The sequence below is a fragment of the Streptococcus rupicaprae genome, from assembly GCF_040545225.1.
In the GTDB taxonomy this organism is placed as follows: Bacteria; Bacillota; Bacilli; order Lactobacillales; family Streptococcaceae; genus Streptococcus; species Streptococcus rupicaprae.
On record NZ_JBEPLO010000011.1, the window covers coordinates 1 to 56,502 of the forward strand.

At 43.5% G+C, this 56,502-nt stretch carries 57 protein-coding genes, 4 tRNA genes, 1 other RNA gene and 2 pseudogenes; 40 read left to right on the forward strand and 24 right to left on the reverse strand.

Features of this window, described 5'->3' with window-relative positions; translation table 11 throughout:
• Positions 1-94: 94 nt before the first annotated feature.
• The 7 genes and pseudogenes from ABID29_RS05760 to rlmH all read right to left on the reverse strand — a co-directional run.
• Positions 95-163, reverse strand: a pseudogene (locus ABID29_RS05760) (IS200/IS605 family transposase); the annotation flags it as partial.
• A gap of 232 nt (positions 164-395) precedes the next feature.
• On the reverse strand, positions 396-593 hold the full coding sequence (locus tag ABID29_RS05765) for a DUF951 domain-containing protein (protein WP_354365049.1): 198 nt from the start codon (positions 591-593) through the stop codon (positions 396-398).
• Positions 594-617: 24 nt separating this feature from the next.
• Positions 618-1,754 (reverse strand): DNA polymerase III subunit beta, encoded by a 1,137-nt coding sequence (gene dnaN, locus ABID29_RS05770; RefSeq protein ID WP_354365050.1) that lies wholly within the window; start codon positions 1,752-1,754, stop codon positions 618-620.
• A 146-nt stretch (positions 1,755-1,900) separates the two neighbouring features.
• Complete coding sequence (gene dnaA, locus ABID29_RS05775) at positions 1,901-3,280, reverse strand: chromosomal replication initiator protein DnaA (protein ID WP_354365051.1); 1,380 nt, start codon at positions 3,278-3,280, stop codon at positions 1,901-1,903.
• Between the two features lie 189 nt (positions 3,281-3,469).
• Positions 3,470-4,249, reverse strand: coding sequence for a ParB/RepB/Spo0J family partition protein (locus ABID29_RS05780; protein WP_354365053.1), 780 nt, complete (start codon positions 4,247-4,249; stop codon positions 3,470-3,472).
• A gap of 88 nt (positions 4,250-4,337) precedes the next feature.
• A complete protein-coding gene (locus tag ABID29_RS05785; RefSeq protein ID WP_354365054.1) occupies positions 4,338-5,525 on the reverse strand; it encodes a S1C family serine protease in 1,188 nt (395 codons plus the stop codon).
• 87 nt (positions 5,526-5,612) lie between these two features.
• Positions 5,613-6,092, reverse strand: a complete 480-nt coding sequence (rlmH, locus tag ABID29_RS05790) for a 23S rRNA (pseudouridine(1915)-N(3))-methyltransferase RlmH (RefSeq protein WP_354365055.1) — start codon at positions 6,090-6,092, stop codon at positions 5,613-5,615.
• Between the two features lie 93 nt (positions 6,093-6,185).
• Between rlmH and ABID29_RS05795 the strand changes: the two genes are divergently transcribed.
• A complete protein-coding gene (locus ABID29_RS05795; RefSeq protein WP_354365056.1) occupies positions 6,186-6,860 on the forward strand; it encodes a YoaK family protein in 675 nt (224 codons plus the stop codon).
• A 43-nt stretch (positions 6,861-6,903) separates the two neighbouring features.
• On the opposite strand, the gene ABID29_RS05800 is transcribed toward ABID29_RS05795, so the two are convergent.
• Positions 6,904-6,977, reverse strand: a tRNA-Arg gene (locus ABID29_RS05800).
• Positions 6,978-7,115: 138 nt separating this feature from the next.
• On the opposite strand from ABID29_RS05800, the gene ABID29_RS05805 reads away from it, so the two are divergent.
• Positions 7,116-7,187: transfer RNA gene (locus ABID29_RS05805), tRNA-Glu, on the forward strand.
• 8 nt (positions 7,188-7,195) lie between these two features.
• Positions 7,196-7,269 (forward strand) — tRNA-Asn (locus tag ABID29_RS05810).
• A 91-nt stretch (positions 7,270-7,360) separates the two neighbouring features.
• Here the strand turns inward: ABID29_RS05810 and ABID29_RS05815 are convergent.
• Positions 7,361-7,546 carry a tyrosine-type recombinase/integrase gene (locus ABID29_RS05815; RefSeq protein ID WP_354365057.1) on the reverse strand — a complete coding sequence of 62 codons (186 nt, stop codon included), beginning with the start codon at positions 7,544-7,546 and terminating at the stop codon, positions 7,361-7,363.
• 255 nt (positions 7,547-7,801) lie between these two features.
• On the opposite strand from ABID29_RS05815, the gene relB reads away from it, so the two are divergent.
• Together relB and ABID29_RS05825 are read left to right on the forward strand one after the other, a co-directional pair.
• A complete protein-coding gene (relB, locus tag ABID29_RS05820; protein WP_354365058.1) occupies positions 7,802-8,089 on the forward strand; it encodes a type II toxin-antitoxin system RelB/ParD family antitoxin in 288 nt (95 codons plus the stop codon).
• Positions 8,079-8,435 carry a type II toxin-antitoxin system RelE/ParE family toxin gene (locus tag ABID29_RS05825; protein ID WP_354365060.1) on the forward strand — a complete coding sequence of 119 codons (357 nt, stop codon included), beginning with the start codon at positions 8,079-8,081 and terminating at the stop codon, positions 8,433-8,435. The genes relB and ABID29_RS05825 overlap by 11 nt, the downstream gene beginning before the upstream one ends.
• 325 nt (positions 8,436-8,760) lie before the next feature.
• On the opposite strand, the gene ABID29_RS05830 is transcribed toward ABID29_RS05825, so the two are convergent.
• Positions 8,761-11,343 (reverse strand): YfhO family protein, encoded by a 2,583-nt coding sequence (locus ABID29_RS05830; RefSeq protein WP_354365061.1) that lies wholly within the window; start codon positions 11,341-11,343, stop codon positions 8,761-8,763.
• Between the two features lie 83 nt (positions 11,344-11,426).
• Positions 11,427-13,049: an ABC-F family ATP-binding cassette domain-containing protein gene (locus ABID29_RS05835; protein ID WP_354365062.1), complete on the reverse strand. Its 1,623-nt coding sequence runs from the start codon at positions 13,047-13,049 to the stop codon at positions 11,427-11,429.
• Positions 13,050-13,396: 347 nt separating this feature from the next.
• Between ABID29_RS05835 and ABID29_RS05840 the strand changes: the two genes are divergently transcribed.
• Positions 13,397-13,771 (forward strand): hypothetical protein, encoded by a 375-nt coding sequence (locus tag ABID29_RS05840; protein ID WP_354365064.1) that lies wholly within the window; start codon positions 13,397-13,399, stop codon positions 13,769-13,771.
• A gap of 11 nt (positions 13,772-13,782) precedes the next feature.
• A complete protein-coding gene (gene trpS / locus ABID29_RS05845; protein WP_354365066.1) occupies positions 13,783-14,805 on the forward strand; it encodes a tryptophan--tRNA ligase in 1,023 nt (340 codons plus the stop codon).
• Positions 14,806-14,864: 59 nt separating this feature from the next.
• Here the strand turns inward: trpS and ABID29_RS05850 are convergent, their stop codons facing one another.
• Complete coding sequence (locus ABID29_RS05850) at positions 14,865-15,053, reverse strand: hypothetical protein (protein ID WP_354365067.1); 189 nt, start codon at positions 15,051-15,053, stop codon at positions 14,865-14,867.
• 130 nt (positions 15,054-15,183) lie between these two features.
• On the opposite strand from ABID29_RS05850, the gene guaB reads away from it, so the two are divergent.
• Complete coding sequence (gene guaB / locus ABID29_RS05855) at positions 15,184-16,665, forward strand: IMP dehydrogenase (RefSeq protein ID WP_354365068.1); 1,482 nt, start codon at positions 15,184-15,186, stop codon at positions 16,663-16,665.
• 135 nt (positions 16,666-16,800) lie between these two features.
• Here the strand turns inward: guaB and recF are convergent, their stop codons facing one another.
• Both recF and ABID29_RS05865 read right to left on the reverse strand, forming a co-directional pair.
• Positions 16,801-17,898: a DNA replication/repair protein RecF gene (recF, locus tag ABID29_RS05860; protein WP_354365070.1), complete on the reverse strand. Its 1,098-nt coding sequence runs from the start codon at positions 17,896-17,898 to the stop codon at positions 16,801-16,803.
• A gap of 2 nt (positions 17,899-17,900) precedes the next feature.
• Positions 17,901-18,260: an RNA-binding S4 domain-containing protein gene (locus ABID29_RS05865; protein WP_354365072.1), complete on the reverse strand. Its 360-nt coding sequence runs from the start codon at positions 18,258-18,260 to the stop codon at positions 17,901-17,903.
• 122 nt (positions 18,261-18,382) lie between these two features.
• Between ABID29_RS05865 and yfmF the strand changes: the two genes are divergently transcribed.
• From yfmF to ABID29_RS05905, 8 genes are all read left to right on the forward strand, one after another.
• A complete protein-coding gene (gene yfmF, locus ABID29_RS05870; protein WP_354365074.1) occupies positions 18,383-19,630 on the forward strand; it encodes an EF-P 5-aminopentanol modification-associated protein YfmF in 1,248 nt (415 codons plus the stop codon).
• The gene (yfmH, locus tag ABID29_RS05875) at positions 19,627-20,913 is read left to right on the forward strand and encodes an EF-P 5-aminopentanol modification-associated protein YfmH (protein WP_354365075.1); all 1,287 of its coding nucleotides are present in this window, start codon (positions 19,627-19,629) and stop codon (positions 20,911-20,913) included. Before yfmF ends, yfmH begins: the two co-directional genes overlap by 4 nt.
• 67 nt (positions 20,914-20,980) lie before the next feature.
• Complete coding sequence (locus ABID29_RS05880) at positions 20,981-21,820, forward strand: helix-turn-helix domain-containing protein (protein ID WP_354365076.1); 840 nt, start codon at positions 20,981-20,983, stop codon at positions 21,818-21,820.
• An 11-nt stretch (positions 21,821-21,831) separates the two neighbouring features.
• Positions 21,832-22,386, forward strand: a complete 555-nt coding sequence (gene pgsA / locus ABID29_RS05885) for a CDP-diacylglycerol--glycerol-3-phosphate 3-phosphatidyltransferase (protein WP_354365077.1) — start codon at positions 21,832-21,834, stop codon at positions 22,384-22,386.
• A complete protein-coding gene (locus ABID29_RS05890) occupies positions 22,387-23,220 on the forward strand; it encodes an energy-coupling factor ABC transporter ATP-binding protein (RefSeq protein ID WP_354365078.1) in 834 nt (277 codons plus the stop codon). It abuts the gene before it with no gap.
• Positions 23,196-24,038 carry an energy-coupling factor transporter ATPase gene (locus ABID29_RS05895; protein ID WP_354365079.1) on the forward strand — a complete coding sequence of 281 codons (843 nt, stop codon included), beginning with the start codon at positions 23,196-23,198 and terminating at the stop codon, positions 24,036-24,038. Before ABID29_RS05890 ends, ABID29_RS05895 begins: the two co-directional genes overlap by 25 nt.
• Positions 24,031-24,825 carry an energy-coupling factor transporter transmembrane component T family protein gene (locus ABID29_RS05900; protein ID WP_354365081.1) on the forward strand — a complete coding sequence of 265 codons (795 nt, stop codon included), beginning with the start codon at positions 24,031-24,033 and terminating at the stop codon, positions 24,823-24,825. Before ABID29_RS05895 ends, ABID29_RS05900 begins: the two co-directional genes overlap by 8 nt.
• A gap of 152 nt (positions 24,826-24,977) precedes the next feature.
• The gene (locus ABID29_RS05905; RefSeq protein WP_354365082.1) at positions 24,978-25,700 is read left to right on the forward strand and encodes a LysM peptidoglycan-binding domain-containing protein; all 723 of its coding nucleotides are present in this window, start codon (positions 24,978-24,980) and stop codon (positions 25,698-25,700) included.
• A gap of 56 nt (positions 25,701-25,756) precedes the next feature.
• Here the strand turns inward: ABID29_RS05905 and ABID29_RS05910 are convergent, their stop codons facing one another.
• From ABID29_RS05910 to sdaAB, 4 genes are read right to left on the reverse strand one after another with little or no spacing between them, the layout of a single operon-like run.
• The gene (locus ABID29_RS05910) at positions 25,757-26,386 is read right to left on the reverse strand and encodes an HAD hydrolase-like protein (RefSeq protein WP_354365083.1); all 630 of its coding nucleotides are present in this window, start codon (positions 26,384-26,386) and stop codon (positions 25,757-25,759) included.
• Entirely contained in the window at positions 26,367-26,972 is a 606-nt protein-coding gene (locus ABID29_RS05915) for a histidine phosphatase family protein (RefSeq protein ID WP_354365085.1), read from the reverse strand. The genes ABID29_RS05910 and ABID29_RS05915 overlap by 20 nt, the downstream gene beginning before the upstream one ends.
• A gap of 1 nt (position 26,973) precedes the next feature.
• The gene (sdaAA, locus tag ABID29_RS05920) at positions 26,974-27,846 is read right to left on the reverse strand and encodes an L-serine ammonia-lyase, iron-sulfur-dependent, subunit alpha (RefSeq protein WP_354365087.1); all 873 of its coding nucleotides are present in this window, start codon (positions 27,844-27,846) and stop codon (positions 26,974-26,976) included.
• A gap of 8 nt (positions 27,847-27,854) precedes the next feature.
• Entirely contained in the window at positions 27,855-28,526 is a 672-nt protein-coding gene (sdaAB, locus tag ABID29_RS05925; RefSeq protein ID WP_354365089.1) for an L-serine ammonia-lyase, iron-sulfur-dependent subunit beta, read from the reverse strand.
• A 151-nt stretch (positions 28,527-28,677) separates the two neighbouring features.
• Between sdaAB and ABID29_RS05930 the strand changes: the two genes are divergently transcribed.
• The 24 genes and pseudogenes from ABID29_RS05930 (at position 28,678) to ABID29_RS06045 (ending at position 51,044) form a co-directional block, all read left to right on the forward strand.
• Positions 28,678-29,370: a response regulator transcription factor gene (locus ABID29_RS05930; protein WP_354365091.1), complete on the forward strand. Its 693-nt coding sequence runs from the start codon at positions 28,678-28,680 to the stop codon at positions 29,368-29,370.
• Between the two features lies 1 nt (position 29,371).
• On the forward strand, positions 29,372-30,757 hold the full coding sequence (pnpS, locus tag ABID29_RS05935) for a two-component system histidine kinase PnpS (RefSeq protein ID WP_354365093.1): 1,386 nt from the start codon (positions 29,372-29,374) through the stop codon (positions 30,755-30,757).
• A 262-nt stretch (positions 30,758-31,019) separates the two neighbouring features.
• A complete protein-coding gene (locus tag ABID29_RS05940) occupies positions 31,020-31,889 on the forward strand; it encodes a substrate-binding domain-containing protein (RefSeq protein ID WP_354365095.1) in 870 nt (289 codons plus the stop codon).
• 256 nt (positions 31,890-32,145) lie between these two features.
• Positions 32,146-33,015, forward strand: coding sequence for a phosphate ABC transporter permease subunit PstC (gene pstC, locus ABID29_RS05945; RefSeq protein ID WP_354365097.1), 870 nt, complete (start codon positions 32,146-32,148; stop codon positions 33,013-33,015).
• Positions 33,015-33,830 (forward strand): phosphate ABC transporter permease PstA, encoded by an 816-nt coding sequence (gene pstA, locus ABID29_RS05950; protein WP_354365098.1) that lies wholly within the window; start codon positions 33,015-33,017, stop codon positions 33,828-33,830. Before pstC ends, pstA begins: the two co-directional genes overlap by 1 nt.
• A 4-nt stretch (positions 33,831-33,834) precedes the next feature.
• The gene (gene pstB, locus ABID29_RS05955) at positions 33,835-34,587 is read left to right on the forward strand and encodes a phosphate ABC transporter ATP-binding protein PstB (RefSeq protein ID WP_354365100.1); all 753 of its coding nucleotides are present in this window, start codon (positions 33,835-33,837) and stop codon (positions 34,585-34,587) included.
• Between the two features lie 12 nt (positions 34,588-34,599).
• Positions 34,600-35,253, forward strand: coding sequence for a phosphate signaling complex protein PhoU (phoU, locus tag ABID29_RS05960; protein WP_354365102.1), 654 nt, complete (start codon positions 34,600-34,602; stop codon positions 35,251-35,253).
• A 237-nt stretch (positions 35,254-35,490) separates the two neighbouring features.
• A complete protein-coding gene (gene mnmA / locus ABID29_RS05965) occupies positions 35,491-36,612 on the forward strand; it encodes a tRNA 2-thiouridine(34) synthase MnmA (RefSeq protein ID WP_354365103.1) in 1,122 nt (373 codons plus the stop codon).
• A gap of 31 nt (positions 36,613-36,643) precedes the next feature.
• Positions 36,644-36,784, forward strand: a complete 141-nt coding sequence (locus ABID29_RS05970; RefSeq protein ID WP_354365105.1) for a hypothetical protein — start codon at positions 36,644-36,646, stop codon at positions 36,782-36,784.
• A 15-nt stretch (positions 36,785-36,799) separates the two neighbouring features.
• Positions 36,800-37,274 (forward strand): annotated as a pseudogene (locus ABID29_RS05975) (RpiB/LacA/LacB family sugar-phosphate isomerase).
• A gap of 791 nt (positions 37,275-38,065) precedes the next feature.
• Complete coding sequence (locus ABID29_RS05980; RefSeq protein WP_354365106.1) at positions 38,066-39,310, forward strand: carbohydrate-binding domain-containing protein; 1,245 nt, start codon at positions 38,066-38,068, stop codon at positions 39,308-39,310.
• Between the two features lie 51 nt (positions 39,311-39,361).
• The gene (locus ABID29_RS05985; RefSeq protein WP_354365108.1) at positions 39,362-40,081 is read left to right on the forward strand and encodes a polyphosphate polymerase domain-containing protein; all 720 of its coding nucleotides are present in this window, start codon (positions 39,362-39,364) and stop codon (positions 40,079-40,081) included.
• On the forward strand, positions 40,074-40,748 hold the full coding sequence (locus tag ABID29_RS05990) for a DUF4956 domain-containing protein (RefSeq protein WP_354365110.1): 675 nt from the start codon (positions 40,074-40,076) through the stop codon (positions 40,746-40,748). Before ABID29_RS05985 ends, ABID29_RS05990 begins: the two co-directional genes overlap by 8 nt.
• Before the next feature lie 21 nt (positions 40,749-40,769).
• Positions 40,770-41,720, forward strand: coding sequence for a phosphodiester glycosidase family protein (locus ABID29_RS05995; protein WP_354365112.1), 951 nt, complete (start codon positions 40,770-40,772; stop codon positions 41,718-41,720).
• Positions 41,721-41,736: 16 nt separating this feature from the next.
• Positions 41,737-42,096: a hypothetical protein gene (locus ABID29_RS06000; RefSeq protein WP_354365113.1), complete on the forward strand. Its 360-nt coding sequence runs from the start codon at positions 41,737-41,739 to the stop codon at positions 42,094-42,096.
• A complete protein-coding gene (locus ABID29_RS06005; RefSeq protein ID WP_354365115.1) occupies positions 42,093-43,100 on the forward strand; it encodes a GtrA family protein in 1,008 nt (335 codons plus the stop codon). The genes ABID29_RS06000 and ABID29_RS06005 overlap by 4 nt, the downstream gene beginning before the upstream one ends.
• A 170-nt stretch (positions 43,101-43,270) precedes the next feature.
• On the forward strand, positions 43,271-43,723 hold the full coding sequence (locus ABID29_RS06010) for an NUDIX hydrolase (protein WP_354365117.1): 453 nt from the start codon (positions 43,271-43,273) through the stop codon (positions 43,721-43,723).
• Positions 43,724-43,728: 5 nt separating this feature from the next.
• Positions 43,729-44,154 carry an NUDIX hydrolase gene (locus ABID29_RS06015; RefSeq protein ID WP_354365118.1) on the forward strand — a complete coding sequence of 142 codons (426 nt, stop codon included), beginning with the start codon at positions 43,729-43,731 and terminating at the stop codon, positions 44,152-44,154.
• An 86-nt stretch (positions 44,155-44,240) separates the two neighbouring features.
• Positions 44,241-44,642, forward strand: coding sequence for a hypothetical protein (locus ABID29_RS06020; RefSeq protein ID WP_354365119.1), 402 nt, complete (start codon positions 44,241-44,243; stop codon positions 44,640-44,642).
• Between the two features lie 127 nt (positions 44,643-44,769).
• Complete coding sequence (gene mnmG, locus ABID29_RS06025) at positions 44,770-46,677, forward strand: tRNA uridine-5-carboxymethylaminomethyl(34) synthesis enzyme MnmG (protein WP_354365121.1); 1,908 nt, start codon at positions 44,770-44,772, stop codon at positions 46,675-46,677.
• A 279-nt stretch (positions 46,678-46,956) separates the two neighbouring features.
• Positions 46,957-48,927, forward strand: a complete 1,971-nt coding sequence (locus ABID29_RS06030; protein WP_354365122.1) for a GGDEF domain-containing protein — start codon at positions 46,957-46,959, stop codon at positions 48,925-48,927.
• 9 nt (positions 48,928-48,936) lie between these two features.
• Positions 48,937-49,389 (forward strand): 50S ribosomal protein L9, encoded by a 453-nt coding sequence (rplI, locus tag ABID29_RS06035; RefSeq protein WP_354365123.1) that lies wholly within the window; start codon positions 48,937-48,939, stop codon positions 49,387-49,389.
• A gap of 20 nt (positions 49,390-49,409) precedes the next feature.
• Positions 49,410-50,765 (forward strand): replicative DNA helicase, encoded by a 1,356-nt coding sequence (gene dnaB / locus ABID29_RS06040; protein ID WP_354365125.1) that lies wholly within the window; start codon positions 49,410-49,412, stop codon positions 50,763-50,765.
• Complete coding sequence (locus tag ABID29_RS06045; protein ID WP_354365127.1) at positions 50,766-51,044, forward strand: Veg family protein; 279 nt, start codon at positions 50,766-50,768, stop codon at positions 51,042-51,044.
• Between the two features lie 255 nt (positions 51,045-51,299).
• Here the strand turns inward: ABID29_RS06045 and ABID29_RS06050 are convergent.
• From ABID29_RS06050 to ABID29_RS06075, 6 genes are all read right to left on the reverse strand, one after another.
• Positions 51,300-51,372 (reverse strand) — tRNA-Lys (locus ABID29_RS06050).
• Positions 51,372-51,567: non-coding RNA, 6S RNA (ssrS, locus tag ABID29_RS06055), on the reverse strand. Before ssrS ends, ABID29_RS06050 begins: the two co-directional genes overlap by 1 nt.
• Before the next feature lie 55 nt (positions 51,568-51,622).
• Positions 51,623-52,897, reverse strand: coding sequence for a replication-associated recombination protein A (locus ABID29_RS06060; protein WP_354365129.1), 1,275 nt, complete (start codon positions 52,895-52,897; stop codon positions 51,623-51,625).
• A 140-nt stretch (positions 52,898-53,037) separates the two neighbouring features.
• Positions 53,038-54,225, reverse strand: a complete 1,188-nt coding sequence (locus tag ABID29_RS06065; RefSeq protein WP_354365130.1) for a cation:proton antiporter — start codon at positions 54,223-54,225, stop codon at positions 53,038-53,040.
• Between the two features lie 135 nt (positions 54,226-54,360).
• A complete protein-coding gene (gene rnjA, locus ABID29_RS06070) occupies positions 54,361-56,043 on the reverse strand; it encodes a ribonuclease J1 (protein ID WP_354365131.1) in 1,683 nt (560 codons plus the stop codon).
• A 1-nt stretch (position 56,044) separates the two neighbouring features.
• Positions 56,045-56,275, reverse strand: a complete 231-nt coding sequence (locus ABID29_RS06075) for a DNA-dependent RNA polymerase subunit epsilon (RefSeq protein ID WP_354365133.1) — start codon at positions 56,273-56,275, stop codon at positions 56,045-56,047.
• Between the last annotated feature and the right edge of the window lie 227 nt (positions 56,276-56,502).

Genomic DNA, 56,502 nt, shown 5'->3' on the forward strand with positions numbered 1-56,502 from the left:
CAAGAAGTCATTCAGGGCTTGCATTGGTCGGTATTGAAGTCAATTGTTAATAGGCGATGGACCGCCAATATCTATTTTTGATTTTGAATCAGTATTACTTGCCATTATCCCTAGAGGGATCTTCGTATTCTTTCACACTCAGTTTATCAAGTGCGATATCATGTTAATTCGCCTTCTTATTTTTAAGCTCATGAAGAAATCATCCACTGGATAATTTTTCTCCTCCTTTCGCTTTATTTTAGGCTTGAACACCTTTATTGTATCGCGTTTGGAGTTTTTTTGGTATAACCTGCGATGCGCACTCGCATAGCGGGTGGTTTATTTGTTTCGCACCTGTGGAGCGAAACGGACTAAAGTCACATAAATTTAAAAGGATTGGGAGTTTCCCAATCCTTTTACTCTTGAATAATTTTATTTAATTTTCGTTCAAATTCATATCTAGCCATCATGACCAAATGATCACAATTGGTACAACGTATCTTGATATCTGCACCCAGCCGTTTCACCTCCCAACAATTGGCTTTCTTGCCAGTAGACTTGATGGTGCAGGCGTGGGGCTTTTTCATTTCAACTAAGGATCCTAATTGATACATAAGAACTCCTTTAGACATTCATTTTTAATTGGTCCGAACCGGTGTGATTAATTGGATAAAGCTCCCTTGATCATCAGCAGGAATCAGGGTAAATGGTCGTACAGCAGAGATAAAAGAAACAGTCACATTTTCAGTATCCATAGCCTTTAGAGCATCAATAAGATAGGTTGGGTTAAAGCTGATGGTTAAATCTTGTCCAGAAACCGCCACAGTGTCCAATTCCTCATGAACTTGCCCCACTTCTGGGGAGTTAACATGTGCTGAGACAATATTATTTTCGACTTCTAATTTAACTGTTCCGTTAGTTGTTGCATTAGATAAGATACGCGCCCGTTCCATTGCCTGACGGAGTTGGTCCCGATTGAAGGTCATTTCTGTTGTAAATGCTGTTGGAATCAAACGGTCCGTATCAGGATAAACACCTTCTAAGAGACGGGTGTAAAAACTGATCTGCTCGCTTCTAAAGAGGATTTGATTGGTTGAGAAAAAGACTTCGACAGTTTCAATATCATCTGCAAAGACTGCTGAAAATTCTCTTAAGGAACGACTGGGAACAACGACATCAAAGTTATCTGAAGGTTTTTCAAGGGAAATCTGGCGTTGGCTAAGACGATGAGAATCTGTTGCAACTGTCTTGAGGGTATGATTATCTGAAAGAACCAAGTGAACTCCTGTCAAGATAGGACGACTTTCTTGCAAGCTAGCTGCAAAAGCTGTTTCATTGATTACATTCTTCAATGTTTTGGTTTCAATTAGAAGAGGATTTTCAGCCTGCATGTCCTGCAAGCGTGGGTATTGCTCAGCATCTTTTCCTTTCAGGGTAATTTCAGACTTCCCACTGGTTAAAACGATTTGATTCTTTTCAATTTCCTTAAAATCTAGGCTCACATCTGGTAGACTTGAGACAACATTGATAAAGAAGCTGGCTTCCAGTAAAATGCTTCCTGGTGAAGTAATTAAGAGACCAGCATTCTCTTCTTTAACAGGAATAAAATATTCAATAGAAATTTGCCCATTAGATCCTGTTAAAGTGATGCCTTCGGAATTCACATCAATTTTAACGGTAGAAAGAATCGGAATAGCGTTTTTATGGCTAATTGCACGTTTCGTTGTGTTTAGAGCTTGTAAAAAATAAGATTTGTTAATGGAAAACTGAATCATGGAAAACTCCTTTATCTGTTTATAATTATAAGGTTAGTAGTAGTAGTAGGTCTTGTGGACATTGTGGAAAAGTTAGCCTATCCTTGTCAGATCAGTCTAGAGATTTTGCAGATAAGTTGTGGAAAACTTTTTGAACTGTCCCCAAATTATTTGATACGTTGGCGAATGGTCCGAATTTCGAGACCTAAGTTTTCATCTGTCTCTAACGCTTCTCTGATTTTATGGTAAGCATGGAGAACAGTTGAGTGATCCCTATTCCCAAACTCCTTTCCAATCTTTGGCAGAGAATTGTCAGTTAGTTCACGGGCGAGGTACATGGCCACTTGTCGAGCGAGGGCGATGTGTTGAACCCGCTTAGGACCTGTGATCTCTTTGATGCTAATGCCATAGAACTTGCTGACTTCTGTCTGGATTCGCTCAATTGGGATGACGGTGATAGCAGAAGGTGTCTGTAGACGAGATCTCAGAGCCTCAACAACAGTATCAACAGTAATGGTTTGTAAATGATTGCCAGTAGCAACTAGGTTGACATTTTTTAGGGCACCTTCTAGCTCTCGAACATTGGAATCAAAATGGTTTGCCAGGTATTCAATCGCTTCCTGTTTGAAGGTGAGGTGGCTATACTCTTGTAGTTTTTGGTTCAAGATAGCAACTCTGGTCTCATAGTCGGGAGGGGTGATATCGACAGGGAGTCCCCAGGCAAAACGTGATACCAATCGCTCTGGTAAATCATCCAGTTGTTCTGGTGTCCGGTCGCTGGTCAAGACAATTTGTTTTTGGTTTTCAAAAAGCGAATTAAAGGTATTAAAGAATTCTTCTTGGGTGGCTACAAGATTTTTTCGAGCCAGGGATTGAATATCATCAATGAGTAAGACATCTAGATTACGGAACTTCTGTTTGAGTTCATCCATGGTATTGAGACGGATGTGGGACACAAACTCACTAATAAAGTTATCCGTTGTAATGTATTCAATTCTGGCGCGTGGATTGACCGAAAGAATATGGTTTCCGATAGCATTGAGAAGGTGTGTTTTACCAAGACCCGATCCTCCCCAGATAAAGAGAGGGTTATAGGCTGTTCCTGGAGCTTCTGCGACTGCTAGGGCAGCAGAAAGTGCCCATTTATTGCCCTCACCCTGAACAAAATTTGAAAAGGTGTATTTGGGGTTGACACTTGGTTTTACCAGAGTTTCAAAAACTTCGGTTTGATAAGATGGAACACTCCTTGTCAGTTCTGTTTCCGTTTTGGTTTCCTTTTCTCTAGGACTAGCGACTTGATTCGAAAATTGGTAGGCTAATTTCATTTCGCGGTCATACACTTCAAAACCAGCGGTCAAAATAACTGCCTGTAAGTTGGTATCCCAAAAGAGTTGCTGGGCGGAGTTATCCAGCTGGATGGTGGCTATGTCCCCCTCGACTGAGATGAGCTTGGCTTGAGAGACAAAAAAATCATAAGAGGATTGCCTCAGCTGTGAATGGGCTAAAATTTGGACACGTTGCCAAAATAAGGACTCTTTATCAGCCATCTTTTCCTCCTTGTATTTCTAATCACTCTATTCTATCATAAAGAAGTCATTTTTTCCACAACTTGTTGATAAGTTTCCACAAGTTAAAAAGAGTTTTCCACAACTTGTTGATAAAATAGGTAGAAAGAGGATAATAAAAGCCCTTTTTAGGACTTTTTAGCTGTTTATAAGCTTGTTTAGGAATTTTTTCTATCCACTTCTATCAGATAAAATGTGGATAAGTCGTTCGAGTTCTTCCAAAGAGGAAAAGGGGATAGAGAGGTGGCCAGACCCTTTTTGTGTTTCAGAAATAGAGACTTTGGTTCCTAAGTCTTGGCTTAGTTTTTTTTCAGCTTCTTTGATAAAGACAGTCTTGCCAGTATTTTTTGCGATTTTTTTCTTTGGACTCGTCAAGGTTTCAAGCTGGCGCACACTGAGTTTTTGCTGGATAATTCTGGTCAGCCATTCTTCCTGGAGTTTTTCATCTTCAAATATTAGAAGTGTTCTGGCATGAGCTTGGGAAATTTTTTCTGCTTCCAAAGCTTCCAAAACTTTATCAGATAGCTGGAGGAGTCGGATAGTATTGCTAATATATGGCCTAGACTTTCCCATTGTTTGTGCAATCATTTCATGGGTGTTACCTCGTTCAATCAGTCGCTTATAAGCACGCGCCTCTTCGATTGGACTGAGGTCTTTGCGTTGCAAATTTTCAATAATAGCCTGATTCATCATGTCATCATCTGAGAGCTCTTTGATAATAACGGGAACATTGTCTAGACCAGCTAGTTGGCTGGCACGAAGTCGCCTCTCGCCAGCCATTAATTCGTAGCCAAGAATAGGGGATTTTCGTACGATTAATGGTTGAATAATCCCATTTTCTTTGATCGATTGAGCTAATTCTTGGAGATCTTCTTGATGGAAGTACTGGCGTGGCTGGTAAGGATTGGTTTGAATGTCTTGGATAGGCACATAATAGAGTTTTTCAGTCATAGCTCTATCATACTAAATTTCGAGGGTAAAGTAAATCTTCCCCCGATATGATTCAGAGGAAGAATGTTGGTAGGCTTAAGGAATTTTTTTATAAATCTTCTGTAGAACTAGTTAGGTGAACCTGCTCTGTTTGCTCCTTGCCATCACGGTAAAAGGTAACTTTTATGGTATCTCCAATATTTTTTGAATAAAGGGCGCTTTGTAAATCACTACTTGTTGTAATTTTTTTGTCGTCGATTTTAGTGATGATATCGTATTTTTCTAGGATTCCATCTGCTGAGAGACCTGATTCGACATTTGCAATAACGATACCTGCTGTCAATTCAGAAGGAACTTTTAGTTTTTCCAATTCAAAGGTTGACAGGTCTGTCAAGTTAACCATTCGAATTCCTAGAGATGGGCGACTTACCTTACCAGATGCTTCTAATTGTTCGATAATAGCAACTGCATCGTTTGAAGGAATGGCGAATCCAATACCTTCAATAGCAACACTGGAGACAGCGGAGACAGGACGAGAAGAAATTTTACTAGATGTAATGCCAATCACTTGTCCTTCAATGTTGATCAGAGGACCTCCAGAATTACCAGGGTTGATGGCTGCGTCTGTTTGGATGGCATTGGTAGAAATAGTTTGACCGTCTTCTGACTGAGAAGTAACTGTCCGACTCAGACTGGAGATGATCCCTTGAGTGACAGAGTTAGCGTATTCTGTTCCCAAGGGACTACCGATAGCGATGGCTGTTTCCCCTACATTTAGGATGCTGGAATCCCCAAATTCTGCGATGGCAGAAACTTTCTCAGCATTAATTTTGACAACAGCAACGTCAGAATAGGTATCTGAGCCGACCAAGGTTCCCTCTACAATAGTACCGTTGGCCAACTGAATATCAATTCTTTCAGCACCTGCTACAACATGCGTATTGGTTACTAGATAGGCAGAATCACCATCTTTCTTATAAATAATTCCTGATCCTTTACCGACAACAGTCAATTCAGCGGAATCCTTATTTTCAAAAATACTGTAAGGGTTATTTCCACTACTACTAGATTGATAATTTAAGACGGAGACTACCGCATCTTGAACTTTTTTGACGGCTTCAGTGGTTGAATTAGTGTTATTAGTTGAGATGATGGGAACTGTTGTTGACGGTTTATTGGAGTTTTCCACAGAAGTCCCTTGAGTTTTAGAAGTCAGTTGGTTTCCTAACACACCACCTATAAAGCCGACTGTTAGGACTGCAAATAAGTGTAAAATTGTTTTGATCAATTTTGACATAATATATTTCTCCTTTGCTATATTCTGAGAATTACTATATAAGCTTAGGCTTAAGCAAATCTTAAAGATTTCTCAGTTTTATCTATCTTATTTGTGGTAAGGGCTTCCTTGTTGAATCATAAAGGCCCTGTAGATTTGTTCAACCAAAACGAGTTTCATCAACTGGTGAGGAAGGGTTAATTTTCCAAAACTGAGCAGGAAATTGGCGCGTGTTTTAATATCAGGAGCCAGTCCCAAACTGCCACCGATGATAAAAGTTAGGGTTGAAAATCCTTGACTAGTCTTGTCAGCAATCAACTGACTAAAATCTTCTGACGGAAGTTGCTTGCCTTCAATAGCCAGAGCAATGATAAAATCCCTCTCTCCAATTTTAGAGAAAATCCGTTCAGCTTCTTTGGCCATAATCTGCTGCTTTTCCAGCTCACTAGCCCTATCAGGCGTCTTTTCATCAGTTAATTCAATAAGCTCGACTTTAGCAAAGCGTCCCAGCCGTTTGGTATATTCTGCGACACCATCTTTAAGGTATTTTTCTTTGAGTTTTCCAACGGTAATCAATTTTATCTTCATGCTTTCATTGTAACACAAGTTTTTTTATAAGGCATCAATTGGCTAAAAATATGTTAGAATAGAGACACTATAATGTTTCACGGGAAACTTTTTATGACTAAGACAAATTATCGTATTTTTGAGCGGTTGCGAGTAGCCGTACTCCTAACCTTTATCAGTGGCTATATAGACGCCTACACTTACCATACACAAGGAGGGCGATTTGCAGCCGCTCAGACAGGAAATGTGATTTTTCTAGGCATTTCCTTGGCAGAAAAAAATATGGAGAGAGCTCTAGCTTATCTTATTCCCATCTTCATGTTTAGTTTTGGCCAGTGGTTTAATTACCTTGTTAGAGGTTATCTCAGCCGTCATAGCATCAGATGGCATGCTTTTAGCAGTATGATGATGTTGAGTTTACTGGTATTTATCATTCTTCTAACCCCTCTTTTACCGCCTATCTTTACTATTTCCAGTTTAAGCTTTTTTGCTTCCATGCAGGTAAATACCTTCAAACGCTTGCGTGGTATGCCTTATGCAAATGTGATGATGACAGGCAATGTTAAAAACGCGGCCTATTTACTAGTGAAAGGCTTGGTTGAAAAAAATAAGGTTTATCAAAAAGAAGCTGTTTTAACCTATAGTGTCATCATTTCTTTTATTATAGGGATTGTTTTGTCAAGTTTAGTAACGGTTTACTTAGAGGAATATAGCCTTATTTTTCTACTGTTTCCAGTAGGTCTTGTGAGTTACTGGCTCTATAGCGAAAAATTGGGTGATGAGTCTTAAAAAGAAAAACACATCACCTGATTAAGGCGATATGTTTTTTCTTTGATCCCAGCAGGATTCGAACCTGCGACCGTTCGCTTAGAAGGCGAATGCTCTATCCAGCTGAGCTATGAGACCTACTAACTATATCAGTTTAACAAAAAAGAGGCACCGCTGTCAAGATAAGAGAGAAAATAAATAAAAAATAATCAAAAAGTGTTGACAAGGGATATACTTTAGGATATAATAAATCTTGTCTTCTTAAGAGACATGTATGGTCCGTTGGTCAAGGGGTTAAGACACCGCCCTTTCACGGCGGTAACACGGGTTCGAATCCCGTACGGACTATATTTTCTTCCGCCATAGCTCAGTTGGTAGTAGCGCATGACTGTTAATCATGATGTCGTAGGTTCGAGTCCTACTGGCGGAGTTTTGGAAGTATATCGGTACGTTGAGAAATCAACGTTTTTTTTTTGATTTTTTTGCGATTTGGTCAACTTTTGGTCAACTAATTTTTTAACTTATTTTAATTCTGACAGAAAGTCTCTGATTTTGTTGGACTCCGAATCGGCCTTTTCTTTCATGAGATGTCCATAGGTCTCTGTGATTTGAGTAATATTCTTGTGACCCATGATTTTTGAAAGGGCCCAAATATCAATCCCTTGCGCAAGCATCACACTGGCAAAAGTATGACGATTACAGTACAAGTCATATTTTTAGGCTCTATGTCTAATTTTTCTAATAATTCTTGTAAGCATTTGTTAGCGCCAGTATTAGTTGGGATACCATAGTGTTGGTTAATGAATAGCATGTTGTCAGGATTATCTAGATTCAACTTCTTTTGCTCTTTGCGCAATTCTTTTAGTACGTCTAAAGTTCTAGCATCAACAGGGATATCTGACTATATATGACTATACAAGTATAGTTTAAAGTGATATAATGTCATTAAGGAGGTGCTACGTATGAATATTTTAGAAAAAAATACGCAGGTCAATTTTAAAACAAATAGCGATTTACTAGAGAAAGCTAAAGCCATCATCACAGCCCAAAACCTTGATATGACAGCTAGCTTTAATTTATTTTTAGAAAACATTGTACAAAATAAAGCCCTACCTTTTGAGACTGACAAAGATAAAGAGCGGGCTGAACTACTTGCAAACTTACGGTCTGAAATTGCCAAAAGTTTTGAAGATTTAGAGCATGGCCGGGTATATAACGTTAGTGAAGTGAGGGATAACCTTGGTATCTGAAAATAAAACATATAGTCTTATTATCCCCGAAACTGTACAGGAACAACTACGGGCGATAAAAAGTTATATTGAAACTACTTACTTTTCAGAGCAGGCAGGGGCTAACACCATTAATAATATTCTTTATGGTTTAGAGCGCCTTGAGCTTTTCCCTGAAGCAGGGTTTAATGCAGACGAAAGGGTAGGTGAAACCATTTACCCGCCACATAATACCCGTTGCATTGTTTTAGGGGATTACCTGGCCTTTTATCACATTTTAGAAGACAGAAAAGCCGTTTTTATATCTGATATTATCCATAGCAAACAAGACTATATCAGACTATTTAAGAAAAATAGGCGCCTTTAAAAAGGGCGTTTTTCTTGTATACGGTAGAATGCAGTAGCGTATAACACCATAGAAAGCCCGTACAGGGGTTTTAAGGACATAGGCATATGAACAACTATTTTCCGTCTTGATTAGAAACTATAATTGGTCAACATTTGGTCAACTTTCTAAAATTAACAGCTATATAGCGAATGATAAATTCTTGATTTTACGCCATTTGTGTTTTCTATTTTAACTTAATTTAACGCTATATTATCTGTTGGCGGAGTTTCGGAAGTATATCAGTACGTTGAGGAATCAACGTTTTTTTATTTTATGTTAGCTATCATAAAAGGTCCCTTATCTTTTAGTGGATAAAGGACTTTTTATATTTTTTAATGTGGTTAATCTGATAGATAAGGAACAATAAGAGGCCAGATAAAGAGCATAGGACTCCTATAAAGAAACCTTGAGGAATAAAAGTGAGAAGAACTTCTCCTTTTCCTTCAGGGATTTTTACACGAATCAGACCATTTTGAAAGGGCTCAATAGGGACTTTTTTTCCATTGACAGTTGCAGACCAGCCCTTATCATAGGGGAGTGTGTAAAGCAGTGTTTGTTCAGATTTAGACTCATAGTTGGTTCTTACCTGATTTCCCTTAACAGTTGTCTGAGGCATTGTTTCAGCTAATTTTTGGAAGGCTGTTTCATAAGCTTCTATAGATAAAGCGTAAACCTTAGGATTGTCAAAGGAAACAGTAGATTGGTTAGGAAAATGGAAGGTGATTTCAATTGTCTGATCAGCTGTAAAGTAACCCAAGTCAAATAGTGTAAAGCTATTGTCAATGGTATAATGGTAGCGATGATCATTAACAGAAATCTCAATATCTTGAATATTTTGATTGGAGAGGGTTAAATTTGGTAAAGAGAGGTAAATTTGACTGTCAATTGTCGTTGTCAGAGTAAAAGATTTATTAGGATCAGTTTTTGTAAGAGTATGATGACTATTTTCTAAAACATTTCCATCTTTATCAACGATTGACAGCTGGTCAAAGTAATCTATATTTAGGCCTGTTATAGCATTGACTAGATTAGTCTGATTATCAAGACTCAGATGAGTCAGATTAATATCTTGATAGGATTTTGGAACCAGTATACCAAGTTGACTAGCATTGACATTCCTGTAAAGTTCTAGTTTATTGGAACTATTCTGCTTTTCAAACCCATATTTTGGAGGCATTTCTTTACTGATTTTATACTTTACAGCAAATAGGGAATCCATCAGGAGGGTGTTATTCTGATAACGGAGATTGAGATTCGTTCCAGATGATTTAAATCCTAATTTATCAAGCAGTTGATTGGAAGCCCTATTTCGGATTGACGAAAATTGAGAAATCCCATTATAGTTATATTTCATACTATCGTTACCAGTTTGAGGCGTTTGTCTTTCCATTCGGAAAAAATGGTAGTTATCATTCCGAGTGCTGTCAACTAAATTGACAATATCAGCCATATCTTGTTGATAATTTTTTAGAGCTGGAAAATGCCATTCGTTGTCCACACCCGCTATTTGATAGTAAGAATTTAAGGATGCTTCAAAGACTGTAAAGAAGAGTAAACCTAGTGTAAAAGATTTTTTAGAGATAATTTTCCTAGAAAAACCAGTAAAAATAATCAAGTAAACGATTAGGAATTCTGCTGTTAGGAGATAGTGAATGGTTTCTAGAAATGGATAATGATTTCTGAAGTAGAAAGTTAGGCCAAAACCGACTCCTAGCAGAAGAGTGGCTGTCAGAAAAGAGCCTAGTCTTAGTTCTTCAATCTGAGAAAAAACTTCTGCTGCAGTGAAAATAATTAAGAGAGAAAAGAGCCAGGCATAACGGTGGAGAAACATATTTGGGGCATGCATTCCCTGCCAAAGTAGGTCTAGCGGTTCAATATAGAAGCTAGCAATCAGTAGGGAAAAGAGAACAAGATAGGTTAGCTTGACTTGCCATTTTATTGCTTTGATGAAGAAAAAGCTAAGTGCTATTATGAGAGGAACAAGGCCAACATAAATCATTGGGATAGCTCCAAATTTAGTTGTGTCGTAGCTACCAACCATACTTTTAGCAAAGATATCGAGCCACCAAGAATTTTCAGTTTGTAGCTGATTGATTACCGTGAAATTTTCACCATGGGTCTTCAGGTCTAAAACAGCTGGTAAAATCATTATCAAACTAGTCAGGCCTGATAAGGTTGACACGACTGTAAAGGACCAGAAGGTTTTGATTCGTTTCTTAAACTCCCAGCTGACCTGAAGAAAGTACCAAAAAACAAGGAATAAGGCTGTCATATAGCCAAAATAGTAATTTTGAATAAAGAGAAGGGTCAGAGAAATATAGTAAAGGGTTATACCTTGATTTAAAATAAGCTTATGGAGTCCTAGTAAAACAAGTGGAACCCATATAAAGACATCCAACCACATATTGATTTCGAGTTGACTAACTGCAAAGCTCATCAAGGAAAAATGGGAAGAGAGAACAAGTGTCAAGTAACTGTCCATTTTTGTGTAAATATGGTGTAAACTATAGTAAGAGGACAGTCCGATTAGTCCAAATTTGAGGATGGTAAAGAGATAGATAGCGTCAGGCATGGTTTGTAAACTAAAAAAGTAGACAAAGAGAGAAAAGAGACTTCCCAGATAATAGCTTGACAGGGCATAAAAATTAAGTCCTAGACCGCTTGTAAAGGTGTAGAACAGGTGACCATCCCCATGTAAGGTATTTCTCAAAGTGGTGTTGAAGATAGCATATTGATGAAAGCCATCGCTAGCAAGAATAGTCCGCTCACTCCCCCAATAAATTCCTTTAATAGCAAGGATGGTTGCTATGATAAGCATGGGAATGAGGAAAGATAGGAGATAGTTGGTTTTAGGATGTTGCCTAGTTTGTCTTCTTGATTGGGTCATAGTTTTATTGTAACAAAAAAATTAAAAATACAAAAAAGCAAAGCTGCTATACCTTGCTTTTTAAATGAGTTAATTTGATAAGGTTAAGACTTCCAAAGTTCTTGAACTTTGGCTTGGACTTCTTTATTTTCAAGAAATTCATCATAGGTTTCATCAATACGGTCAATGACACCGTTCTTAGAAATAACGATGATATGGTTGGCCAAGGTTTGGATGAATTCATGGTCATGACTGGCAAAGATGATGGATTCTTTGAAGGCTTTGAGGCCGTCGTTGAGGGCAGAGATGGATTCAAGATCCAAGTGATTAGTCGGATCATCTAGGATTAGGACATTGGATTTCAACAACATCAGTTTTGAAAGCATGACACGGACCTTTTCTCCCCCTGACAAGACGTTGACAGACTTGTTAACTTCATCCCCAGAAAAGAGCATCCGACCCAAGAATCCACGGAGGAAGGTATTGTCATCTTCTCCCTTGCTGGCAAATTGACGGAGCCAGTCAAGGATGGATTGATTACCAGCAAAATCCTTGCTGTTGTCTTTTGGCAGGTAAGATTGAGAAGTGGTGACTCCCCATTTGACAGTTCCTTCGTAGTCAATATCACCGACCAAGGCTCTAATTAGAGCTGTTGTTTGAATATCATTCTGTCCGATAAGGGCAGTTTTATCGCCTGGACGGAGGATGAAACTGATATTATTAATGACGGTCTCGCCATCAATCTTGACAGAAAGGTTTTCAACCGTCAAGAGGTCATTTCCGATTTCACGCTCAGCCTTAAAACTGATGAATGGGTACTTGCGGCTAGAAGGCACAATCTCTTCCAGTTCAATCTTGTCCAACATTTTTTTACGCGAAGTGGCCTGTTTTGATTTGGAAGCATTAGCTGAGAAGCGGGCAACGAATTCTTGGAGCTGTTTGATTTTTTCTTCAGCCTTGGCATTGCGGTCAGCTTGTAAGCGGGCGGCTAGTTCAGAAGATTGTTTCCAGAAATCATAGTTACCAACATAGAGCTTGATTTTTCCAAAGTCCAAATCGGCCATATGGGTACAGACTTTATTGAGGAAGTGGCGGTCGTGAGATACGACGATAACGGTATTTTCAAAATCAATTAAGAAGTCTTCCAACCAATTGATGGACTGAATGTCGAGACCGTTGGTAGGCTCGTCTAGCAAGAGGACATCAGGCTTGCCAAAAAGTGCCTTGGCAAGCAGGACCTTAACCTTTTCCCCGTTAGACAATTCACTCATATTTTGGTAGTGTAATTCTTCTGGAATATAGAGGTTTTGGAGCAATTGAGAGGCTTCGCTCTCTGCTTCCCAACCACCAAGTTCAGCAAATTCGCCTTCTAATTCGGCGGCACGGACGCCATCCTCGTCAGAAAAATCTTCCTTCATGTAAATGGCATCTTTTTCTTTCATGATGCTGTAGAGCTTTTCATTCCCCATGATAACGACATCGATAACCCGCTCGTCTTCGTAATCGAAGTGGTTCTGACGTAGGACTGAGAGCCGTTCGTCTGGACCGAGTGCAATGTGGCCTGTGGTCGGTTCAATATCGCCTGCTAGAATTTTAAGAAATGTAGATTTACCAGCACCATTGGCACCGATTAAACCATAGGTATTGCCGGGTGTAAAGCTAATGTTAACTTCATCAAAAAGTTTACGATCGCTAAAACGCAGTGAAACATCTGAAACTGTAAGCAAAGTGATTCTCCTAATTATTGTATTCTCCTCATTTTACAGGATTTTGTTTTTTTTTTCAAATATTCCTATCACATCTATTCTCAGCTTTAGAAAAACTTGACAAATCCTGTAAATTTCACTAGAATAGAACCATCAGAAAGAGTAAGGACATAACATCTTTAGAGAGTTGGCGGTTGCTGCAAGCCAATGGTGGTGGTTACTGAAATGGGTCTGATTCAACCAGTTTTGATAAGCATTGAGATGAGAAACCTAGGTTTCTTAAATTGAGGTGGTACCGTGTCAATCAGACGCCCTCACGCCAAGTTTTTGGCGTGGGGATTTTTTGTGGAAAGGATAGAGGAGAAATAATGGACATTGTTCAAGAATACAGTGACTTAAAAGAGCATCTTAATAATCATCCAAAGCAACTAGAAAATGCTAGAAATTGGCTATTTATTTTAGCCAACACTGCAAGAGCAATGATAGAAAACAGAGATAAGACACAGCTTGGAGAGTTGGAAATAATGTTTAATAAGGCAACCAGTCAAGAGTTAAAACTTGCTTTTGATTTTTGCCAAGGTCGGTTTGGTCAAGAGGGATTTTCTTACCGCCGACATCCGAATTATTTTTATCTGTCTAGTTTGGTAGCAACTTTTCCAGAATTTGTCTTATCTGAACAAGACCAAGCATATCTTAAAGAAGTTTTGATTTATAATAAATACTTTTTGTACGACATACATTAGAGGAGAATCCCATGACAAAACCAATCATCCTGACGGGCGACCGTCCGACTGGTAAATTGCACATCGGCCACTATGTTGGCTCGCTGAAAAACCGTGTTCTCTTGCAAAACGAGGGCAAGCATGACATGTTTGTCTTTCTGGCTGACCAGCAGGCGCTGACTGACCATGCCAAGGACCCGCAGACCATCATCGACTCTATTGGCAATGTGGCTTTGGACTACCTGGCTGCTGGCCTTGACCCAGAGCTGGTGACCATCTTTATCCAGAGCCAGATTCCTGAGTTGGCCGAGCTGACCATGTACTATATGAACCTGGTGTCGCTAGGACGCTTGGAGCGTAACCCGACCGTGAAAACTGAGATTGCTCAAAAAGGTTTTGGAGAGTCCATTCCGACGGGTTTCTTGGTTTACCCTATTGCCCAGGCGGCTGACATCACGGCTTTTAAGGCCAATCTTGTTCCTGTCGGTACTGATCAGAAACCCATGATTGAGCAGACCCGCGAGATTGTCCGCAGCTTTAACCACACCTACAACTGCGAGGTCTTGGTCGAGCCTGAAGGGCTTTATCCAGAAAATGAGGCCGCAGGTCGCCTGCCAGGTCTGGATGGTAACGCTAAGATGTCCAAATCCCTCAATAATGGTATCTATTTGGCAGACGATGCCGATACGGTCAAGAAAAAGGTCATGTCCATGTATACCGACCCTAACCATATCCGTGTTGAAGACCCAGGTAAAATCGAGGGTAATATGGTCTTTCACTACCTTGACGTTTTTGGTCGTGAAGAAGACAAGGCAGAAATTGCAGCCATGAAAGAGCATTACCAGCGTGGCGGACTTGGGGATGTTAAGACCAAACGCTACCTCCTTGATATCATGGAGCGTGAGCTGGCGCCCATTCGCGAACGTCGCTTGGAGTTTGCCAAGGATATGGGCGAGGTTTACCGCATGCTGGAAGTGGGCAGTGAAAAAGCCCGTCAAGCAGCGGCTCAAACCCTAGCTGAAGTCAAAGCAGCCATGGGGATTCAGTATTTTTAAAAACAATATAAAAAAGTAGGAAACAATCAGCCTTCCTACTTTTTTATTGTCTTTGAAAATCATTTTCTTACCTTAAACCAAAGGTAAATGTGTAGCCCAATGTAGTAGAGAATATAGCCGATAATTAGGGCAATGGCTAAAAACTCAAGAAAACCATAGAGAGGACCTAAAACAGGTAGCTTTAGCAGGTAAGGCCTTAGAATGGCTAATATGAGGATAACTACTAAAGAAAGAAACTGTTTTTTCATAGGAAAAACCTCCTTTTCATCTATTATGATAGCATATTCCGAAACATTTGTCAAAAGTATGCCTTAGCGGTTGACAAAATAGGCAGGCGTGATATGATAGTAACCATAAAAAAGAAAAGAGGTTAGATAGATGTCACATTGGGAGACCAAGTTTTTGAAAAAAGGCTTTACATTTGATGATGTGCTACTAATTCCAGCAGAGAGCCACGTTTTGCCACATGAGATTGAGCTGAAGACTCAGCTGGCTCCCAATTTGACGCTTAATATCCCCATTATTTCAGCGGCGATGGATACGGTCACAGAGAGTGCGATGGCGATTGCGATGGCTCGTGCAGGTGGTATGGGGATTATCCATAAAAATATGTCTATCGAAGCTCAAGCAGAAGAAGTCCGTAAAGTAAAACGGTCTGAAAATGGCGTTATCATTGATCCATTTTTCCTAACGCCAGACCGAACCATTGCAGAGGCAAATGAGCTCATGGGTCGCTACCGTATCAGTGGTGTACCAGTTGTGGAAACCATGGAAAACCGTAAATTGGTCGGTATTTTGACCAATCGAGATCTACGTTTCGTTGCAGACTTTAACCAGCCAATCTCAGCTCACATGACCAAGGACGATCTGGTGACTGCTCCTGTGGGGACAGACTTGAAAACTGCGGAAAAGATTCTGCAAGAACACCGTATTGAAAAACTTCCTCTGGTCGATGAAACAGGTCGTCTGTCAGGTCTCATCACGATCAAGGATATTGAAAAGGTAATTGAATTTCCAAATGCTGCCAAGGATCAATATGGTCGTCTTCTTGTAGCAGGGGCGGTTGGTGTGACGTCTGATACCTTTGAGCGAGCGACAGCCCTGTTTGAGGCAGGTGCGGACGCTATCGTTATTGATACGGCTCATGGTCACTCGGCAGGTGTTTTGCGCAAAATCGCTGAAATTCGTGCGACCTTCCCAGACAAGACCTTGATTGCTGGTAACGTAGCCACAGCAGAAGGAGCTCGGGCCCTTTACGACGCTGGTGTCGATGTGGTGAAAGTTGGTATTGGTCCAGGATCAATCTGTACGACTCGCGTGGTAGCAGGGGTCGGCGTCCCTCAGATCACTGCTATTTACGATGCCGCTGCAGTAGCGCGTGAATACGGTAAGACGATTATTGCAGACGGTGGGATTAAGTACTCAGGCGATATTGCCAAGGCTTTAGCTGCGGGTGGACATGCTGTCATGCTGGGGTCGATGTTAGCAGGAACGGATGAAGCTCCTGGTGAAACAGAGATTTTCCAAGGGCGTAAGTTTAAGACTTATCGCGGTATGGGATCAATTGCGGCTATGAAGAAAGGCTCAAGCGACCGTTATTTCCAAGGCTCTGTTAACGAAGCTAATAAGTTAGTGCCAGAAGGGATTGAAGGGCGCGTGGCTTATAAAGGTGCTGTGGCGGATATTGTCTTCCAGATGGTTGGAGGTATTCGTTCTGGGATGGGTTATGTCGGTGCTGCAACCATTCAAGACTTGCATGAAAAGGCACAGTTTGTCGAAATGACAGGCGCCGGTTTGAAAGAAAGTCACCCACACGATGTTCAAATCACCAATGAGGCTCCTAACTACTCTGTCCAATAAATAGAGTGACAAAACGTGACAATGCTGTCAATTTTTTGTCAAGTATAAAAAGCAAACGGTTCAACTCTCAGCTCCTTAGGAGAAGTGAGATGCCGTTTGCTTTTATTTTTTTAAAAAAGTTGACAAGATCGTCAATCAAGATGTTTTCTCGCGAATACTTCCCTTCTCCACTTCAAAAATTTTCAAATCATCAGGCAGGTGCTTGAGATGGTCTAAACTGGTTGTGGTGATGAAGGTTTGGACGTCTTTAGAGATTGTTTCTAACAGTTTTAGTTGACGGTTATTGTCAAGCTCACTCATGACATCGTCAAGCAAGAGGACGGGACTTTCCCTTGTGACGCTTTTCATGAGTTCGATTTCTGCTAATTTGAGGGATAAGACAAGGCTACGTTGTTGCCCTTGACTGCCGAAATTAGCATTGACACCATTGATAAAGAAGTTGACGTCGTCGCGATGAGGACCGATACCAGTATTCTTTTTAAAGAGATCCCGCTGACGAGATTTGCCAAGTGCCTGACTGAAGGCGTGGTAAATTGTCTCTTCGTCAGAAAAGGGAAAGGAGGACTGGTAAGAGATAGAAAGTTCCTCTTTGCCTTCAGAAATATCCAAATGTTTGGTTCTACTGAAACCCTCAAGTTTTTGAATAAAATCAAGCCGATGCTTAATGATACTGGCTCCAAATGTTAGGAGTTGCTCGTCTAAGACAGCCAGAAAATCAAAATCGACAGTTTCAGCCTGTTTGAGGTAGGTGTTGCGTTGCTTAAGCACATGGTGATAGCTGGCTAACTCCGAGAGGTAAAGGGGTTTGATCTGACCTAACTCCATGTCAAGGAATTTTCGTCTCAGGGCCGGCGCTCCTTTTATCAGCTGTAAATCTTCGGGCGCAAAGAGGACAACATTGAGGTGACCAATGTAATTGGAGAGCTTGGTTTGCTTGAGGTGATTAACCTTGGTTACCCGTCCCTTGCTATTTAATTGAACTTCTAGGGGAAGATGGCCGGTTTGCTTCTCGACCAGACCGTTGACCCTCAACTCTGTTCCTGAAAAATGAATCAAGTTCTTGTCAGAATGGGTTCGATGACTCCGCGTTAGGGAGAGGAAGTAGATCGCTTCTAAGATATTAGTCTTGCCTTGGGCGTTTTGGCCGAGAAAAACATTGAGTCCCTTATGGAATTCAAGTTCCTGTTCTAAATAATTCCTGAATTGTTTGAGGGAGATGGCTTTTAACCACATGACTAGGTACCAGGAAAACGGACCGCTGGCCTTGGTGAATTTTGAGGTTTGTTCCCCTTTTTTAGGTCCTTGTTCATTGATTTTACCAGTTTTGCCACGCGTTCTTTTTCAGCCTTTTCTTCTTGGTGGTTGGAAAGTTCGTCGGCACTCGGTGCGATGATTTGAATGGTAATAGCTTGGTTCGGTAGGGTGATGGTGTCCCCGACACGGATTTTTTTGCCCCTGCGCGTCTCCTGCTCCCCGTTAAATAAAACCAATTCTTGGCTAAGAAACCCCTTAATGGCACCACCACTTGGAATAATTCCTAGGTCTTTTAGGAGAGCTTGTAGGGTGATAAATTCTTCAAATAAAATATAGTTCATGTCTTCTGCTCCTTCGTTTTCATTATAGCATACTTTTTGAGAATCTCCGCTCCAAAATTCAGCAAAAATCAGCTAGAAAAGGTATAATAGATGTTTAGAAAGACTTGGAGAATGTTAGAACAATGAAATTGGCAGAAGGTGTGTATCTTCATTTTAAGAAAAGCAATAAGTTTAAAACCCAGCGAATCAAGATTCGTTTTTCAGCCCCTTTGGATCAAAAGACGATAGGGAGTCGTGCTTTAATCGCTTATTTTTTAGAATCAGCTAATAAGCAGTATCCAACGCCTCAACTGTTCAGAAGGCAATTGGCGAGTCTTTATGGAGCGACCTTGGAAACCAGTCTTGCTAAAAAGGGAGCTGTCCATATGATTGACTTAGACCTATCTTTTTTGTCCCCGTCCTACACGATGGGCAAAGACCTAACGGCAGAAGCTATAGCATTTCTAAAAACGTGTTTGCTTGAGCCCTTGACCCATGCGGATAGTTTTGATCCTCAATTTTTCAAGATAGAGCAGGACAATCTTTTAACCAGCTTGGAGAGTGAGCAGGAGGATAATTTTTACCAGGCACATTTGGCGATCAATCGTCTGTTTTACAAGTCTGATGAGTTGAGTTTGCCAAAGCATGGGACCATAGATTTGGTGAAGGCAGAGACGCCACAATCCGTTTTTCGTGGTTTTCAAAGGATGCTGAGCCAGGACCGTGTGGATATTTTTTGTTTAGGCGATTTTCAGACGGATCAGGTTGAAAGTATTTTGAAGTCATTTTCCTTTGCAGATCGTTGGCCTGACTTAGAGTTTCAGATTGATCAAGGATTATCTAAAATTACTTCTAAGGTCATTGAAAAAAAGGAAGCCAACCAGTCCATTTTAGAGTTGGCTTATCATGTGTCAGCTCCTTTTGGAAGTAAAGCTTTCTTCAGTTTACTTGTTTTAAATGGTCTTTTAGGTGGATTTTCGCATTCTAGATTATTTACCTTTATTCGTGAAAAAGAAGGGCTTGCTTATACCATCGGTAGTCAGGTTGACAGTTTGACGTCCTACCTTAACATTTATGCAGGAATTGACAAATTGGAAAGGCACAGGGCTATGACCTTGATTCATCAGCAATTGTTGGCTTTAAAACAGGGAAACTTTAGTTCTGCAGAGTTAAGCCAGACAAAGTTAGCTCTTAAAAATGCCCTAAAGATGGCTGAAGACCGGCAAGTTCATTTGATAGAGCAAGTTTACAACCAGGCTGTATTTGGCGATTGTATGATGAATATTGACAGCTGGTTGACAGAAGTTGACAAGGTCAGTAAAGAAGACATCCGTCATCTGGCAAAGGAGATTAAATTACAGGCCGTTTATTTCTTGGAGGGGAATCTATGACTTTAACAAAACAGTATTACCCTGATTTAAAGGAAACTGTCTACCGAAAAATTTTGGATAATGAACTAGAAGTTGTTTTTATTCATAAGCCGGATTATCAGGAAACTCTAGGAATCATGGCTGTTCGTTTTGGTGCTCTAGATACTATTTTTAGACCTAAATATCGCAAACTATATCGTCAATTTCCAGCAGGAATTGCTCATTTTTTAGAGCATAAGCTTTTTGAAATGTCAGATGGAAGTGATGCGGTAGCCTTGTTTTCGAGTTTAGGTGCGGAAGTTAACGCCTTTACCAGTTATCAGCAGACGGTTTACTATTTTTCGACCACAGACAGGGTAAAGGAAAATTTACAGGTTCTACAGAACTTTACAGGTACGTTTCATATCAGTCAGGAGTCGCTGGAACGTGAGCAGTCTATTATCAGTCAAGAAATCAATATGTATCAGGATGATCCAGACTACCAGCTTTATATGGGATTGTTGGGACAGTTATATCCAGAATCTGCACTTTCTGATGATATTGCTGGAAGTTTACAATCCATTAACGCGATTAATATAAAAGATCTTAAGCTGAATTTTGATCTCTTTTACCAGCCATCAAATAGATTGTTGCTAGTTGTGGGACCAGAAGAGCCAGAGAGTCTTCTTGCTGATATTGAAATTTATCAGGCCAAGAGTCGTAAACGGAAAATTTACGAAATCAAGAAGCAAGGCCTTGATTTATTACCAGTAAAGCCATCCTCTCAGGTAGAACTTCCTGTTGTAGGACCTAAGTTAGCCTTAGGGTTTAGAGGGCAAGTTGACTTTACAGAACTGTCAACGTCTTCCTATCGAGTAGCTTTAAAGCTCTTCTTTGCCATGCTCTTAGGATGGACCTCGTCAACCTATCAAGACTGGTATGAAAAAGGGCGTCTGGATGATTCCTTCCAAATGGAAATTGAGATTCATGAGGCCTTTCAATTGGTAACCATGACCTTGGATACTCATGAGCCTATGGCCATGTCCAAGCGGCTTCGCCAGTTGCTCAAAACCTTTAAAACCTTACCAGACTTTCATCAGGACCATCTGGACTTGGTTAAGCAAGAAATGTATGGTGACTTTTTGAAATCTCTTAACAGCCTTGAACAGTTGGCTATGCACTATGTCGATGGTTGGATTGGTGGGGAAGATGGTCTTGATCTGGTTGAAATTTTAGATGAGCTTAGCTTGGAAGATATCCTCTATGTCGGTCAGGATTTTATAGAGAAATCCCAAGTCTCAGATTTTATTATTTTTCCGCAATAGGTCATCGAAAAAAAGTAGAATTTTTGCTACAATAGAAGGCAAGTAAATTAAAAGAAAGGGGGCAGCTATGGCTCAGCAAACCATCGGTCAGGTCTTACGTGCGGCGCGCGAGGATTTAAACTTGACCGTTTCGGATGTTTACAGCAGTTTAAAGATACACAGGCGCTATATCAGGGCTCTAGAGCGAGATCATTTTGAAGTGATTCCGGGGCAACATCAAGCTCGCAATCTTCTGGCTCGCTATGCAGAGTTTTTAGAGTTAGACTTGCCAACTATTTTGGAAGCCTACGATAGCCACGAACCCTTAATGGTCTACCAACTTCCGACAAATGACCCTCGTTATGCACGGTTTAGTCGCAAAAAAAGACCTAGGCGAAGCCAGAGTTATCTTCCGTTTTTCTATCTCTTATTATCTGCTCTCTTGATTCTTGGTTTTGTAGGGATGACAATTTGGCAATATTACCAAAATCAACCGGCTCAGCCTAAAGTAGCTAACTCTGGCTATCAGGTGAGTTACCAGAAGTCTTCCTCAGAAACCTCAGAATCCACTGAACAGACAGTGCCAAGCACAGACCAATCATCAAGTCCAGAAAATCTGCCTTTGGACATTTTGCTGACAGCCGATCAGACTCTTGAAATCAGGCAGGCTCCAGACAAGGTTGATATTACCCTATCTGTTGATCAGACAGAATCTTGGGTCTCCTTGTCTGATACAGACTTAGCCGGTGGCAAGCTTCTGACGCCCGAAGATTCTTCGATAAATCTTTCGGTCGATAGGCAGGTGACGCCTCAATTGACCTTAAGTATAGGTGCTTTGGAAGGATTGAGCCTCAAAATTAATCAGCAAGTGGTCGACTTGTCCTCATTACCAAAGCAACCAACAAATCTGACCCTCATTTTTAAGTAAAGGATTGAACGATGTTTGAAAAGTATACCCGTAAAGAAAATCTCCCTAATAGCTTAACAGTTCTGCGGATCTTGATGATTCCTGTTTTTCTGCTGATTTTGACTCTTTCAAAATCGACTCTCGCTCACATTTTTGCAGGGGTTATTTTTGCAGTAGCTAGTCTGACGGATTATTTAGATGGTTATTTGGCTCGCAAATGGCAGGTAGTGACTAATTTTGGAAAATTTGCTGATCCTTTAGCGGATAAGATACTTGTTATGTCAGCTTTTATCATGTTGGTAGAACTTGGCTTGGTTCCGGGTTGGGTAGCTTCGGTCATTATCTGTCGAGAGTTGGCTGTGACTGGCTTGCGGCTCTTATTGGTAGAGACTGGTGGCGAAGTCTTAGCAGCAGCTATGCCAGGTAAAATAAAGACCTTTACCCAGATGTTTGCCATTGTTTTCTTGCTCTTTCATTGGAACCTTATCGGTCAAATCTTTCTTTACATAGCGCTCTTCTTTACCCTCTATTCTGGCTATGATTATTTTAAGGGAGCAGGTTTCTTATTTAAGGATACATTTAAATAGATGACTATGATTGAAGTTAAAAATCTCACTTTTAGATATGATCAAGACGATTCCCATTATACCTTAGATGATGTGTCGTTTCACGTGAAACAAGGCGAATGGTTATCCATTATCGGCCACAATGGGTCAGGCAAGTCAACGACAGTTCGTTTGATCGATGGCCTTTTGATGGCTGAATCGGGTCAAATCTTTATCTCAGGTGATCTTTTGACGCCCGAAAATGTCTGGGACAAGCGCCGGCAGATTGGCATGGTGTTTCAAAATCCGGATAACCAATTTGTAGGGGCAACGGTGGAAGATGATGTCGCCTTTGGCTTGGAAAATCAAGGTCTTCCACTGGAGGAAATGAAGCAGCGTGTATCAGAGGCCTTAGATTTGGTTGGCATGTCAGACTTTAAAAAACGAGAGCCTGCTAGGTTGTCTGGTGGTCAAAAGCAGCGGGTTGCGATTGCAGGTGTTGTTGCTCTTCGGCCGGATATCGTGATTTTAGACGAAGCGACGTCTATGCTTGATCCAGAAGGGCGTTTATCGTTGATTGAGACTGTTAAAAGAATCAAGGATCAGTATGGTATGACAGTCATTTCCATTACCCATGATTTGGATGAAGTTGCCTTGAGCGACCGTGTCTTAGTGATGAAAAAGGGAAAAATAGAATCTGTCAGCACACCAAAGGATTTATTTGCCCGACCAGATTTACTGGCATTGGGACTCGACCAACCCTTTACGCAACATTTAAAAACAGCTCTTATTCAAGCAGGATTTGACTTGCCCGATAAGTATTTATCAGAAAAGGAATTACAAGAAGCACTATGGTTATCCATCTCCAAGAAGTAAGCTATACTTATCAGGCCAACACTCCCTTTCAGGGGCGTGCCCTTTTTGATGTAAACCTAGTGATTGAAGATGGCAGTTATACGGCTCTAATTGGTCATACAGGTAGTGGCAAGTCAACGATTTTGCAGTTGATGAATGGCTTGATCAAGCCGACGAGTGGTCTGGTTACGATTGATGCATTTAAAATCTCACCTGATTCTGTTGACAAAGACATCAAAATGGTCCGAAAGAAGGTTGGGCTGGTCTTCCAATTTGCTGAGAGTCAGCTGTTTGATGAAACGGTTTTGAAAGATGTGGCTTTTGGGCCTCAGAATTTTGGAGTCTCTAAGGAAAAAGCAGAAGCAATTGCGCGTGAGAAGTTAGCGATTGTCGGCATTTCAGAAGAACTGTTTGACAGAAGTCCCTTTGAGCTGTCAGGAGGTCAGATGCGCCGGGTTGCTATTGCAGGTATTCTTGCTATGGAGCCGGATGTTCTGGTTTTGGATGAGCCGACTGCAGGTCTCGATCCTGCAGGGCGCAAGGAATTGATGGGAATCTTTAAGGACTTACATCGGTCTGGTATGACCATTGTCCTCGTCACCCATCTCATGGACGATGTGGCAGATTATGCTGATAGGGTTTATGTCCTTGAAAAAGGAAAGGTGGTAAACTCTGGTTTACCTAGTCAAGTGTTCCAAGATGTGGCCTTTATGGAGAGCATCCAATTAGGAGTACCAAAGGTGACACGGTTTGCTCAAGGATTAGTCGAGAGAGGTTATGTCTTTGATCGTTTGCCGATTACTATGTCAGAACTTGTGGAGGTGTTGAGCCGTGGATAAACTCATATTGGGGCGATACATTCCAGGAGATTCTTTGATTCATCGTTTGGACCCTAGAAGCAAATTGCTGGCCATGATGCTGTTTATTGGCTTTATTTTCTGGGCTAATAATCTATGGACCAATGTGATCTCTTTTGTCTTTACACTAAGCCTTGTTCTCCTGTCAAAAATTAGCATTCGTTTTTTCCTAAACGGCTTAAAACCGATGCTTGGTTTGATTGTTTTTACGACTATGTTTCAGCTTTTTTTTGCAAGGGGAGGGGAGACTTATTGGTCTTTTGGTATTTTTCAAATAACCAGTCAAGGTTTACACCAATCAGGCATTATTTTGACACGGTTCATCCTCATTATCTTTTTTTCAACCCTACTGACCCTGACCACCATGCCCTTGAGTCTGGCAGATGCGGTAGAATCCTTACTTAGACCGCTCAACTATGTCAAGGTACCTGTTCATGAATTGGGGCTCATGCTGTCAATGAGTTTACGGTTTGTACCGACCTTGATGGATGATACTCAGCGAATTATGAATGCCCAGAGAGCGCGTGGGGTAGATTTCAATGAAGGGAATCTGATGCAGAAGGTAAAATCAATCATTCCCATCTTGATTCCTTTGTTTGCCTCGTCCTTCAAGAGGGCTCTAGCGCTAGCGACTGCTATGGAAGCTAGAGGCTATCAAGGAGGGGAGGGACGGACCAAATACCGCCGTTTATCATGGTCCCTGAAAGACAGCTTGACAATCTTGACAATGTTTCTATTTGGATTGACACTCTATTTACTAAAAAATTGACAAAACTGTCAAAAAAGCTAGTGAAAGCCCGATATCAGGGCTTTTTAATGTCAAAAAGACAAGTAAATGTAATCTATGACATAAAAATGTTAAACAATTGTAACATTTAATGTGTATGATGGTTTAGTAATATTAAAAAAATAGGAGCCATCATGCACTTCTTTAAAAAATTTAGCCTTGGGCTTGCTGTATTTGGTCTGACAAGTTTGTTGGCCTTAGCAACTCCTCATTTAGCCCAAGCACAAGAAACCGATACGACAACATCTACGATTAAATCGCCATATACTGTTAAAGCCGGTGACACTTTAAATCAAATCGCTCAAGAGAATGATAGAGATATCGACTATTTAAGACGTTTAAATGATATTGACAATGAAGACCATCTTGATATCGGTCAAGTCATCGATCTCGGAGACGGTGAAACCTTAGCTGATGGCGAGGTCTATGTTCGTCTCTATCCAGCCTACATTGCAGGACTGGCAGGATTCAAATACGTAGCTCCTGCTGTCTCTACGCCGATTGTAACTTCAGCAACAGCTAATACCACTGCTGCCCCTGTAGTTGCGCAAACAGCTTATGTGCCTAATCAAGTAGCAACATCAACTGGTGTTGTTCTGTCTAATGGGAATACAGCTGGCGAATTTGGTAGCTATGCGGCCAAGCAAATGGAGGCAGCAACTGGTGTTTCTGCAGCAACTTGGGAGCATATCATTGCCCGCGAATCTAACGGCCAAGTTAATGCCTATAACCCTTCTGGGGCTTCTGGGCTCTTCCAAACCATGCCAGGCTGGGGATCGACTGCAACGGTAGACGATCAGATCAATGCTGCTTTAAATGCTTATAATGCTCAAGGTTTATCTGCTTGGGGTTACTAAGATTTTCTAAAAGAAAATAACGAAAAAGAGCTCTCGGGCTCTTTTTTATCTATAAACTATGTTGTTTCTAAGAGTTTCACCAGTTCCAAGGGATGATGGACAAGGTAATCTGCTCCATTTTCTAGTAGGGACTGTTCCGAACCAAAACCCCAGGTGACGCCGATTGTTTGGAGATTGAGAGATTTGCCTCCGACCATGTCATAGTGAGTGTCACCGATCATATAAGCTTCTGGCGCTGTAAGACTATACCTATCCAGACCACGTTTGATAACATCTGCCTTGTGGTCGTTCCCCAAGGAGCCAAAAATCTCTACAAAGTAATGGTCAATATTCAGGTTTTGAAGCATTTTAATCGCCATAGGTTGGTTTTTAGAGGTGGCTACATAGAGCTGATAGCCTTCATTTTTTAGGAATTCCAAGGTTTCAACAATCTGATCATAGAGAGCAACTTGGTTGACACCACCTGACTGGTAATGATGGCGATAGATGTCTCCAGCTTGATTGATAAAAGTTGAATCACCGAAGTGTGCGAAACTCGTTTCAAGTGGCGGCCCAATAAAGCTTTTTAGCGTTGCGATATCCGGTAGAGGAATTCCCAAATCTGTAAAGGTCTGTGTAAAGCTATTGATGATTCCAGGGGAACTGTCTGCTAGGGTACCATCTAAATCAAAGAAGATGTGTTTCATGGGGAACCTCCTTTAAAATATCATATAGGACGATTTCTAGGCAATCCTTTTGAGCAAAGCTTAGTTTGACTACAAAGGGAAAGAGATGCTTAATCTCTGTGAAGTTCTTCAGCGTAAAGTTAGGTTGATAGTAGTTGACAATGGTTGACAGGGCAGTTCCATGGGAACCGACAACGATTTTTTGCCCTCTGTGCTTGTCCAGTAGAGACTCTATTGCTTCGATATTACGTTTTTGGACTTGTCCGAGGGATTCCCCGTCTTTTAATTTATATGAAAAATCGGACCACTGTTTTTGTGTAAAGGCATCAAAATCGTCAATCCAAACACTGTCAATTCGTCTCTCTCTAAACTTTTTTTCTAAATGAATTGGGAGGTTGACACTGTCTGCAAAATGCTTTACAGTATCGATAGCCCGTTTGAAGGGGCTGGAGTAGATGACATCTATCGCTTGATGAGATAGAAAATTTGTCACCTGTATAGAATCGCGTAATCCCTTTGCGGTTAACTCCCTGGTCAGATCATCGTGGTTGTCATAGTTGGGTTCTGCGTGTCTGACAAAGTAGAAACTGGTGGCTGGTGCAGTCATCTTATTCTCCAAAAATTTCTTTAGCAAGGCGTCTGCCTGTTGGTGTTGCTGCAAGGCCACCTTCAGCGGTTTCTCGGAAGGCAGATGGTAGGGCCGATCCAACCTGATACATGGCATTGACAACTTCGTCAACAGGGATTTTAGATTCGATGCCTGCCAGGGCCATGTCTGCAGCGACAAAGGCGAAGCTAGCTCCCATGGCATTGCGTTTAACGCAGGGAACTTCAACCAGACCTGCCACAGGGTCGCAGATGAGGCCTAACATATTCTTGATCACGAAGGCCACCGCCTGACTAGCTTGATAGGCTGTGCCGCCAGCAGCCATGACAAGGGCAGCTGCCCCCATGGCTGCCGCAGATCCGACTTCTGCTTGACAGCCACCTTCAGCTCCCGAGATAGAGGCGTTATTGGCAATAACCAATCCAAAGGCACCGGCTGTAAAGAGAAAATTGATCTGATCTTCCTGACTTAGGTTAAGCTTTTCAGTCGCCGAACTGATAATGGCTGGAATACAACCTGCAGAGCCTGCTGTCGGTGTGGCGCAGACCAAGCCCATCTTGGCATTGATTTCGTTGACAGCCATAGCATTGCGAGCGGCGGACAAGACCGTCAGATCAGATAGGGTTTGACCAGACTGGATATAGCGGTCTAGTTTAGCCGCGTCACCACCTGTCAGGCCAGAGACCGACTTACTATCGGTTAGGCCATCTGTGACGGAGGCTAACATAACTTCCAGGTTACGGGTCATAATGGCAATATTTTCCTGACGGTCACGGCCGGTCAGAGTTGTTTCTGTAGCCAGCATAAGCTCAGCAACCGAGCCACCGTGGAGATCATTGGCCTGTTGAACGAGTTCTTTTATCGTATAAAACATGGGGTCTCCTATCCAAAGAAGCTAACATTATGGAGATGGTCTATATGGCGGATTTCAGCTAAGGCTTCTGCACAATCACGGGAATCAATCTCGATGATCATAATGGCCTTTTCACCAGCCTTTTCACGGGTAACATTCATCTGCCCAATATTGATCTTGTGCTTGGACAGGCAATCTGTCACATGGGCAATCATGCCAGGCACATCTTGGTGAACGATGATGATGGTTGGGGTATTCATATGAATATTGACCGCAAAACCGTTGAGTTCCGTCACTTGAATATTACCACCACCAATCGAAATTCCTGTTGCAGATAACTGCTTGTGCTGGTTTTTGATGACAATCTTGGTTGTATTGGGGTGGGGGGCATTTGAGTCCTTGTTAATTTTCCAGTAAATCTTGATCTGGCGTTCTCTGGCGATATCAAGGGCATCAGGGATTCTTGGATCGTCCGTGTCCATTCCCAAAATACCAGCGACCAGGGCAACATCTGTCCCATGGCCTCTATAGGTCTTTGCAAAGGAGTTAAACAGTTGAAATTCAACCTCAGTTGGCTCATCTCCAAAGATAGCTGATACGATTTTACCGATGCGCACAGCTCCGGCAGTATGGCTGGACGATGGGCCAATCATCACTGGACCGATAATGTCAAAAACAGACTGGAATTTTAGGTGTTTCATCGTTTTTTGTCTCCTTGTTTTCTTCCTCGTCTATTATAACAAAAAATAGTTACTTGAAACAGATAATCATTCCCATATTCTGAAGACATGGTATAATGAATAGAGAACCATATATGTTTATGTTTGGAAATCTTTAGACATGGAGGACAGGATGAAAAAAATTTTAGTGATTGATGATGAATCCAGTATTGTTACTTTACTGACCTATACCCTAGAACAGGATGGGTACATGGTTGATAGTGCAACCGATGGTCGACAGGGGCTGGCCCTTGGTCTAACTGGGGAGTTTGATTTTATTATTTTGGATCTGATGCTGCCTCAACTGGATGGGATTGAAATTTGCAAGCGAATCCGTCAAGCTGGCATCGGTACGCCAATTTTGATGTTAACAGCCAAGGATGATGAGTTGGATAAGATCATTGGTCTGGAGTTGGGGGCTGATGATTATATGACCAAGCCTTTCAGTCCAAGAGAGGTTTTGGCTCGTATCAAGGCTATTTTGAGAAGAACAGAGCAACAAGTCCTCCCTGTCGAAAAAGAGGGGATCCTCCACTATGGAGATCTTCTACTTTATGAAGAGCGTCATGAAGTTTATCGGTCTGACCATCCTATCAATTTAACACCGACGGAATTTGAGCTCTTGCATTACCTGATGAAGCGCCCTAATCGTACGCTCAGCCGAGAGAAATTATTAGAAGCGCTTTGGGGCTTTGATTTTCAAGGGGAAACTCGTATGGTGGATGTTCACATCGGCAAACTGCGTGAGAAAATTGAGGAAGACACAAAGCAGCCTAAGTATATCGTCACTGTCAGAGGGTTTGGATACAAGTTTGTAGGAGAATAGGATGAAAAATCTGCTACCGAGAGCCTACCGGTCAGTTTTAGGCAGCCTAGCTTTCATATTGATTTTGGGGACCATTGGCCTTTTTCTGATAAATCGGCAAGCCTTTCTGAGCTGGTCTTGGCTATTAGCTTGGATTTGGGGGCTTTACCTCAGCCACATCTTAGGATTGATATTCATTTTGAGGCAGATTTACCACCCTGTCAAGCAGCTGGAACGTTTGGTGGAACGCCTGCGTCAAGGCAATTACAGCCAAGACTATGTTCAACAGTCTATACCGCTCTACAATAGAATTGGTAGTGAGCTAACAGCCTTTGGCCATGAGTTAAAAAATCATCAAGCCCAAAGACTTAAGGAAGAGGAACAACTGGCTTTACTGCTGAATGACTTATCAGTGGGGGTCTTGATATTGGGGATTGATGGGAGAATTACCCTGGCCAATCAAACCGTCCAAGCCTATTTTTCTGATGAGGCTGTAATTGGGGAACCGCTGGCTAAAGTTAGCAAGGCAGCCGACTTGAATCGCTTGGTTGAAGCGGTTTATCAGACCAAGACAAGCCACAGTCAGGAAATGGACTTCTTTTGGCCTGAGGACAAGATTGTAGAAGTCAGTGTTTCTCCTGTTGTAAAGGAAAATCAAGTCAGTCAGGTCTTGCTTTTGTTTTATGACGTGACCCATATGAGACAGTTGGAGAGAACGCAGAAGGACTTTATTAGCAACGTCTCCCACGAGTTAAAGACACCTGTCACTTCCATTAAAGGATTTGCGGAGACACTACTTTTGGGGGCTAAGGAGGACCCAGTTGTTTTAGATAAGTTTTTAGAGATTATCCATAAGGAAAGCAATCGCCTGCAAGAAATCATCAGGGATATCTTATACCTGTCTAAATTGGAACAGCCTCGTCAAGAACTTCAATTAGAATCCTTGGACTTAGAAGAACTTGTAAGGACTACGATAGAAGGCCTTTCGCCCCAATTGAAAGAAAAATCTTTAACGGTTGATTGTGTTAGTCGGTTGTCAGACTTGTATTTAGGAGATAGAGGAAAGGTGACTCAAGTCCTACTCAACCTTCTGAGCAATGCCATTCGCTACACAGAACCGGGTGGTCTGATCAAGGTTACCATGACCGAGGATGACCGTAGTGTTAAGATTGCTGTAGAGGATACGGGGATCGGTATCCCCGAGCATGAGCTTAATCGGATCTTTGAGCGCTTTTATCGCGTCAACAAAGGCCGTAGCCGCGAGACTGGTGGGACAGGCCTAGGTCTGCCCATTGTAAAGACGCTTTTAGCTAGCATGGAGGGTCAAATCAGAGTCGACAGTCAACCAGGAGTGGGCAGCACCTTTACCATTTCTTTAACCAAGATCAACGGCTCAGACACCAAGTAATACTTTTTGACAACCAAAGATAGGCCTTATCAACTTGCTTCGATGGACTCCAGTTCTATCCTCAGCTTCGTTTCCTAGGCTAGATTGATATAAATATTTCCCTTTTAAAATAGAACCTTAGGAGCTCCTGATATCAGGCCAGGGGTTCCTGGGGCTTTTTCTTTACACAATCTTTACAAAAAACAGGTCAAAAGCTTTACAAAAGATTGCTACAATAAATCTTGTAGCAGCTAGATTCGCTACAGGAAAGTGAGTAAAAATAATGAAGACAATTCTTAAAACAGGTCTGGTGTTGTTAGCAAGTGTCTCCTTGATTGCTTGTGGAAATAAGGGCAGTGATCCCTCTGCTAGTCTTGGTGACATCATGGTCGTTTCTCGCGAAGATGGCTCAGGAACAAGAGGGGCCTTTACAGAATTGACCGGTGTTTTGCAAAAGTTTGGTGATACAGAGGTGGATCAAACGACTAAGGCAGCAACCATCCAAAACAATACCGAGGGTGTTGTTAGCACAGTATCAGGCAACCCAAGTGCTATCGGTTATATGTCTCTGGGTTCTTTGACAGATGCTGTCAAGCCTCTTAACATTGACGGTATTGAACCGTCAGAAAAAACCGTTTTGGATGGGACTTACCCGATTCAGCGCCCTTTCAACATCGTCTTTAAAGAGGATATTTCTGAAACAGCTCGAGATTTTATGGCTTTTATCCATTCGAGCCAAGGTCAAGCGGTGGTAGCGGATAAAAATTATATTCCTGTCAAGTTGGATGCTACAGACTATTCAGCAACTAAAGCCTCAGGGACAATCTCAATTGTTGGCTCAACGTCTGTGACACCGCTTATGGAAAAGTTAGCAGAAGCTTATCGGGAATTGAATCCAGATGTGAAGATTGACATCACTTCAAACGGTTCTTCTGCTGGTGTGACAGCTGTTCAAGAAGGGGTAGCGGATATCGGTATGGTATCTCGTGAGCTCAAGGACAAGGAAAAACCAGGTATTACTGTTGAAGTCATTGCCTTAGATGGCATTGCTGTCATTATTAACAAGGAAAATGCTTTGGCTAATTTGACTTTAGATCAGGTTAAAGGAATCTATACTGGTGAACTTTTAGCTTGGGATGATTTAGCAAACTAATCTCCTTGTCCTCATTGAGAATTAGAAGAAGTTGGTTATACCCAACCAGATTCAGATTCTTTTTGGATATTTTTGGGGATTGGGTGGTCACTAGCCAAGTTTTTTGGAGGAATGTGGATTGACTTGCTAAAAATGATGTCGGGTGACCAATAAAGGACCGGCCAGTTAGGCATAGAGTTATGGGATAGGTTTTAAAGAACCTGCTAGAGACTTAGGATTGAGTAGAGAGTTATGATAAATGAGAAAGTAGGAAGCTATGGGCTATTCTAGTCAAAGGGCTAAGCATAAGGAGACCTTTTTCAAGGGGACGTTTTTGGTATCCGCACTGCTCTCCATTTTAGCCATTGTTGTGATTTGTGTGTTTATTTTTGGGAACGCTCTTCCATTTTTGCTGAAACATGGTTTTTCGGGGTTTATATTGGAGAGCGATTGGTCTCCTTCTAACACACCAGCCTCTTATGGCATTTTGCCCATGATTTTAGGATCATTGATGGTAACTGCTGGTGCGGTGGTCATTGGTGTTCCGATTGGTATCTTAACAGCTGTCTTTATGGTCTATTTTTGCCCAAAGGGCCTTTACCGTTTCTTAAAACCAGCCGTTAATGTTATGGCTGCCATCCCTTCCATTGTTTATGGTTTCTTTGGACTACAATTCATTGTTCCTTGGATACGGACTTATGGAGGGACTGGTTTGAGTGCGCTGTCTGCTTCCCTGCTACTGGGGGTGATGATTTTGCCAACGATAATCAGTTTGTCAGAGACTTATTTACGAGCTGTACCTGGGGACTATTATACAGCTAGTCTGGCTCTCGGAGCTTCTCATGAACGGTCTGTTTTTTGGGTCATGTTGCCAGCGGCACGGTCAGGTATTTTTTCAGCGACGATTTTAGGGATTGGGCGTGCTATTGGTGAAACCATGGCTGTGATCTTGGTCGCAGGCAACCAACCAGTTCTTCCGACAGGCTGGTTGCGAGGGGTTCGAACAATGACGACCAACATTGTCCTCGAGATGGCTTATGCTTCAGGAGAACACAGGGAGGCTCTGATTGCTACTGCTGCCGTTCTGTTCCTCTTTATATTGATGATCAACGCGGGCTTTATTTGGGTGAAAAGGAGGGGTGAGTAATGCTGGCGCGTATTCTGAGAGTCCTGGTTTTTCTGTCGGCTGCTGTGACATTTGGCTTTCTTTTCCTCGTTATTGGTTTTATTCTGGTTCAGGGCTTGCCACATTTGGGATTGGATCTTTTTTCCTGGACCTATCGTTCGGAAAATATGTCCCTTTTACCTTCTATCATTACCACTTTGATTTTGGTCATAGGGTCCCTTTTGTTGGCAATTCCCTTGGGAGTTTTTGCAGGTTTTTACCTGGTCGAGTATGCCAAAAAAGACAGTAAGGTTGTCGAATTAATTCGTTTAGCAGCAGATACCTTGCAAGGTGTTCCGTCTATTGTTTTTGGTCTCTTTGGCATGTTGTTCTTTGTGGTCTTCTGTAGGTTTCAATATTCCCTTTTATCAGGTATACTGACATCGGTTATCATGGTTCTGCCCTTGATTATTCGAGCGACGGAGGAGGGCTTGTTATCAGTTCCGGACAGTGTTCGCCAGGCCAGTTTTGCCCTTGGAGCAGGTAAAATAAGAACCATTATGCGGATTGTTTTACCAGAAGCTTTACCGGGGATTTTAGCAGGTGTTTTGCTGTCTATCGGGCGGATTGTTGGTGAAACAGCGGCGCTCATGTATACCTTGGGGACCTCAACCAATATGCCTAAAAGTCTGATGGATTCAGGTCGTACCTTGTCACTTCACATGTATGTCCTTTCCAGTGAGGGACTTTATCTTGATGAAGCCTATGCAACAGGAGTGATCTTGATTTTGATTGTTTTAATCATTCAGACCCTGTCAACGCGCTTGTCTAAGCAACTTGTGAAAGGAAATCATTAACAGTATGGGAAGTATTTTAGTGGAGAACATGAACTTGTTTTATGGCGACTTTCAAGCTTTAAAACAGATTAATTTAGCTATTCCGGAAAATCAAATCACGGCCCTTATCGGTCCTTCTGGCTGTGGGAAGACCACTTTTTTAAAAAGTCTTAATCGGATGACCGATTTGGTGCCTGGTTGCCGTATTGAAGGCCGTATTAGCTTAGATGGGCAGGATATTTTCGCTAAGGATGTGGACCTCAACCACTTGCGCAAGCGAGTCGGGATGGTTTTTCAGCAACCCAACCCATTTTCCATGTCTATTTATGACAATATCGCCTACGGACCAAGAACACATGGGATTCAGGATAAGGCGAGTCTTGATGCCATTGTGGAGAAGAGTCTACGCGGTGCAGCGATTTGGGACGATGTTAAGGACAAGTTGAAAAAAAGCGGCCGCTCCTTATCTGGTGGGCAACAGCAGCGGATTTGCATTGCAAGAGCCTTGGCTGTCGAACCCGAAATCTTACTAATGGATGAGCCTACCTCTGCCCTTGATCCGATTTCAACCTTAAAAATCGAGGATCTGGTTCAGGAGTTGAAGGAAAACTATACAATCGTGATGGTGACCCATAATATGCAACAAGCGGCGCGTGTGGCGGACAAGACAGCTTTTTTCCTAATGGGAGAGGTCTGTGAATACGGGGATACCAATCAGATATTCACCAATCCAAGGGATGAACGGACTGAACGTTATGTTTCTGGAAGATTCGGCTAGGAAGGACTGAAAATGAGAGAGCTTTATCAACAAGAGTTGGAAGACCTGAAAAAACAATTCCAAGCGTTATTTAGAAAAGCCATTCGTGCTTTTGAAAAAACACGTTTGGCCCTTATTGACCAAGATGTCCGAGTAGCAGAGGCCGTTATCATGGAAGATAGCTTGATTAACCATCAACAGATGGAAATTGAAACTGCCTGCGCCTTGTTGTTGGCCAGGCAGCAGCCTGTTGCTAGGGATTTACGTCTGGTTGTCTCCCTGATGCAGATGAGTGCTGATTTGGAAAAAATTGGAGATTATTGTAGTCATATTGCAAAATCCTTGACCAGGATTGAGGGACAAACTCGCTCACAATCCATTGAGTCAGGGATAGTAGACCTTGCTGACAAGCTTCATTTCTTGCTCAATAAGGCCCTAATGATGAGCCAGACCTTCCAGGTAGACAAGGCAGATGAGATTCATGCTCTGGAGGAAGAATTGGTTGAGTCAAGAAGACTCTTGTCAACACATATTCGTAAGGAAATGGACAAGTCGCCAGATCTTGTCTTTAGCGATAGTTATTATCTTTCCATGGCTCTGAACATGGAGCGAATAGCTGATTATGTGACTAATATTTGCGAACGGATTGTCTATGTTGAAACAGGCCATATGGTCGATCCTGTCTAATCATTCACTTATTTAACCTTGTCAAGCAGTTGGCAAGGTTTTTTACGATTGTATTTACAAATCTGTCAACAAAATTGACAACTCTGTCAAAAGAACGCTGTTCACCGATGATTGTTTTTCTTGTAGCAAGGGCGTTTTCGTGCTATAATGAAGCTTCAAAATCGACCTTCAAATCGACTTTTGAAAAGACGACCTTCAATCGTCCATTAAAAAACGAAAAGATGGGAGACTTATCATATGACTGATAATTCAAAAATACGTGTCGTTGTCGGCATGAGTGGTGGTGTTGATTCCTCCGTGACGGCCTTGCTGTTAAAAGAGCAGGGATACGATGTTGTTGGGATTTTCATGAAAAACTGGGACGACACAGATGAAAATGGTTTTTGTACAGCGACCGAGGATTACAAGGATGTGGCTGCGGTGGCAGACCAGATTGGCATTCCTTATTACTCTGTCAACTTTGAAAAAGAGTATTGGGAACGTGTCTTTGAGTATTTCTTAGCGGAGTACCGTGCTGGTCGCACGCCTAATCCAGATGTTATGTGTAACAAAGAAATCAAGTTTAAGGCCTTTTTGGATTATGCCATGACCCTAGGAGCTGACTATGTAGCAACGGGCCATTATGCTCAGGTAACCCGTGACGAATATGGAAGGGTTCGCATGTTGCGGGGGGCAGATAATAATAAGGATCAAACCTACTTCCTCAGCCAGCTGTCTCAGGAACAACTGCAAAAAACCATGTTTCCGCTCGGCCATTTGCAAAAAGCAGAGGTAAGGGAAATTGCAGAGCGCGCAGGGCTAGCAACGGCTAAAAAGAAGGATTCAACAGGCATCTGCTTTATCGGAGAGAAGAACTTCAAGGAGTTCTTGAGCAACTATTTGCCAGCTACTCCAGGACGGATGATGACCATGGATGGTCAAGATATGGGAGAACATACTGGACTTATGTACTACACCATTGGCCAACGTGGAGGTTTAGGAATCGGTGGTCAGCAAGGCGGAGACAACCAGCCTTGGTTTGTGGTTGGCAAGGACATCTCTAAAAATATTCTTTATGTTGGTCAAGGTTTCTACCATGAGCACCTCTTGTCAACCTCTTTACAAGCTAGTCAAGTTAGGTTTACAAGGGATATGCCAGAAGTTTTTGAACTGGAGTGCACAGCCAAGTTCCGCTACCGTCAGCCAGACCAGAAGGTGACGGTCTATGTCAACGGAGATAAGGCAGAAGTCATCTTCGACGAGCCACAGCGGGCCATCACACCAGGTCAAGCAGTCGTCTTCTACGACGGTGACGAGTGTCTGGGCGGTGGCATGATTGATGCTGCTTATAAAGATGGCGTAGAGTGTCAGTATATTTAGGGACAAGGTTAATTAAAGGAGAAAGAAAGTGATGAAAATCGGGGTTATTCAAGCCAGTACAGGTGAGAGTATAACTGATTTACTATTTAATTTAACTTGTCAATCAGTTGGTGGCCGGTATGAAGTTTTTAATTTGGGAACATTTCATGCTGAAACTCAAATCTCTTCTTAGATTGAAGTTGCGGTTATGATTAGTTTATTAATTGAGACAAGTAGTCTTGATTTTGTTGTTACAGGTTGTTCGTCAGGCCAAGGAATGATGATGGTTTGTAATAGTTTACCAGAACTGCGGAGTGGTCTTTTACAGACACCCCAAGACCCTATCTTTTGGGCGTATCAATAATGGAAATGTAGCTTCTTTACCTTTAGGATTGAACCATGGTTGGGCTGGTGAACTAAATCTTCAATGCATTTTAGATAAATTGTTTTGTGATGAGTTTGGTGTAGACTACCCAGTTGGAGATGCTGATTGAAAAAGAAAAGAGAGTCAAAAGCTTCTCGCTTTGAACCGACTAACCAAGAAATCATTTCAAGAGATTTTACATGATATTGAACCAAGATTAATAGAAAAAGTAGTATCTAGAGACATCTTTTATGACTTTTTAGAGAATCCTGCTACTAATACTGAATTAATAAATGGTTTGAAATACTTTAAAAAGTGACATTTGACTTGACTGACAAATCACTTGTTTTTCTACTATATAATTATATAACCTTAACAACCCGATAAAACGTTCCCGAGGCTGGGCAAAAGTCAGTTCTATTTAAACTGAGCCCACTGAAAAAGTGAGTCTCATTAGAAATTGAACGGATAATAATGGTTTCTTTCCATAATATGAATCTAAAAAACGAATGAATGATAAAAAGTGTTCAGTAACTAGGTATCATTATTCGTTTTTTATGATAATCATTTTTGCTATTTAAACTTTTTCAGTGGGCTCATTCAAACTATGGTAGAAAAAACAGCTTGACGCCGTGGTTGGGAGCTTGGACAGCCTGGGGTTAGGCTGTCCAAGGTGGTCTCCCAGAAATTGGAGAGAGACAATGCTGGCTATGTCAGTTTTAGCGTTTCCCCTGCATAGTTCCAAAGGTCCCCCGGACCTTTGGAAGTTGGAAATAGAACTGACGACGTCAGCGTCAAAAGGAACTTTAGTTCCAAGCAACCACTACTGATTGGCATTTTTTCGCTTTATAGGTTCCAAAACTGACCTAATCAACTGTGCGGGGTGGGAGTTAAACTGTCCGGTGGACAGTTTCAGGTCTGAGCCTTGAAATAAAAAAAGCGAAGACGAACTCTTTTTCGTTTGTTGGCGTTCTTTCCACTCCCTTTTTTAGATCTCTGTCAAAACAGTTCTCAAACGAGCTGTTTTTTATTTAAGATAATTTTCAGAAAATTTTCAGTATTCGTTAAGGTTACGTGGTTATACTTTTTTTCAGAAAGAAGGTAAGATCTATGAAACAACAAATCAAAAAACTATTTCCTATTCTCTTAGCAGGTGCGACCCTAGCAGCTTGTCAGTCTGGCACTACAAATGCCCAGTCAAGTACAAGCTCAGCAGTCCTTACGTCTACTTCAACCACTCAAACGACTAGCACACAAGAAGACACAGCGACAACTGGCTACTTTTCTGATAAAGACCTAGATGCCAGTTATGATGAAGCTTCAGCCAGCACGATTGAGCTCAACGGATCAACGGCGACCGTTTCAGGAGACGGTGTTAGCCTGACAGGTTCTGTGGTTAAGATTAGCCAAGCTGGGACCTACATTGTTTCAGGTCAGAGTGAAGGAGTTCAGATTTTGGTAGAGGCGGCGGATAGTGATGAGGTCCAGATTGTCCTAAACGGGGTGACCATGACGGGCACCGATGCCCTCATTGCTGTAACCAATGCCGATACTGTTTACCTGACTCTGGCAGAAGGGACAAAAAATACCCTGGCTGATAGTGCTGACCGCACGGCAACAGATTTCAGCGCAGCCATCTACAGTAAAAAAGACCTAACCATCAATGGGTCTGGCCAGTTAACTGTCGAAGGCAACTACAACAATGCCATCAAGTCCAACGATGACTTGAAAATCGCAGGCGGCAGCTACCAGTTGACAGCCGTCAAACATGCCCTATCGGCCAATGATGCGCTTAATATCACAGGAGCGACGCTGAATATTGTGGCGACTGAAGATGCCATCCACTCAGATAATGACGAGGACACCAGTTTGGGCAACCTTTACATCTCAGACAGCGACATCACCATCCAAGCAGGCGACGATGCCATTCATGCCAGCAATGAAGCCGTGATTGACAGCGGGACGATTGATATCCAGACCAGTACCGAAGGCATCGAAGGCAAGGTGGTCACCATCAACGGAGGCACCATTGCCATCAATGCTAGTGATGACGGCATCAATGCTAGCGACTGGACAGCCAGCTCATCAGATGTCTACCAAACAGGAGTTGGCATTGCCATCAACGGTGGTGACCTCACCATTACCATGGCTTCTGGCGATACCGATGCCATTGATAGCAACGGCGATGTGGCTGTGACAGGAGGTACCATTGCTATTTCGGGCCAGTCAGCCTTTGATTTTAATGGAACAGCCACTTATACAGGTGGGACCATTACCCATAATGGACAGACCCTCTCAGACATCAGCAATTCCATGATGGGAGGTCCTGGTGGCGGCATGAGGCCAGGGCGTTAAGCAAAAAATAAAAAGAGGATAAAAGCAGGATAGAACAGAAAGGACCTAACCATGAAAAAAGTAAACCAAAAAGAATTCAAACGTGTAGAAACCAAGTACCTCGTCTCTGACAAGCAACTTTCTCAGCTTCTAAAGGATATGAATCCTTACCTGCAGGCCGATGATTTTGCCCAGTCCACCATTTCCAGCCTCTACTTTGACACGGAGGATTTCCAGATGGTACAAGACTCTTTAGCTAAGAAACATGGTAAGGAAAAGTTGCGCCTGCGTACCTATGACACCAGTGGCAGCCTTGATGCTCCAGCCTTCTTAGAAATCAAGCAAAAGCTTGATGGCGTGGGCTATAAGTACCGTGTAGCAACCACTCCGCGCTTGGCGGGGCGTGAGCTTGCTGGTCAGACCAGTGATTGGAAAATGGCAGAGCAGCTACAAGAACTACACGACCGTTATGACAATATCCAGCCACGCATGCTGATTCGTTACCAACGCCAGTCCTTCAAGGGGCGTGGAAACCAGTCTGTTCGGGTAACACTGGATAAAAACGTAACCTATGGCTTGGTTACCGGTATGACCTTGGTCGCTCCTTTTGAGCAGCATTTGATTGCAGACAACCAAATGATTATGGAAATCAAGGTTGCAACCAGCACTCCAGCCTGGCTAGAAGAGATTTTAGCCAAGTACCAGCTAGAGAAAACCTCCTTCTCTAAATATGGTCAGGCCTATCGTCTGTATCAAGAACACCTAAAGATAAGGGAGACTGCCTATGCTTGATCAGATGTTTCAGAGTGTTTTGAGTTCCTCGACAGTTTCAGTCAACCCTGTCTGGTTATTGCTTTGTCTAGTAACCAGCTTGGGATTGGGACTAATCTTGACCAGCCTCTATAAACACGACGGCAACTACTCCAAGGATTTTGCCCTGACCCTAGTGGTCCTACCCGTCTTGATTGCGGTGATTATCTTCCTCGTCAATGGCAACCTAGGAACCTCTGTAGCGGTAGCGGGTGCCTTCAGTTTGATCAAATTTCGCTCCCCAGCCAGCTCCAGCAAGGAATTGCTTCTCGTCTTCATGGCGACAGCGGTCGGATTAGCAACTGGGATGGGCTACCTACTCTTAGCTATCTTGATGACTGTCCTGATTAGTGGAGTCTTGTTACTCTTAGAAAAATCTCCTTTCATCCATCAAGCTGCTAACTGGCAGGAAATTACCATTTGTCTTCCTCAAACAGAGGCAGACCGTCAAGGAGTCGAGGACTTCCTAACAAGTTTAGGACAGGCTCCCTCGCTCGAAACCGCCAAAACCAAACAAGGTCAATTAGAATTGACCTACCGGATTTTGACCAGTCTATCCGACCAGGACTTGCTGGACCGTCTGATTCTGGCCCAGCCATCATGGAACATCAATCTATCTCGTCGTCTCAAGAAAAAGAAGAGTCTGTAACCCACAGAAAGGAGCCAGTCGATGAAAAACATCAAAAAATATGGCTATGTGATTTTATTTTCCAGCATGCTACTGACAGCTAATGCCTACACCCTCTTAAAAACCTTTGTTCTACCAACAGCGGTAGCAACAGTGGCAGATACGGTACAAGCCCAAACCAGTCAGTCCTCTGCTACAACAGCCACTAATTTGAGTAGCTCTGCTATTACCACAGGAGAAATCACGAGCACTGATACCAGCTATCAAGATGACAACGTGAGCATCAGCATTGAGACACTTCGTCAGAATGATACGACCATTTACGTGGCAGATGTGACCATCAGTGATCCGAGCCTACTGAAGACCGCTCTCGCACAAGACACCTATGGCACCAATATCACAGCAACGACCTCTAGTACAGCAGCCAGTAAAAACGCTATTTTCGCTGTCAATGGAGACTACTACGGGGCCAACCAGACAGGCTATGTGATCAAAAACGGCGTGCTCTATCGGGAGACAGCTCGCTCGACTGACTATGAAGACCTAGTCCAGTATGCGGACGGCACGTTAGGAGTTGTCTCTGAAGCTGAAACGACAGCTCAAGCTCTTCTAGATAGTGGGGTTGTCAACACCTTTACCTTTGGTCCAACCTTGATTGAGGACGGAGAGATTACCGTCTCGACTTCAGATGAAGTTGGGCGTGCCATGGCTGATAACCCAAGGACTGCGATTGGTATCATTGAGGAAGAAGATGGATCCCTCCATTATATCTTCGTGGTATCAGACGGCCGTAGCGAGGAAAGTACAGGTCTTAGCCTTTATGAGTTGGCTCAAATTATGGATAGCTATGGAGTTGATTTGGCCTATAACTTAGACGGCGGTGGATCCTCCACCATGTATTTCAATGGTCAAGTCATCAACAATCCCACAACGAACGGTACCACCATCAAAGAAAGGGCGGTGAGCGATATTGTTTACATCGGTTACACCTAAAACAAAGAAGAAAACGATGAGGAATCTGGTCCTTCTGAGCTTGTTTCTCATCCTCTTCAACCATATTTATGAACACTTTAGCTACGGCGAGAGCTCCCTCTATATGAAAGGCATGTTTGCCATTCCCTTACTAGGAGCTTTGGCTTATGGCCTATCCTTTCTCGGTCGAGGATGGTTGAGCAACCGTGCCAGCGTCTTGCTCTTTAACTCTAGCCTAGCCATCGCCGTCAGTGGTTGCTTGATGAAGGGGATTATCGAAATCTCTGGAAGATCGACCACTCTCGACATGCCCTACTGGTGGACTGGTTTTGCCTTTTTGGCTCTCAGTGGACTGGTCTGCCTCCACCCTACAAGAAAGCAGGAGGACTGCCTATGATCATCATTATTCCCTCATACGAACCAGATGAAAAATTGGTCCAGCTAGTAATAGACCTAAAAACCCAGCCAGGTCATCAGATCCTTGTGGTGGATGATGGCAGTGGCCCACGCTATGCCAATCTCTTTACAACTGTCGCAGAGCTGGGAGCAACTGTCCTGACCCATGAGGGCAACCGTGGCAAGGGGGCGGCCTTAAAAACAGCCTTTGCCTATCTAAAAGCAGAGGCCCAGCCAGATGCTATCTTGGTTACAGCAGATAGTGACGGCCAGCATTTGGTGGAGGACATTGTGCGAGTTGGGCAAACAGTAGCAGGACAGCCCGAGCAGATTGTCTTAGGTGCAAGATCCTTTGTCGGTAAAGTGCCCTTCCGTAGCCGATTTGGCAATAAGCTAACGGCCGGCTTGTTCAAACTCGTAACAGGCCAGCCAGTCAGCGATACCCAAACAGGCTTGCGGGGTTTTTCCTACCAGCATTTGGACTGGCTCTTGTCCCTTCCTGGTGAGCGGTTTGAGTATGAGTTTCACATGCTCCTAGAGAGCAAAAAAGCGGGTTACCCCATCGCCGAAGTGCCCATTGAAACCATCTACATTGAGGAGAATAAGTCCTCACACTTTCGACCGATTCAGGATTCTATTCGGATTTATGCCCCTTTTCTCAGATTTATAGCAAGCAGTGGTGCAGCAGCGCTCTTGGACATGACCTTGTTGTTCCTTCTGATGGCTCTGACCAATCACCTGCTCCTGTCTGTCATTCTGGCCCGCCTAGCCAGTGCTGGTCTTCAATACTTGCTCAATGCTCGTCTGGTCTTTCGCCAGGAAAAACAAGGTCTGACTCCTATGATCCGTTATGGTCTCCTAGTAGTGGCTCTTCTGATTGGTAATGCTCTGATGTTGCAGGGGTTGGTTCAATTGGGTCTTGGCTTACTTCTCGCAAAAATCTTAACAGAAATCATCTTGTTTTTGGTCAGTTACCGCGTCCAGCAGACAGTGGTGTTTGCTTAGGCGATTCCATTTTTAGGGAGTTTACCAATTTTTATCCATTGACAGCTCCCCTCTTTTTCTGCTACAATAAGCTTAACAACACGATGAAAGTCAAAGCTCATTGTCTTGTATGTCTTTTTGGCGTGCAATGATAAACTAGCTTTGGCTTTTTTGCGGGGAAGGAGATGGTGATGGATTTTAGAACCAAGAGTGATCAGCAGATGTTTGGTGTCAGGGCAACGGCCTTACTGGTGCAAGATGGAAAAGTGTATTTGTGTAAATCGTCATCGGGCACCTATTACTGTGCTGGCGGAGCTATACTAGTCGGTGAGACAACGGAAGAAGCTGTTAAGCGGGAGGTCCGTGAGGAGATTGCCTGTGAGGTGAGGGTTGATCACTTGGCCTTTGTGGCCGAAAATACCTTCTGTCAAGCTGGTGTAAACTTTCACAACATTGAGTTCCACTACATTGTTACACCAGTTACGGCGCCAAGTCCCAATATGAGAGAGGATGGAGAAGAGCGTGTTTGCGAGTGGGTTGACATTGACAAGCTTGACACCATTGATTTGAGACCCGCCTTCCTCAAAACAGAGCTCAAAAACTGCGATGGGAAGGTCAAACATATTGTCAATATGGAAAGGTAGATGCCATGTCCGTTAAATTAATTGCGCATGTTTTGTTGACTTATCAAGGCAAGTACCTTCTGATTAAACGGTCCAGGATTAAGCGAGGTCAGGCCAATGTCTATCCCAACTACTGGGATATTCCTGGGGGTAGTGTTGAGTTTGGAGAGTTGCCCCGAGATGCTGCCGTGAGGGAAGTCCGTGAGGAAACAGGCCTTATTATTTCGGATGAGGGACTGTCTCTCATTCATGAAGACAGCCAGTTTGATACTCATAAGCAGACGGTCTTTACCCGCTTGGTTTACCGATATGGCCTGCTGGAAACTCCGGAGACCATCGTTTTAGACCCTGAGGAACATGTGGATGATTGCTGGCTAGATTGTCATCAGGCTCAAAAACTGCAGCTTGTTCCTTATTTGAAGGATATTTTAGAAATAAAGGCTAGGACATGAATGACATCACTTATGACATCTATGTATTTACGAAAAGATTTTTGAAACTAACCAAGGTCCGATTATCCGTAAAAAATGGATTGATTTTGACAATAGTTATCCTAGGATTGATGTCCTTTATCTACCTATCATATAACCTTGATAAAATTGGTTACAACGCCTTCACCATTTCCTTGGTCATGATGATGTTGTTGGCTCTTATCGGTTACATGTGGCATATTAGTGACAGTCGTAAAACGAGGGAAAACATAAATTTTCTCGCGCGACATTCCAAGCGGTATTCAGAATTTCAGAATAGATTTGAAGAAAAATATGGTGCTGAATATGGACAGAGGTTAGTGACTTATTTAAAATCAGCTGAAAAAGAGTTAGAAGAAGACATCAAAAGAGTGATTGAAAAGAGTAAGTATCAGTTAGATAAAATCGTTAGTTTATTGACCTTGACACCACTGTTGACCATATTTATGCCTCGACATTTAGCCCGCTGAATGATGTGGCCAATAAACAAAAGGTACTTCTTTTTTTGAAGGGGTATTTAGCAAGTGGGGTATTTTTAGATTATGCCCAGCAAAACGTTACACATAATCCGTTTTATCATAGCAGGAGATTGAAAAAATGACACACACATTTACAGAACACTACGACATTATTGTGATCGGAGCAGGCCACGCGGGGGTTGAGGCAGCGCTAGCGGCTAGCCGTATGGGCAGCAAGGTTCTGCTGGCCACCATCAACATCGACATGCTGGCCTTTATGCCCTGTAACCCGTCGGTTGGCGGCTCGGCCAAGGGGATTGTGGTGCGGGAAATTGACGCCCTGGGGGGCGAAATGGGCCGCAACATTGACAAGTCCTATATCCAGATGAAGATGCTCAACACAGGTAAGGGTCCTGCGGTGCGTGCCCTGCGTGCCCAGGCAGACAAGTCCCTTTATGCGCAACTGATGAAGCAGACCGTGGAAAATCAGGACAATCTGACCCTGCGTCAGTCCATGATTGATGAGATTTTGGTGGAAGATGGTCAGGTCATCGGTGTCCGCACGGCGACCAATCAGAAATTTTCTACCAAGGCTGTTGTCGTAACCACGGGGACAGCCCTGCGTGGGGAGATTATCCTGGGGGAGCTTAAGTATTCCTCTGGGCCAAACAACAGCCTGGCCTCTGTCGCTCTGGCGGACAACCTCAAAGAGCTTGGTTTGGAAATCGGTCGTTTCAAGACAGGGACACCGCCGCGCATTAAGGCGTCTTCTATTGACTACTCGGTGACCGAAATCCAGCCGGGCGATGACAAGCCCAATCACTTCTCCTTCCTGTCCAAGGACGAGGACTATGTGACCGACCAAGTGCCTTGCTGGCTGACCTATACCAATGAGATCAGCCACCAGATTATCAATGACAACCTTCACCGTGCCCCAATGTTTTCAGGGATTGTCAAGGGAGTTGGTCCGCGTTACTGCCCGTCCATCGAGGATAAGATCGTCCGTTTTGCCGACAAAGAACGCCATCAGCTCTTCCTGGAGCCAGAAGGGCGCAATACCGAGGAAATCTATGTGCAAGGCCTCTCTACCAGTCTGCCTGAGGACGTTCAAAAAGAGCTCCTCCACTCCATCAAGGGCTTAGAAAAGGCAGAAATGATGCGGACAGGCTATGCCATCGAGTACGATATCGTCCTGCCCCACCAGCTCCGTGCAACGCTGGAAACCAAGACCATCAGCGGTCTTTTCACGGCTGGCCAGACCAACGGCACGTCAGGCTACGAGGAAGCCGCTGGTCAGGGCCTGATTGCGGGGATCAATGCGGCGCTCAAGGTTCAAGGCAAGCCTGAGCTGATTTTGGGGCGCTCAGACGGTTATATCGGGGTCATGATTGACGATTTGGTGACCAAGGGGACGCTGGAACCCTACCGTCTCCTTACCTCTCGTGCTGAGTACCGACTCATCCTAAGGCATGACAATGCTGACATGCGCCTGACCCCAATTGGTCGTGAGGTCGGTCTGGTTGATGATGAGCGTTGGGCAGTCTTTACCAGCAAGAAAGCCCAATTTGACGCCGAAATGGCCAGACTTGACAGCATCAAGCTCAAGCCTGTCAAGGAAACCAATGACAAGGTGCAGGCTCTGGGCTTCAAGCCCTTGACCGATGCCGTGACGGCAAAGGAATTCATGCGTCGTCCAGAGGTGGATTATGCGGCGGTGACCAGCTTTGTCGGTCAGGCTGATGAGCTGCTAGACAGCAAGGTTATTGAGCTGATCGAAACGGAAATCAAGTACGAAGGCTACATCGCCAAGGCCCTTGATCAGGTGGCCAAGATGAAACGCATGGAAGAAAAACGCATTCCAGCCGACATCGACTGGGATGACATTGACAGCATTGCCACCGAGGCGCGTGATAAATTCAAGAAAATCAACCCAGAAACCATCGGCCAGGCCAGTCGGATTTCAGGGGTTAACCCAGCTGATATCTCTATTCTCATGGTTTATCTGGAAGGAAAAGGGCGGTCGATTGCTAAAAATACTGTCAAGTAAAGCTATGTTTACAGGAGATTGACAACTTGTAAACCTAGTAGAGAGCAGTTAAGGACTAATATTATTGAGATTGTAAGTGCGTCACGGTATTCCTTCATACTTTGGTGGTAATAAGGCCGAAAGTGTGATGAACGATGTCAGAATTCTCAAGGGTTTGAAAATCGGACTCCCTAGAAAATTGTGGGCAGACCTTTTCTTTATGCAAGTCTTCTGCAAAATAATAAGCAGGCATAGCTTTTTCCCCTATTGTGTGGTAAAATAGCACCTAAGAGGAAAAAAATGAAACAGTTTCGATTTACGATTAGCCATTTTATCATCGTTGGTTTACTCCTGCTGGGTTTGATTGGACTGGCGGTCAGTTTAGAGACTCGTCCAGCCATCTTATTTTTGCTGGGCTTGTTTATCGTCCTTGTCTTTCTTGCTCTGCTTATTTACCAAAATAGGATATATGAGTCAGATGAACTGGAGAAGATTAAATATATCAATCAGCAAGCGGAAAATAGCATGATTTCCTTGTTGGAGAATCTTCCTGTCGGCGTGATTAAGATGTCTGAAGACGACGAAGAGATCGAGTGGTTTAATCCTTTTGCAGAGTTGATTTTTACAAAAGAAGACGGCAGCTTTGATCAGGGACGCTTTAAGGAAATTATGGCTGTAGGTCTTGATAAATCGCGTATCTATGCCCATTTTTCGGGGAAGCGTTACATCGTTCATACAGATCCACAGAGCCATCTTTTTTACTTCTTTGATGTTTCTTCAGAATACAAGGCGACCCAGGAAATGACGGCGCTGAGGCCAGTTATTGGGGTTATCGGCCTTGATAATTACGATGACTTAGAAGATGTGATTTCGGACTCGGATATTAGTCAGATCAATAGCTTTGTGGCTAACTTTGTCAAGGAATTTACGGACAAGTACCAGATTTTCTACCGTCGGATTGACATGGACCGTTTCTTTTTGATGACGGACTATGCTGTCTTGGAGCGCTTAATTGAGGATAAGTTCTCGGTTATTGATGACTTTCGGACAGAGGCTAGGGCTAGGGATTTGTCTTTAACCCTTAGCATGGGCTTGGCTTTCGGGGACCATAATCACTTGGATATTGGCCAGTTGGCTGTTCAAAATTTGAATATGGCTGAAGTCCGTGGCGGTGATCAAGTCGTGATTCAAGAAAATGCTGAAGGCAAGGCGCCGATTTATTTCGGTGGCAATTCGGCTTCGACTGTTAAACGAACCAGAACCCGTACGAGAGCTATGATGTCAGCCATTTCAGATAAGATCAAGTCGGTTGATCAGGTCTTTGTTGTTGGGCATCGAAACTTGGATATGGATGCTCTGGGAGCTACAATTGGCATGCAGTGTTTCGCACAAAACATTCTGCCTCAGTCGTACGCTGTATACGATGAAACGGGCATGTCTGGCGATGTTGAACGTGCCATTCAACGATTAAAGGAGGAGGAAACTCCAAATCTGATTACTGTTGATGAGGCCCTCAACCTGGTGACCAGTCAATCCCTTCTCGTAATGGTGGACCATTCGAAGATTAGTTTGACCCTGTCTGAGGAGCTTTATAGCCGCTTTAATCAGGTAATCGTGGTGGACCATCACCGTAGAGATAGTGATTTTCCAGATAACGCTGTGATTAGCTATATTGAAAGTGGTGCTAGCAGTGCTAGTGAATTGGTAACGGAGTTGCTCCAGTTCCAGAATGGTAAGAAGTCACGCCTAAGTCGTTTGCAAGCTAGTCTTCTGATGGCTGGGATTATGCTGGACACCAAGAACTTTTCGTCACGTGTGACCAGTCGGACCTTTGACGTTGCGAGTTACTTGCGCAGTTGTGGCAGTGACAGCTTGGAGATACAGACCATTTCAGCGACTGATTTTGAAGAATACCGCCACATCAACCAGTTGATTCTGAAGGGCGAACAGGTTCAGCCAGACATTATCGTGGTCAAGGCGGAGCCAGATGTGGTTTACGATGTGGTCATAGCTAGTAAGGCTGCGGATACGCTTTTATCTATGTCAGATATTGAAGCCTCTTTTGTGATTTACCACAAATCGCAAGACAGTGTTGCCATTTCCGCCCGCAGTCGTAGTAAGATCAATGTTCAAAAAATCATGGAAAGCATGGGTGGTGGTGGTCATTTTGGCTTAGCGGCTACCCAGATTTCAGATCAAACTATTGATCAGGTTTACCAAGAACTTCTCAATCATCTGGATCAGGTGAGTCGAGAAGCGAGTGAAGGATAGGAGGATATCATGAAAGTTATTTTTTTAGCAGATGTTAAGGGCAAGGGAAAAAAGGGTGAGATCAAAGAAGTGCCGACTGGCTATGCCCAAAACTTTTTGATTAAGAAAAATCTGGCTAAAGAAGCGACTGCCCAAGCATTGGGCGAATTGCGCGGTCAAGAAAAAGCCAAGGAGAAAGCCCATGCGGAATTGGTTGCCGAGGCAGAAGCCATCAAGGCTAAATTAGCTGAGGAGGCGACAGTGGTGAAATTCTCTGAGAAGGTTGGCCCAGATGGGAGGACTTTCGGATCAATTACCAGCAAAAAGATTGTAGAAGAACTTGAGAAACAATTCGGGATTAAGCTTGATAAACGTCATATTAAACTGGATCATCCCTTGCGCTCAGTTGGTTCGATCGATGTACCAGTTAAGATTTACCAGGAGATTAGCGGTGTTATCCGCCTTTATGTGCATGAGGCCTAAGGCTTTACAAGGAGTAGACAATGGCAGAGCTGGATGAATTGCGGGTCCAACCGCAAGATATTTTAGCTGAACAGTCAGTCCTAGGTGCGATATTTATTGACGAGAGCAAGCTTGTTTTTGTCCGTGAATATATCGATGCCAGGGACTTCTTTAAGTATGCCCACCAACTGATCTTCCAAGCCATGGTGGCTTTGGCAGAGCGAGGGGATGCGATTGATGCGACGACCCTGCGCAATTATCTTGATGATAAGGGGGACCTCCAAAATATCGGTGGCATCAGCTACCTGGTGGAAATTGTCAATTCCGTTCCAACCTCTGCCAATGCAGAGTACTATGCCAAGATTGTTGCTGAAAAAGCCAGCCTGAGACGCTTGATTGCCAGCTTGACCGATTCTGTCAACTTGGCCTATGAAGCCTCAGAAGGTGCTGACGATATCATTGCACGGACGGAGAAAGCCTTAATTGATATCGGAGAAGGTGCCAGCCGAAGCGGTTTTAAGCGTATCGATGATATCCTCAATATCAACTTTGAATCTTTGGAGAAGCGTTCTCAGCAGACATCTGATATAACGGGAATTGCGACGGGTTACCCTGACCTTGACCACATGACGACAGGTTTGCATGAGGAAGAGTTGATTATTCTGGCTGCTCGTCCTGCCGTCGGTAAGACTGCCTTTGCCTTAAACATTGCTCAAAATATTGCAACCAAGCAGGATAAGACGGTCGCCATCTTTTCATTGGAAATGGGGGCGGAGAGCCTGGTTGACCGGATGCTAGCTGCAGAAGGGGTCATCAATTCCCACTCTCTAAGAACCGGCCAACTAACGGAAGAAGAGTGGCAGAAGGTAACTATCGCTCAAGCCCAGCTGGCTAGGGCCTCCATTTATATTGATGATACACCGGGGATTAAGATTACTGAAATTCGGGCGAGGTCGCGCAAATTGGCCCAGGAAACCAAGAATCTGGGCTTAATCCTGATTGACTACCTCCAGTTGATTACAGGAACTGGCCGGGAAAATCGCCAGCAAGAGGTTTCTGAAATCTCCCGTCAGTTAAAGATTTTGGCCAAGGAATTAAAGGTTCCAGTTATTGCGCTCAGTCAGCTCTCACGGGGGGTTGAGCAACGTCAGGACAAGCGTCCTGTACTCTCAGATATTCGGGAATCGGGATCCATTGAGCAGGATGCGGATATTGTCGCCTTCCTTTACCGAGACGATTACTACGAGCGGGGCGATGATGAAGATGCTATTCCAGACAATACGGTTGAGGTCATTATTGAGAAAAACCGTTCTGGTGCGCGTGGTACAGTTAAGTTGAATTTCCTTAAAGAGTACAATAAATTTTCAAGCATATCAAGAAGAGAGGATGGCTATTAGATGAGTGATGCATTTACAGATGTTGCAAAGATGAAGCAAATCAAGGAAGACATTAAGAATAATGAAGGGAAGCTAGTTGAGCTGACCCTGGAAAATGGACGAAAACGTGAGAAAAACAAGATTGGGCGCTTGATTGAAGTTTACCAGTCGCTCTTCATTGTTGAGTATGAAGATGAGACCAAACCTGAAGGGGATGCGGCCCGTCGTTATGTAGAATCCTATACTTATTCAGATATTTTAACTGAAAAAAATCTGATCCGCTATATCGAATCAGAGTAAAGAGAGTTGACAGTGACTTTACAGTGCTGTCAACTTTTTTTGACCGGCGATAGAATAGGAAAGAGTTCAGGGCTGGTTGAGAGGGGGAAATAGTGTTTTTCTTTATGGCCGTTTGGGATCGGTATTGACTGGATTTCAAGGCCATTGGATAACAATTTTCTTGAATAGAAGAGCGAAAACCTAGTCCAGATTGAAACTCTGACAACTTCTAAAAGAGTACTAAAAAAGCCTGAAAATCAGGCTTTTAAATTAGTATACCCCCTGCAGGGCTCGAACCTGCGACCCATAGATTAAGAGTCTACTGCTCTACCAACTGAGCTAAGGAGGCAAAATGCTGTATTGGTGCCGGTGATTCATGGTTTGTATTGAACCCGCACGAAATAGCAGGTGGGTGACTCGCTCCAACTGAAGCTGCTTCCGCGTGAAACGGCCTGCGCGCTGTTAGATGACTTCTGTCTCCCATATAAATACAAAAATTTGTTCGGTCAACACTGTTGTATGAATTCGCACACCACAGCAATCTCTAACTAATATGTTACCACTTTTTTAAAAAATTTCAAGAGATAACTGGAAAAAATTTAAGGCGCTTTCTTGAGTTGGTCAATCCGCTCTTTATTGGCCGCCAGAGCACGCTCGTATTTTCCGGTCTGGTTGGGCTGGAAATAGTGACTGTCCCGTAATTTTTCTGGCAAGTAGTCCTGTTTGACCCATTTTTCAGGATAGGCATGGGGATACTTGTAGTCAAGGCCATTGCCTAAATCCTTGCTACCTGCGTAATGCGCATCTCGTAAATGTTTTGGAATAGGGAGAGACCCTTTGCTACGGAGGTCTGACAGTGCCTGATCCATAGCTAGATAGGCAGAATTGGATTTTGGAGAGAGGGCCAGGTCAATGACGACATTGGCAATAAGGATCCGAGCCTCTGGGAAACCGATCCGTTGGGCAGCTTCGAGAGCTGTTACGGTATGAATCTGAGCTTCTGGATTGGCTAGGCCGATGTCTTCGTAGGCAATGACAGTCAACCGACGAGCCAGACTCGGCAGATCCCCTGCTTCAATTAAGCGAGCAGCGTAGTGAAGGCTAGCATCTACATCGCTTCCTCGGATAGATTTTTGGAGTGCGGATAGAATATCATAGTGAGCGTCTCCATCTCTGTCCATGCTGATGTAAGAACGCTGTAGGCTATTCTGAATGGCTTCCTGGTCAATATGGCGAAGCCCAGTTTCATCTGGTGTGGTTGAGAGAACGGCAAGTTCAAGGGAATTATAGGCGGAGCGCAGGTCCCCATTAGTTGCCGTAGCAATGGTATCAAGCACTTGGTCATCGAGTTTTACGTCAAAATCAAAGCCCCGTTCCTTATCTGATAAGGCTATCTCCAAGGCCTTTTTGACCTGTTCAATGGTCAGGGGCTCTAGCTCAAAGATTTGGACACGACTGCGGATGGCGGGGGTGACAGAGAAGAAGGGATTTTCAGTTGTTGCTCCGATCATGGTGATCAGGCCATTTTCCAAAAGTGGCAGTAAAAAATCTTGCTTGGTCTTGTCTAGGCGATGAATCTCGTCCAAAAGAAGAACGAGGCCACCTGAAAACTTTGCCTCTTCAGCGATGGTTTGGAGATCCTTTTTACTGTCAACTGTAGCGTTAAAGGTCCGAAAGGCATACTTGGTTGTCCCAGCGATAGCAGCTGCGATTGAGGTTTTACCGATACCGGGTGGCCCATAGAGAATCATGGATGACAGACGCTTGGCTTCAACCATTCGGCGAATAATTTTGCCAGGTCCAACCAGATGGTCTTGGCCGATGACTTGGTCAATGGTTTGGGGACGCATGCGGAGAGCGAGACTGGTTTGCATAGGACGGTTCCTTTCTATCAACTGTTATTATACCAGAAATGGATTAGTTAGCTGAGCCATCTGTCTTTAAAGAGGCACTCGTTTTTGGCAATTGCTTCTTTTTAACATTTGAGAAGAGGGGAGGGTGCTGGGCGATAGTGCTAGTCGAGCAATGCTTTGCCATAGCGGTCTAGGAGAATAGCGCCCAGCGGTGCAGTCAATAGAATGCCCAGAACTGCGACAGATAAGATGGTTTTACCACTGTCTAGTCCCATTGCAAGGGGAATCCCACCGATGGCAGCCTGAACAGTTGCCTTTGGCAGATAAGCGATGACACAGAATAATTTTTCAGATCGGTTTAAACCAGTTCCTGAGACACAAATCAAAACAGCTACAGACCGAATAAGAAGCGTCAGGATAATCAGAAGGATGGCTGGAAGGCCAGCTAGGGGTGTGTAGTTGACATCAATGATGGCACCAACAAGGACAAAGAGGAAAATTTCACCGATTCCCCACATGCGGGCAAAGGCTTGTGAGAAGCTTTGGCGAGTAGTTGCAGTCTGGGCTTGATTGAACTGCACTGCCATGACCAAAACAGCCAAAAGACCAGAGTAAGGAAAGTGACTGCTCAACCTTGCTTCTACAGCTGTCAGGACCAAGGCAAGACTCAACAGGAGCAAGTGCTGGTAGTGAGGGTGGTCCTGTAAGCTCTTTTGGCAGTGCTTGAGAAGTTTGGCAAAGAGCATGCCAGCAAGCACCCCGATGACAATACTAGTGAGGATGGAAATAGGAATGTTGGCCAAGTCTAGGGGCTTAAGACTTTCCTCGGTGGTAAAGCCTAACAGTGCCGAGAAGAGAACGATGACGACCACGTCATCTAGCGAGGCACCTGCTAAGATCAATTGGGGAATTTTTTTCCGGCTACCGATAGTTTGTTCAATCATTTCCACCATGCGAGGCACAACGACAGCTGGTGAGACGGCAGCTAGGACACTCCCCATCAGAGCGGCTTCACTATAGGAAATATCAAAGAAAATGGGCGCCAGAAGGGTATAGGCGAGACCTTCTGCACAGGCAGGTAAGAAGGCCATAAGCAGGGCAGGTCGACCGATTGATTGGAAGTCGGACCACTTGATGCTCAGGCCGGCTTTAATGAGAATGATGACCAAGGCCAGTTTCCTGATGTCGGCGGAATGCTCTAACAAGGGCGATGCCAGCAGGTTCCAGCTGTAGGGTCCGATTAAAATGCCTGCTAAAAGCATCCCAATGATTCTTGGCAGGCGTAATCTGGTGAAAATCAGGCCTGCTCCGATAGAAAAAGCAAAAAGGCAGGCTAAGGAGAGTAGCATGGATGGTTCCTTTCGAGGAGTTGGTAGGGCTGAGGTTAGTGAGGCTGTTCAGCACTAAGAGATTTCTTGGGGAAGGTGGCTGTTTCACATGAAACAAGCTCCCACTGCCAGAGGCAATTAGGAGCTTGCAGCTGTTTACTCTTGATCTGGTGTCAGAATCATTGGGATGATGATTGGTTCACGCTCTGTTTTTTCAGACAAGAAAGGTCTTAGGGCGTTGACAATGGCACCGTTCACGCTCTGGATGTTGGCATCCTTATTCTTTAAGGCAAGTCGGATGGCGTTGAAGAGCAAGCGCTGGCTTTCTCGAATCAGCTCGCCTGACTCACGCATGTAGACAAAGCCACGGCTGAGAATATCAGGCCCAGCTAGAATGAGCTGTTGGTCGAAATCAACGGTAGCAACAGCGATAACGACGCCGTCCTCTGACAGATCGTGGCGGTCGCGAAGAACGGCTGCACCAATGTCGCCGATACCATTCCCGTCAACATAGATGTCTTGGGCATTGAAGCGTCCTGAAATACGTGCGGAATTCTTGGTTAGAGCCAACACATCTCCGTTTTCCATGATAAAGATATTCTCTTTTTGGACACCTGTATCAACGGCCAGGCCAGCGTGGATCTTTTGCATCCGGTACTCACCGTGGACAGGCATGAAGTACTTAGGTTTGATGAGGCTGAGCATGAGTTTTTGCTCTTGCTGGCCCCCGTGTCCGGAGGTATGGATGTTATTAATCTTACCGTGAATAACCTTGACGCCAGCTTCTGTGATGGTATTGATCAACTTGTTGACGCTGGTGGTATTACCAGGAATTGGGCTGGAAGAGAAGATGACCGTATCGCCAGGCTGGAGGGTCACTTGTCTGTGGGTTCCGTTTGCAATGCGTGCTAGGGCAGCCATGGGCTCCCCTTGGCTCCCTGTACAGAGGATCAAGACTTCGCCCGCTGGGTAATCTTTGATCTCATAGGGTTCGATGAAGGTTCCTTCTGGAACCTTAATGTAGCCGAGCTCGACACCGTTTAGAATCGCTTTTTCCATGGAGCGTCCAAAGACAGCAATCTTGCGACCGGTCTTTACGGCTGCCTCTGCTGCCTGTTGTAGGCGGAAGATGTTAGAAGCAAAGGACGCAAAGATAATCCGCCCGCTAATCCCTTCAATCAGCTTCATGATAGATTGGCCAACCACTTTTTCGGAATTGGTGAAGGTTGGGATTTCAGCATTGGTCGAGTCGGACAAGAGACAGAGAACGCCTTCTTCGCCCAGCGCAGCCATGCGATGCAAGTCAGCCGGCTCGCCAACTGGAGTAAAGTCAAATTTAAAGTCACCCGTGCAGACGACTTTCCCCTGTGGGGTATCAACCACGACACCCAGAGGCTCTGGAATCGAGTGGGTCGTGCGGAAGAAGGTGATGCTCAAGTGCTTGAAGGTTAGTTCGGTCTTGTGGTTGATTTCATAGAGTTTAGCACTGCGTAGAAGGCCGTGCTCCTCCAGTTTGCCACGGATTAAGGCCAGGGCCAAAGGACCTGCATAAATCGGGATATTGGCCTGCTTGAGCAAAAAGGGAATGCCTCCGATATGGTCTTCGTGGCCGTGTGTAATCACGAGAGCCTTGACCCGCTTGATGTTCTCAACGATATAGGAATAATCTGGGATGACATAGTCAATCCCGAGCAGGTCGTCTTCAGGGAATTTAATCCCTGCGTCGACGATGATGATTTCGTTTTGGTATTCGATACCGTAGGTGTTCTTGCCAATTTCGCCTAGACCGCCGATGGCAAAGACCCCAACTTCATGCGGTTTTAGATTGATATTTGACATATTAGAACTCCGTTAATGAAAAGGCACCGGTCTCTTTTTCATAAGCGAGATGCTTGTCTGAGAGCAATTCGATGAATTCGATATGGTAGTCTGTGTTAGCTTCGACTAGATCGCGGACCTTGATGCGGCCATCGAGCTCGTTAGCGGCATCCACTTCAAGGTAGATGGCTTGAGTCTTTTCGCGTTGTGGGTGGTTATTTTTTTCCTCTTGGTAAAATACTTTGTAAATCATAAAATTCCTTTCAAAAGATGGTCAAATTAGCCTGTAGGAAAGCAGCCAACCTGGTTTTCCAGATTGACAATAGCTTATCCAATTGTGGTTGTAATAAATTGACCTGAAGTGTAATAGTAAGCTTATTATACCATAAAATCAAGCAAATGAGCAAGTTGGACAAGAGCTGAGAAAACGGATTATTTAACCCTAGTTTGTGTGCTAGCCTCATTTTTGAATAAGAAGGA

Excerpts from the sequence above, each read along its gene's own strand:
- ABID29_RS05765 (WP_354365049.1), bottom strand. The coding sequence starts at position 593 with ATGTATCAATTAGGATCCTTAGTTGAAATGAAAAAGCCCCACGCCTGC.
- dnaN (WP_354365050.1), bottom strand. The coding sequence starts at position 1,754 with ATGATTCAGTTTTCCATTAACAAATCTTATTTTTTACAAGCTCTAAAC.
- dnaA (WP_354365051.1), bottom strand. The coding sequence starts at position 3,280 with ATGGCTGATAAAGAGTCCTTATTTTGGCAACGTGTCCAAATTTTAGCC.
- ABID29_RS05780 (WP_354365053.1), bottom strand. The coding sequence starts at position 4,249 with ATGACTGAAAAACTCTATTATGTGCCTATCCAAGACATTCAAACCAAT.
- ABID29_RS05785 (WP_354365054.1), bottom strand. The coding sequence starts at position 5,525 with ATGTCAAAATTGATCAAAACAATTTTACACTTATTTGCAGTCCTAACA.
- rlmH (WP_354365055.1), bottom strand. The coding sequence starts at position 6,092 with ATGAAGATAAAATTGATTACCGTTGGAAAACTCAAAGAAAAATACCTT.
- ABID29_RS05795 (WP_354365056.1), top strand. The coding sequence starts at position 6,186 with ATGACTAAGACAAATTATCGTATTTTTGAGCGGTTGCGAGTAGCCGTA.
- relB (WP_354365058.1), top strand. The coding sequence starts at position 7,802 with ATGAATATTTTAGAAAAAAATACGCAGGTCAATTTTAAAACAAATAGC.
- ABID29_RS05830 (WP_354365061.1), bottom strand. The coding sequence starts at position 11,343 with ATGACCCAATCAAGAAGACAAACTAGGCAACATCCTAAAACCAACTAT.
- ABID29_RS05840 (WP_354365064.1), top strand. The coding sequence starts at position 13,397 with ATGGACATTGTTCAAGAATACAGTGACTTAAAAGAGCATCTTAATAAT.
- trpS (WP_354365066.1), top strand. The coding sequence starts at position 13,783 with ATGACAAAACCAATCATCCTGACGGGCGACCGTCCGACTGGTAAATTG.
- ABID29_RS05850 (WP_354365067.1), bottom strand. The coding sequence starts at position 15,053 with ATGAAAAAACAGTTTCTTTCTTTAGTAGTTATCCTCATATTAGCCATT.
- guaB (WP_354365068.1), top strand. The coding sequence starts at position 15,184 with ATGTCACATTGGGAGACCAAGTTTTTGAAAAAAGGCTTTACATTTGAT.
- recF (WP_354365070.1), bottom strand. The coding sequence starts at position 17,898 with ATGTGGTTAAAAGCCATCTCCCTCAAACAATTCAGGAATTATTTAGAA.
- ABID29_RS05865 (WP_354365072.1), bottom strand. The coding sequence starts at position 18,260 with ATGAACTATATTTTATTTGAAGAATTTATCACCCTACAAGCTCTCCTA.
- yfmF (WP_354365074.1), top strand. The coding sequence starts at position 18,383 with ATGAAATTGGCAGAAGGTGTGTATCTTCATTTTAAGAAAAGCAATAAG.
- yfmH (WP_354365075.1), top strand. The coding sequence starts at position 19,627 with ATGACTTTAACAAAACAGTATTACCCTGATTTAAAGGAAACTGTCTAC.
- ABID29_RS05880 (WP_354365076.1), top strand. The coding sequence starts at position 20,981 with ATGGCTCAGCAAACCATCGGTCAGGTCTTACGTGCGGCGCGCGAGGAT.
- pgsA (WP_354365077.1), top strand. The coding sequence starts at position 21,832 with ATGTTTGAAAAGTATACCCGTAAAGAAAATCTCCCTAATAGCTTAACA.
- ABID29_RS05890 (WP_354365078.1), top strand. The coding sequence starts at position 22,387 with ATGACTATGATTGAAGTTAAAAATCTCACTTTTAGATATGATCAAGAC.
- ABID29_RS05895 (WP_354365079.1), top strand. The coding sequence starts at position 23,196 with ATGGTTATCCATCTCCAAGAAGTAAGCTATACTTATCAGGCCAACACT.
- ABID29_RS05905 (WP_354365082.1), top strand. The coding sequence starts at position 24,978 with ATGCACTTCTTTAAAAAATTTAGCCTTGGGCTTGCTGTATTTGGTCTG.
- ABID29_RS05910 (WP_354365083.1), bottom strand. The coding sequence starts at position 26,386 with ATGAAACACATCTTCTTTGATTTAGATGGTACCCTAGCAGACAGTTCC.
- ABID29_RS05915 (WP_354365085.1), bottom strand. The coding sequence starts at position 26,972 with ATGACTGCACCAGCCACCAGTTTCTACTTTGTCAGACACGCAGAACCC.
- sdaAA (WP_354365087.1), bottom strand. The coding sequence starts at position 27,846 with ATGTTTTATACGATAAAAGAACTCGTTCAACAGGCCAATGATCTCCAC.
- sdaAB (WP_354365089.1), bottom strand. The coding sequence starts at position 28,526 with ATGAAACACCTAAAATTCCAGTCTGTTTTTGACATTATCGGTCCAGTG.
- ABID29_RS05930 (WP_354365091.1), top strand. The coding sequence starts at position 28,678 with ATGAAAAAAATTTTAGTGATTGATGATGAATCCAGTATTGTTACTTTA.
- pnpS (WP_354365093.1), top strand. The coding sequence starts at position 29,372 with ATGAAAAATCTGCTACCGAGAGCCTACCGGTCAGTTTTAGGCAGCCTA.
- ABID29_RS05940 (WP_354365095.1), top strand. The coding sequence starts at position 31,020 with ATGAAGACAATTCTTAAAACAGGTCTGGTGTTGTTAGCAAGTGTCTCC.
- pstC (WP_354365097.1), top strand. The coding sequence starts at position 32,146 with ATGGGCTATTCTAGTCAAAGGGCTAAGCATAAGGAGACCTTTTTCAAG.
- pstA (WP_354365098.1), top strand. The coding sequence starts at position 33,015 with ATGCTGGCGCGTATTCTGAGAGTCCTGGTTTTTCTGTCGGCTGCTGTG.
- pstB (WP_354365100.1), top strand. The coding sequence starts at position 33,835 with ATGGGAAGTATTTTAGTGGAGAACATGAACTTGTTTTATGGCGACTTT.
- phoU (WP_354365102.1), top strand. The coding sequence starts at position 34,600 with ATGAGAGAGCTTTATCAACAAGAGTTGGAAGACCTGAAAAAACAATTC.
- mnmA (WP_354365103.1), top strand. The coding sequence starts at position 35,491 with ATGACTGATAATTCAAAAATACGTGTCGTTGTCGGCATGAGTGGTGGT.
- ABID29_RS05970 (WP_354365105.1), top strand. The coding sequence starts at position 36,644 with ATGAAAATCGGGGTTATTCAAGCCAGTACAGGTGAGAGTATAACTGAT.
- ABID29_RS05980 (WP_354365106.1), top strand. The coding sequence starts at position 38,066 with ATGAAACAACAAATCAAAAAACTATTTCCTATTCTCTTAGCAGGTGCG.
- ABID29_RS05985 (WP_354365108.1), top strand. The coding sequence starts at position 39,362 with ATGAAAAAAGTAAACCAAAAAGAATTCAAACGTGTAGAAACCAAGTAC.
- ABID29_RS05990 (WP_354365110.1), top strand. The coding sequence starts at position 40,074 with ATGCTTGATCAGATGTTTCAGAGTGTTTTGAGTTCCTCGACAGTTTCA.
- ABID29_RS05995 (WP_354365112.1), top strand. The coding sequence starts at position 40,770 with ATGAAAAACATCAAAAAATATGGCTATGTGATTTTATTTTCCAGCATG.
- ABID29_RS06000 (WP_354365113.1), top strand. The coding sequence starts at position 41,737 with ATGAGGAATCTGGTCCTTCTGAGCTTGTTTCTCATCCTCTTCAACCAT.
- ABID29_RS06005 (WP_354365115.1), top strand. The coding sequence starts at position 42,093 with ATGATCATCATTATTCCCTCATACGAACCAGATGAAAAATTGGTCCAG.
- ABID29_RS06010 (WP_354365117.1), top strand. The coding sequence starts at position 43,271 with ATGGATTTTAGAACCAAGAGTGATCAGCAGATGTTTGGTGTCAGGGCA.
- ABID29_RS06015 (WP_354365118.1), top strand. The coding sequence starts at position 43,729 with ATGTCCGTTAAATTAATTGCGCATGTTTTGTTGACTTATCAAGGCAAG.
- mnmG (WP_354365121.1), top strand. The coding sequence starts at position 44,770 with ATGACACACACATTTACAGAACACTACGACATTATTGTGATCGGAGCA.
- ABID29_RS06030 (WP_354365122.1), top strand. The coding sequence starts at position 46,957 with ATGAAACAGTTTCGATTTACGATTAGCCATTTTATCATCGTTGGTTTA.
- rplI (WP_354365123.1), top strand. The coding sequence starts at position 48,937 with ATGAAAGTTATTTTTTTAGCAGATGTTAAGGGCAAGGGAAAAAAGGGT.
- dnaB (WP_354365125.1), top strand. The coding sequence starts at position 49,410 with ATGGCAGAGCTGGATGAATTGCGGGTCCAACCGCAAGATATTTTAGCT.
- ABID29_RS06045 (WP_354365127.1), top strand. The coding sequence starts at position 50,766 with ATGAGTGATGCATTTACAGATGTTGCAAAGATGAAGCAAATCAAGGAA.
- ABID29_RS06060 (WP_354365129.1), bottom strand. The coding sequence starts at position 52,897 with ATGCAAACCAGTCTCGCTCTCCGCATGCGTCCCCAAACCATTGACCAA.
- ABID29_RS06065 (WP_354365130.1), bottom strand. The coding sequence starts at position 54,225 with ATGCTACTCTCCTTAGCCTGCCTTTTTGCTTTTTCTATCGGAGCAGGC.
- rnjA (WP_354365131.1), bottom strand. The coding sequence starts at position 56,043 with ATGTCAAATATCAATCTAAAACCGCATGAAGTTGGGGTCTTTGCCATC.
- ABID29_RS06075 (WP_354365133.1), bottom strand. The coding sequence starts at position 56,275 with ATGATTTACAAAGTATTTTACCAAGAGGAAAAAAATAACCACCCACAA.